Annotated in this window: 47 protein-coding genes and 1 riboswitch (1 of these 48 cut by a window edge); of the genes, 26 read left to right on the top strand and 21 right to left on the bottom strand. The window is 50.2% G+C overall.

From position 1 onward, the window contains the following. The first annotated feature begins 765 nt into the window (after positions 1 to 765). From KTO58_RS07590 to KTO58_RS07575, 4 genes are all read left to right on the top strand, one after another. The gene (locus tag KTO58_RS07590; protein WP_095839961.1) at positions 766 to 1,323 is read left to right on the top strand and encodes a GNAT family N-acetyltransferase; all 558 of its coding nucleotides are present in this window, start codon (positions 766 to 768) and stop codon (positions 1,321 to 1,323) included. 1 nt (position 1,324) lies between these two features. Continuing rightward, positions 1,325 to 2,062, top strand: a complete 738-nt coding sequence (locus KTO58_RS07585; protein WP_095839962.1) for a class I SAM-dependent methyltransferase — start codon at positions 1,325 to 1,327, stop codon at positions 2,060 to 2,062. Between the two features lie 45 nt (positions 2,063 to 2,107). After that, the gene (locus KTO58_RS07580) at positions 2,108 to 2,599 is read left to right on the top strand and encodes a GNAT family N-acetyltransferase (RefSeq protein ID WP_095839963.1); all 492 of its coding nucleotides are present in this window, start codon (positions 2,108 to 2,110) and stop codon (positions 2,597 to 2,599) included. 273 nt (positions 2,600 to 2,872) lie between these two features. Continuing rightward, entirely contained in the window at positions 2,873 to 3,391 is a 519-nt protein-coding gene (locus KTO58_RS07575; RefSeq protein ID WP_255408022.1) for an EamA family transporter, read from the top strand. A gap of 22 nt (positions 3,392 to 3,413) precedes the next feature. On the opposite strand, the gene KTO58_RS07570 is transcribed toward KTO58_RS07575, so the two are convergent. Continuing rightward, a complete protein-coding gene (locus KTO58_RS07570; protein ID WP_095839965.1) occupies positions 3,414 to 4,052 on the bottom strand; it encodes a helix-turn-helix transcriptional regulator in 639 nt (212 codons plus the stop codon). Between the two features lie 253 nt (positions 4,053 to 4,305). Between KTO58_RS07570 and KTO58_RS07565 the strand changes: the two genes are divergently transcribed. The 8 genes from KTO58_RS07565 to KTO58_RS07530 all read left to right on the top strand — a co-directional run bounded on the left by KTO58_RS07565 (position 4,306) and on the right by KTO58_RS07530 (position 11,188). After that, positions 4,306 to 4,887: an NADPH-dependent FMN reductase gene (locus KTO58_RS07565; RefSeq protein WP_095839966.1), complete on the top strand. Its 582-nt coding sequence runs from the start codon at positions 4,306 to 4,308 to the stop codon at positions 4,885 to 4,887. Between the two features lie 72 nt (positions 4,888 to 4,959). Beyond that, the gene (locus KTO58_RS07560) at positions 4,960 to 5,286 is read left to right on the top strand and encodes a HesB/IscA family protein (protein ID WP_095839967.1); all 327 of its coding nucleotides are present in this window, start codon (positions 4,960 to 4,962) and stop codon (positions 5,284 to 5,286) included. Positions 5,287 to 5,368: 82 nt separating this feature from the next. After that, complete coding sequence (gene sufB / locus KTO58_RS07555) at positions 5,369 to 6,814, top strand: Fe-S cluster assembly protein SufB (protein WP_095839968.1); 1,446 nt, start codon at positions 5,369 to 5,371, stop codon at positions 6,812 to 6,814. A 63-nt stretch (positions 6,815 to 6,877) separates the two neighbouring features. Continuing rightward, positions 6,878 to 7,642, top strand: a complete 765-nt coding sequence (sufC, locus tag KTO58_RS07550; protein ID WP_095839969.1) for a Fe-S cluster assembly ATPase SufC — start codon at positions 6,878 to 6,880, stop codon at positions 7,640 to 7,642. 58 nt (positions 7,643 to 7,700) lie between these two features. Further along, the gene (gene sufD, locus KTO58_RS07545) at positions 7,701 to 9,017 is read left to right on the top strand and encodes a Fe-S cluster assembly protein SufD (protein ID WP_095839970.1); all 1,317 of its coding nucleotides are present in this window, start codon (positions 7,701 to 7,703) and stop codon (positions 9,015 to 9,017) included. A 103-nt stretch (positions 9,018 to 9,120) separates the two neighbouring features. Next, complete coding sequence (locus KTO58_RS07540; protein ID WP_304441910.1) at positions 9,121 to 10,368, top strand: aminotransferase class V-fold PLP-dependent enzyme; 1,248 nt, start codon at positions 9,121 to 9,123, stop codon at positions 10,366 to 10,368. 27 nt (positions 10,369 to 10,395) lie between these two features. Then, the gene (locus KTO58_RS07535; protein WP_095839972.1) at positions 10,396 to 10,833 is read left to right on the top strand and encodes a SufE family protein; all 438 of its coding nucleotides are present in this window, start codon (positions 10,396 to 10,398) and stop codon (positions 10,831 to 10,833) included. A gap of 40 nt (positions 10,834 to 10,873) precedes the next feature. Then, on the top strand, positions 10,874 to 11,188 hold the full coding sequence (locus tag KTO58_RS07530; protein WP_095839973.1) for a DUF59 domain-containing protein: 315 nt from the start codon (positions 10,874 to 10,876) through the stop codon (positions 11,186 to 11,188). A 96-nt stretch (positions 11,189 to 11,284) separates the two neighbouring features. Here the strand turns inward: KTO58_RS07530 and KTO58_RS07525 are convergent, their stop codons facing one another. From KTO58_RS07525 to KTO58_RS07505, 5 genes are all read right to left on the bottom strand, one after another. Then, the gene (locus KTO58_RS07525; RefSeq protein ID WP_095839974.1) at positions 11,285 to 13,273 is read right to left on the bottom strand and encodes a hypothetical protein; all 1,989 of its coding nucleotides are present in this window, start codon (positions 13,271 to 13,273) and stop codon (positions 11,285 to 11,287) included. Positions 13,274 to 13,323: 50 nt separating this feature from the next. Then, positions 13,324 to 14,655 carry a 3-keto-disaccharide hydrolase gene (locus tag KTO58_RS07520; protein ID WP_225860119.1) on the bottom strand — a complete coding sequence of 444 codons (1,332 nt, stop codon included), beginning with the start codon at positions 14,653 to 14,655 and terminating at the stop codon, positions 13,324 to 13,326. Between the two features lie 244 nt (positions 14,656 to 14,899). Next, entirely contained in the window at positions 14,900 to 16,597 is a 1,698-nt protein-coding gene (locus tag KTO58_RS07515; protein ID WP_198314982.1) for a RagB/SusD family nutrient uptake outer membrane protein, read from the bottom strand. 21 nt (positions 16,598 to 16,618) lie between these two features. Then, a complete protein-coding gene (locus KTO58_RS07510) occupies positions 16,619 to 20,002 on the bottom strand; it encodes a SusC/RagA family TonB-linked outer membrane protein (protein ID WP_095839977.1) in 3,384 nt (1,127 codons plus the stop codon). Between the two features lie 285 nt (positions 20,003 to 20,287). Further along, on the bottom strand, positions 20,288 to 21,271 hold the full coding sequence (locus tag KTO58_RS07505; RefSeq protein WP_095839978.1) for a FecR family protein: 984 nt from the start codon (positions 21,269 to 21,271) through the stop codon (positions 20,288 to 20,290). A gap of 150 nt (positions 21,272 to 21,421) precedes the next feature. Here KTO58_RS07505 and KTO58_RS07500 point away from each other — a divergent pair, with 150 nt between their 5' ends. Continuing rightward, the gene (locus tag KTO58_RS07500; protein ID WP_095839979.1) at positions 21,422 to 22,039 is read left to right on the top strand and encodes an RNA polymerase sigma-70 factor; all 618 of its coding nucleotides are present in this window, start codon (positions 21,422 to 21,424) and stop codon (positions 22,037 to 22,039) included. 355 nt (positions 22,040 to 22,394) lie between these two features. On the opposite strand, the gene KTO58_RS07495 is transcribed toward KTO58_RS07500, so the two are convergent. Continuing rightward, positions 22,395 to 23,516 (bottom strand): Gfo/Idh/MocA family protein, encoded by a 1,122-nt coding sequence (locus KTO58_RS07495; RefSeq protein WP_095839980.1) that lies wholly within the window; start codon positions 23,514 to 23,516, stop codon positions 22,395 to 22,397. A gap of 233 nt (positions 23,517 to 23,749) precedes the next feature. On the opposite strand from KTO58_RS07495, the gene KTO58_RS07490 reads away from it, so the two are divergent. Further along, complete coding sequence (locus tag KTO58_RS07490; protein WP_095839981.1) at positions 23,750 to 24,211, top strand: GNAT family N-acetyltransferase; 462 nt, start codon at positions 23,750 to 23,752, stop codon at positions 24,209 to 24,211. 15 nt (positions 24,212 to 24,226) lie between these two features. On the opposite strand, the gene KTO58_RS07485 is transcribed toward KTO58_RS07490, so the two are convergent. Next, complete coding sequence (locus KTO58_RS07485) at positions 24,227 to 24,922, bottom strand: hypothetical protein (RefSeq protein WP_157753123.1); 696 nt, start codon at positions 24,920 to 24,922, stop codon at positions 24,227 to 24,229. 273 nt (positions 24,923 to 25,195) lie between these two features. Between KTO58_RS07485 and KTO58_RS07480 the strand changes: the two genes are divergently transcribed. The 6 genes from KTO58_RS07480 to KTO58_RS07455 all read left to right on the top strand — a co-directional run bounded on the left by KTO58_RS07480 (position 25,196) and on the right by KTO58_RS07455 (position 33,879). Next, on the top strand, positions 25,196 to 25,474 hold the full coding sequence (locus tag KTO58_RS07480) for a hypothetical protein (RefSeq protein ID WP_157753124.1): 279 nt from the start codon (positions 25,196 to 25,198) through the stop codon (positions 25,472 to 25,474). Between the two features lie 152 nt (positions 25,475 to 25,626). Beyond that, positions 25,627 to 26,016 carry a hypothetical protein gene (locus KTO58_RS07475; RefSeq protein WP_095839984.1) on the top strand — a complete coding sequence of 130 codons (390 nt, stop codon included), beginning with the start codon at positions 25,627 to 25,629 and terminating at the stop codon, positions 26,014 to 26,016. Positions 26,017 to 26,226: 210 nt separating this feature from the next. After that, complete coding sequence (locus KTO58_RS07470) at positions 26,227 to 27,342, top strand: efflux RND transporter periplasmic adaptor subunit (protein WP_095841655.1); 1,116 nt, start codon at positions 26,227 to 26,229, stop codon at positions 27,340 to 27,342. 117 nt (positions 27,343 to 27,459) lie between these two features. Next, the gene (locus KTO58_RS07465) at positions 27,460 to 30,609 is read left to right on the top strand and encodes an efflux RND transporter permease subunit (protein ID WP_095839985.1); all 3,150 of its coding nucleotides are present in this window, start codon (positions 27,460 to 27,462) and stop codon (positions 30,607 to 30,609) included. Between the two features lie 8 nt (positions 30,610 to 30,617). Beyond that, on the top strand, positions 30,618 to 32,093 hold the full coding sequence (locus KTO58_RS07460) for an efflux transporter outer membrane subunit (RefSeq protein WP_198314983.1): 1,476 nt from the start codon (positions 30,618 to 30,620) through the stop codon (positions 32,091 to 32,093). Positions 32,094 to 32,262: 169 nt separating this feature from the next. Continuing rightward, positions 32,263 to 33,879: a hybrid sensor histidine kinase/response regulator gene (locus KTO58_RS07455; RefSeq protein ID WP_095839987.1), complete on the top strand. Its 1,617-nt coding sequence runs from the start codon at positions 32,263 to 32,265 to the stop codon at positions 33,877 to 33,879. A 22-nt stretch (positions 33,880 to 33,901) separates the two neighbouring features. Here the strand turns inward: KTO58_RS07455 and KTO58_RS07450 are convergent, their stop codons facing one another. Genes KTO58_RS07450 through KTO58_RS07435 form a run of 4 tightly spaced genes read right to left on the bottom strand, consistent with a single transcriptional unit; the run spans position 33,902 to position 39,708 of the window. After that, positions 33,902 to 34,486, bottom strand: coding sequence for a chemotaxis protein CheB (locus KTO58_RS07450; RefSeq protein WP_095839988.1), 585 nt, complete (start codon positions 34,484 to 34,486; stop codon positions 33,902 to 33,904). Further along, positions 34,483 to 35,322: a CheR family methyltransferase gene (locus KTO58_RS07445; protein ID WP_225860118.1), complete on the bottom strand. Its 840-nt coding sequence runs from the start codon at positions 35,320 to 35,322 to the stop codon at positions 34,483 to 34,485. Before KTO58_RS07445 ends, KTO58_RS07450 begins: the two co-directional genes overlap by 4 nt. Further along, positions 35,319 to 35,681 carry a response regulator gene (locus tag KTO58_RS07440; RefSeq protein ID WP_095841657.1) on the bottom strand — a complete coding sequence of 121 codons (363 nt, stop codon included), beginning with the start codon at positions 35,679 to 35,681 and terminating at the stop codon, positions 35,319 to 35,321. Before KTO58_RS07440 ends, KTO58_RS07445 begins: the two co-directional genes overlap by 4 nt. Before the next feature lie 37 nt (positions 35,682 to 35,718). Beyond that, positions 35,719 to 39,708, bottom strand: coding sequence for a response regulator (locus KTO58_RS07435; RefSeq protein ID WP_225860117.1), 3,990 nt, complete (start codon positions 39,706 to 39,708; stop codon positions 35,719 to 35,721). Between the two features lie 231 nt (positions 39,709 to 39,939). On the opposite strand from KTO58_RS07435, the gene KTO58_RS07430 reads away from it, so the two are divergent. Next, positions 39,940 to 40,365 carry a response regulator gene (locus tag KTO58_RS07430; protein WP_157753125.1) on the top strand — a complete coding sequence of 142 codons (426 nt, stop codon included), beginning with the start codon at positions 39,940 to 39,942 and terminating at the stop codon, positions 40,363 to 40,365. Between the two features lie 183 nt (positions 40,366 to 40,548). Here KTO58_RS07430 and KTO58_RS07425 read toward each other — a convergent pair whose 3' ends face one another. Continuing rightward, on the bottom strand, positions 40,549 to 40,737 hold the full coding sequence (locus KTO58_RS07425) for a hypothetical protein (RefSeq protein WP_095839990.1): 189 nt from the start codon (positions 40,735 to 40,737) through the stop codon (positions 40,549 to 40,551). A gap of 45 nt (positions 40,738 to 40,782) precedes the next feature. Between KTO58_RS07425 and KTO58_RS07420 the strand changes: the two genes are divergently transcribed. Both KTO58_RS07420 and KTO58_RS07415 read left to right on the top strand, forming a co-directional pair. After that, positions 40,783 to 42,714 (top strand): ATP-binding response regulator, encoded by a 1,932-nt coding sequence (locus tag KTO58_RS07420; RefSeq protein WP_095839991.1) that lies wholly within the window; start codon positions 40,783 to 40,785, stop codon positions 42,712 to 42,714. 884 nt (positions 42,715 to 43,598) lie between these two features. Continuing rightward, positions 43,599 to 44,402, top strand: a complete 804-nt coding sequence (locus KTO58_RS07415; RefSeq protein WP_095839993.1) for a hypothetical protein — start codon at positions 43,599 to 43,601, stop codon at positions 44,400 to 44,402. 80 nt (positions 44,403 to 44,482) lie between these two features. On the opposite strand, the gene KTO58_RS07410 is transcribed toward KTO58_RS07415, so the two are convergent. The 3 genes from KTO58_RS07410 to KTO58_RS07400 all read right to left on the bottom strand — a co-directional run bounded on the left by KTO58_RS07410 (position 44,483) and on the right by KTO58_RS07400 (position 47,820). Further along, positions 44,483 to 46,711, bottom strand: a complete 2,229-nt coding sequence (locus KTO58_RS07410) for a monovalent cation:proton antiporter family protein (RefSeq protein WP_225860116.1) — start codon at positions 46,709 to 46,711, stop codon at positions 44,483 to 44,485. Between the two features lie 30 nt (positions 46,712 to 46,741). After that, the gene (locus KTO58_RS07405) at positions 46,742 to 47,236 is read right to left on the bottom strand and encodes a hypothetical protein (RefSeq protein ID WP_095839995.1); all 495 of its coding nucleotides are present in this window, start codon (positions 47,234 to 47,236) and stop codon (positions 46,742 to 46,744) included. A 161-nt stretch (positions 47,237 to 47,397) separates the two neighbouring features. Beyond that, positions 47,398 to 47,820 (bottom strand): hypothetical protein, encoded by a 423-nt coding sequence (locus KTO58_RS07400; protein WP_157753126.1) that lies wholly within the window; start codon positions 47,818 to 47,820, stop codon positions 47,398 to 47,400. A gap of 550 nt (positions 47,821 to 48,370) precedes the next feature. Here KTO58_RS07400 and KTO58_RS07395 point away from each other — a divergent pair. From KTO58_RS07395 to KTO58_RS07385, 3 genes are all read left to right on the top strand, one after another. Beyond that, positions 48,371 to 48,694, top strand: coding sequence for a hypothetical protein (locus tag KTO58_RS07395; RefSeq protein ID WP_095839997.1), 324 nt, complete (start codon positions 48,371 to 48,373; stop codon positions 48,692 to 48,694). A 99-nt stretch (positions 48,695 to 48,793) separates the two neighbouring features. Beyond that, positions 48,794 to 50,059 (top strand): lipoprotein N-acyltransferase Lnb domain-containing protein, encoded by a 1,266-nt coding sequence (locus tag KTO58_RS07390; RefSeq protein WP_225860115.1) that lies wholly within the window; start codon positions 48,794 to 48,796, stop codon positions 50,057 to 50,059. Between the two features lie 79 nt (positions 50,060 to 50,138). Continuing rightward, positions 50,139 to 51,380 carry a dicarboxylate/amino acid:cation symporter gene (locus tag KTO58_RS07385; RefSeq protein ID WP_095840000.1) on the top strand — a complete coding sequence of 414 codons (1,242 nt, stop codon included), beginning with the start codon at positions 50,139 to 50,141 and terminating at the stop codon, positions 51,378 to 51,380. 35 nt (positions 51,381 to 51,415) lie between these two features. Here KTO58_RS07385 and KTO58_RS07380 read toward each other — a convergent pair whose 3' ends face one another. From KTO58_RS07380 to KTO58_RS07360, 5 genes are all read right to left on the bottom strand, one after another. Continuing rightward, complete coding sequence (locus KTO58_RS07380) at positions 51,416 to 52,399, bottom strand: Gfo/Idh/MocA family protein (RefSeq protein WP_095840001.1); 984 nt, start codon at positions 52,397 to 52,399, stop codon at positions 51,416 to 51,418. Positions 52,400 to 52,458: 59 nt separating this feature from the next. Then, positions 52,459 to 53,643, bottom strand: a complete 1,185-nt coding sequence (locus tag KTO58_RS07375) for a trans-sulfuration enzyme family protein (protein ID WP_225860114.1) — start codon at positions 53,641 to 53,643, stop codon at positions 52,459 to 52,461. Between the two features lie 182 nt (positions 53,644 to 53,825). Further along, a riboswitch (SAM riboswitch) is annotated at positions 53,826 to 53,937 on the bottom strand. 130 nt (positions 53,938 to 54,067) lie between these two features. After that, the gene (locus tag KTO58_RS07370; protein WP_095840002.1) at positions 54,068 to 54,937 is read right to left on the bottom strand and encodes an ROK family protein; all 870 of its coding nucleotides are present in this window, start codon (positions 54,935 to 54,937) and stop codon (positions 54,068 to 54,070) included. Positions 54,938 to 55,253: 316 nt separating this feature from the next. Continuing rightward, entirely contained in the window at positions 55,254 to 56,768 is a 1,515-nt protein-coding gene (locus KTO58_RS07365) for a RagB/SusD family nutrient uptake outer membrane protein (protein ID WP_198314985.1), read from the bottom strand. A gap of 23 nt (positions 56,769 to 56,791) precedes the next feature. Beyond that, a protein-coding gene (locus tag KTO58_RS07360; RefSeq protein ID WP_095840003.1) for a SusC/RagA family TonB-linked outer membrane protein crosses the window boundary here: on the bottom strand, positions 56,792 to 57,671 show its 3' end. Its footprint extends 2,210 nt past the window's final position; the window shows 880 of its 3,090 coding nt (coding positions 2,211-3,090); its start codon lies beyond the right edge, outside the window; its stop codon occupies positions 56,792 to 56,794.

Genomic DNA, 57,671 nt, shown 5'->3' with positions numbered 1-57,671 from the left:
CTGTCCAGGTAAATAAAATTCTTCGCATGATGCACCTTGTGCAACGATGGCGTGATAAATATCTTCTCCAGCCAGGTTAATTTGCCTACGAAAGTATCAAGGTACTCACTGGCATGCTCATAAAGCACATTAAGCCAGCACCCATATATACCAGTCAAAACCCAACGTAAACAACCGGTGCTGATAAGACCACAGCATGATCCCGAAAATAACGATCTTGCCAAAAAGCAAATAAAGAATAAGCGCTATTATATAACATAGGATATTGATCCAACCACCTTTATTACTCTCTATCTTTCTAGCTATAACAAGAATGATCCATTCAATGACCACAGATCCAAGTACAACCGCCCTATACGGCGCCTTTAACTCATTCAGTAATGATCTCTAAAGTATTACTCATCATGTTGGGAAGGTTTGAAGGGGTTATTTTTTCTCTTGTATCTTCAATATGTTGATTGACAGGGGGTATAACGCCTGATGGTGGCCCAGCTATAGGTGCAGCCTGTCATTAAATGTTAGGGGCCGAGAAAATAAATACTTTAAATACGTGGTGATACTATGCGAATCGGGAATTTTTTAAAAAGTGTCTCTGAACTGCCGGTCAAATCACACCTGGTGCAGTAATCTTATCATACGTAACATACCCACCACCGCTCATAACAAACTGGCGAGAAAATGCCAAACACCGCTCACAAATGATAAACCGGCCTCCCATATCTGAAAAGCGCAGTACCTTTACCGCTTCCATCAGACCTGCATAATATGACCAATCTACCTGTACTCACCTCCAACGAAATAATACTACGGCCGCTGGATGAAAAAGATATCGCCTCCCTCTTCCGCCTGTTCTCCCAGGATGCCGTTACCCGCTACATGGATATCGACAGCTTCAGCAACAGCGCCGAAGCAGCAGAGATCATCACCTTCTTCCGCGACGCCTACGAAAAAGGAGAAGGCATGAGATGGGCCATTACCCTCGCAGGCAAAGATGAACTCATCGGCACCTGCGGTTACCACCACCGCCATCACGAACATCGTAAAGCCGAGATCGGATATGACCTCCTTCCCCAATACTGGGGCAAAGGCATCATGACCATCGCCGTCAACCGCATGTTACGGTATGGCTTCAACGAAATGGCCCTCAACCGCATCGAAGCATTCGTCGACCCGGCCAATACCCCTTCCTCCCGGCTCCTGCGCCGACTCGGATTCCGCCAGGAAGGACTCCTGCTCGATGCCTTCTTCGAAAAAGGCCAGTTCGTCGACGCCGAACTTTACAGCATCCTTAAAAGAGAATACGATCACCTCAATTGTGTGTAATATGCAACAGAACATCTACGACAACAACGAATTCTTCGAAGGATACCAACAGCTGAGAGCCACCGAAAGCGGCCTCAATGCCGTACTCGAAGAACCCGCCATCTACAGCCTCCTCCCCGACCTCAAAGGCTTGCATGTACTCGACCTGGGCTGCGGCTTCGGACGCTTCTCCCGCTACGCCGCCAGCCATGGCGCCATCACCGTCACCGGCGTCGATATCTCCGAACGCATGCTCGCCGCCGCCGCCAACGAAAATAACCCCGACAACATCACCTACCTGCAATCCCCCATCGAAACCGTCTCTTTCCCCCCCGATAGCTTCGATCTCATCATCAGCTCCCTCGCCATTCATTATATACAAGACTACACACAACTTATCGCGCGTATGTTCACCTGGCTACGAGCCGGCGGTCAACTCACCTTCACCGTCGAACATCCCATGTCCACCGCCCGCGAAGAACAACAATGGATCACCGACCAGGCAGGCAACAAACTCTATTGGCCCGTAGATCACTACCACGACGAATCCATCCGCCACACCAACTGGTTCGTAGACAATGTCATCAAATACCACCGCACCACCGCCACCTATGTCAACACACTACTGACCGCCGGCTTCACCCTCCATCGCCTAGAAGAGCCTACCCCACTCCCCCAATTCGTACAACAACGGCCCGAACTGGCCGACCAGTTCCGCAGACCGCCGTTTTTACTACTATCCGCAAAAAAATTAAATTAACTTAGCGCCCTCGTTACGAATACCAACCATATAATAAAACCGACAATGCTTACCTTCAGACATGCCAGTGAGGCCGACCTCCCTGCGATTGTGGATATTTATAACAGCACCATCCCCGGCCGTATGGTCACCGCCGATACCGAACCAGTAACCGTCGCCTCCCGCGAAGCCTGGTACCACGCCCACTCCCCCGAACGACGCCCCCTCTGGATGATGGAACTCGACGGACAGGTAGCCGGATGGATCAGCCTCCAGAACTTCTACGGCCGACCCGCCTATAACGGCACCGCCGAACTCAGTATCTACCTTCACAAATCATCCCGAGGCAAAGGCCTGGGCCGCAAAGCCCTCCAGTTCGCCATAGACCAATGCCCCTCCCTAGGCGTCAACAACCTCATGGGCATCATCTTCGCACACAACGAACCTAGTATCAAACTGTTCCAATCCATGGGCTTCGAACAATGGGCCTTCATGCCCGATATCGCCGTACTCGATAATATCACCAGAAGCGTAGTCATACTGGGCAAAAAGATCTGATCCACCGCCGCCCTCTTCACCTCCGCCGGTAGCAATGACCTCGTCTCCAACCGCGCGCCGCCTACCAGCATATTCCACCTGCCCCTCGCAGATACCGTCCTGCTTAAACGATGCTTCCACCGGGGCAAATAAATACCCCTCGCCTGTGAATACCATATCCCTCCACCTTTCCTATAGCTCTCCTGTATCATTCCTATAGCATTCGTATAGTCATTGTATAAGCGAGGCATATAGTTGCATATACAATGCTTATACAACGCTTATACAACCTATATGCAACAAAACTGCAACTTGCTAATTATCAAAGACATAGAAATTACGCCATTTGCCGTGTCATATGCAGACAAATGTCTATGGCTATTTGCTTACCTTTATAGTATGTGGTGGATATATGCTTTACTTTCAGCACTTTTTGCGGCACTCACCGCCATTTTTGCGAAGATCGGGGTTAAAGAGGTCAACAGCGACCTGGCGACAGCTATCAGAACAGCCGTCATCCTAGTACTGGCATGGGGTATCGTACTGGTTCGCGGAGAAGCAAAAGGATTGCCCGACATCAGCAAGCATACTTGGATATTCCTCCTGCTATCCGGTGCGGCAACAGGCATGTCCTGGTTGTTTTATTTCAAAGCCCTGCAGATAGGAAAAGTAGCACAGGTAGCGCCCGTCGACAAACTGAGCGTAGCACTCACGATCATATTGGCCGTCGTGTTCCTTCACGAAGCCCTTACCTGGAAAACAGCCATCGGCGCCCTGCTCATCCTGGCAGGTACCCTCGTGCTGATACTGTAATAAAAAAGGAAAGATGATAAGATTATACAACGATCCGGTAGGCACAACGGCGGGAGCCCGCCACTATATGATCAATCCGGCTGATACTCACCTGCTCTCCCAGGATCGTACGGAACGTACGCAGCTCAGAAATACAAATACTCTCACATTTGGTGGCCGCACTACAGATCGGACAATGGTTCTCTATAAATAAAAAACCCTCCTCATCCCGGCGCCACTCCGCCAGGTAGCCTTCCGTCGTACGAATAGAAGCAAAAACCGCGATCCGCTCTTCTATGTCCACTATCTGATGTAAGGCCTGGGTATATTTTTCCAATTGCTCCTTCTCCCGCGCAGCAATCACCTTGTCCAATGCATTCTCACCGAACTCATGCCGGATCGTCTCCAGCAATTGTAAACTCAACTCCGCATGCGCATCCGGAAAACGGGCATGGCCCAAACCCGTCAAATCCCATCGCTGTACAGGACGACCTACCCCCTTCGCAGTAGTAGTAGCCACCACCAACCCTTCATCGGCTAGCTTCAGCAACTGCAACCTCGCTCCTTCACTCGTGATCCTCAACTCACCTGCCAACTCGGCAGCCGTTTGCGGTCCCCGCGTCTTCAACAGCAACAAAAATCGGTCTGCAGCAGTCCGGACTTTATGTATAGAATTTTCCAAGTTAGACCTTGTTTTATTTTCAAATGTCGTAATTTTGTGGGAGTAAAAAAAAATAATGCTGTGTTAAGTCTCTAGTGCAACCAGCCTTTTAATACTGGAAACAAAAGAAAATAACAGGAACTCAGGTCATCATACTTTTGGAAGCAAAATTGTAAGCGCCGGAAATAAAAATACTGATTTTCAAATAGATATAAAACGCAGCTAAAGTTTTAATACAACAACATAACAGCTTATTTAAAATATTGCGGCTCACATGAACGTCCTCATTTTTAGCGGTTCAATGGATAGCAGACCCTATACCGTGGCTAATCAACTGACAGCTTATCTCAGTAAGCAACTATCAGAAAATGGGTTCCAGCCGCAAATATTTAACCTGGCTAATGCCAGCATTCCGTTCTTTGAATACACCGGAGAAACACCCACGCCCGCCGTACAAAATATGTGCGATACCTTCCGGCAGGCCGATCTCCAGATATGGCTCACCCCTCTCTATCATGGCAGTATGACAGGCGTCATGAAGAACTGCCTCGACTGGCTCGAAATGACCAGCAAAGACGAAAAGCCATATTTAACAGGAAAGGTTGTAGCTTTGGTGTCCTGGGCGGACGGCACACAGGCCATGCAAGGCATCAATGCCATGGACGCAGTCGCCAAAGCACTACGTGCTTGGGTGCTCCCGTTCTCCGTTCCGATCATGAAAGATCACCTGTTCGATCAGGAAACGAGAATGTTCACCACGCATTACCAGAACAAATTCGACAAAATGATTCAGTTACTGGCTGAAGCCAGAACTTTAATGATATCCAGACCCTTACCAGTTACCGGCAATAATTAATCATTGCCTGAGGGTCAGGTACCATAATGGTCAACATTTATAATAAAAAGTACTAGATAGGAGGCATAATATATGATCACCGTTTCTGACAAAGCAGTTGAATATATCCACGCGCTGATGATCAAAGAAAATCATCCGGAAGGAACCTTCGTAAGGATCGGCGTAAAAGGTGGCGGTTGCTCCGGACTGGAATACGTCCTCAAATTCGAGAACGAATACCAGGATGGCGACCAGAAATTTGAAGACAAAGGCGTAAAAATCGCCGTACAAATGAAAAGTTTACTCTACCTCTACGGTACAGAACTCGACTACTCCGACGGACTTAACGGAAAAGGCTTGTTCTTCAACAACCCGAACGCCTCCCGCACCTGCAGCTGCGGTGAAAGCTTCGCCGTATAAGATATTATATTATCAGGCTCACTACGACAAACAACTTACTTAAACAGCCGTTCAGGGTAGAGGATTATATTAATAACGCATCATGAGAAACAGCAACGAAATAATTGATGATATAGCCAATAAGGAATACGAATTTGGCTTTACCACCGATATTGAAATGGATATCGCGCCGGCCGGGCTGAATGAAGATACCATCCGTTTTATATCCGCTAAAAAGAATGAACCGGAATGGTTACTCGAATGGAGACTCAAAGGCTTTCAGGCATTTAAAAAGATGCAATTCCCTAAATGGCAGCACTTCGATATGCCGGAAATAGACTTCCAGGCACTATCCTACTATGCCGCCCCTCGCAAAAAACCAGCACTCAAAAGCCTCGATGAAGTAGATCCCGAACTGATCGCTACCTTCGAAAAACTGGGGATTCCCCTCAACGAACAAAAAGCACTCTCCGGCGTAGCCGTAGATGCCGTGTTCGATAGCGTATCCGTTGTCACCACCTTCAAAGAAAAATTGAGCGAACTGGGCATCGTCTTCTGCTCCTTCGGCGAAGCCGTACAACACCACCCCGAACTGGTAAAAAAATACCTGGGTAGCGTAGTCCCTCACTCCGATAACATATTCGCCGCCCTGAACGCTGCAGTGTTCTCCGACGGCTCCTTCGTATACATTCCAAAAGGTGTTCGCTCCCCCATGGAACTGTCCACCTACTTCCGTATCAACGCCCAAAATACCGGGCAGTTCGAACGGACCCTCATCATCGCCGACGACGAAAGCTACGTAAGCTACCTCGAAGGGTGCACCGCCCCCATGCGCGATGAAAACCAACTCCACGCCGCCGTAGTAGAACTCGTCGCCCTCGAAAACGCCGAGATCAAATACTCTACCGTACAAAACTGGTACCCCGGCGACAAAGATGGTAAAGGCGGTATCTTCAACTTCGTAACCAAAAGAGGTATCTGCAAAGGCAAAAACAGCAAGATATCCTGGACACAAGTTGAAACCGGATCCTCCATCACCTGGAAATATCCCAGCGTAATCCTGCAAGGCGACGACTCACAGGGCGAATTCTACTCCGTAGCCGTTACCCGCAACAAACAAATCGCCGATACCGGTACCAAAATGCACCACCTCGGCAAAAACACCAAAAGCCGCATCATCTCCAAAGGTATCTCCGCCGGATATGGCGATAATACCTACCGCGGCCTCGTACAGGTAGGCCCAAGAGCTGCCAATGCCCGTAACTTCACCCAGTGCGACTCCCTGCTCATCGGCGATAAATGTGGCGCACACACCTTCCCGTACATCGAGTCCAGGAACAATACCGCCACCGTAGAACACGAAGCCACCACTTCCAAAATAGGAGAAGATCAAATATTCTATCTCAATCAGAGAGGCATTGAAACAGAAAAGGCCGTAGCCCTCATCGTTAACGGTTACGCCAAGGAAGTGCTCAACCAGCTGCCCATGGAATTCGCTGTAGAAGCACAAAAACTATTGTCCATCACCCTCGAAGGTAGCGTTGGATAATACCGGCAGACAGGCATCATTATAATTATAGCAAACGAAAAAACAACAGAGAAACAAAATATCATGCTGACGATTAAAAATCTGCACGCAGAAGTAGATGGAAAAGCAATTCTGAAAGGTATCAACCTGGAAATCAATGCGGGCGAAGTGCATGCCATCATGGGTCCTAACGGATCCGGCAAAAGCTCACTGGCTTCCGTATTGGCAGGCAGAGAAAACTACACGGTAACCGAAGGAGAAGTAATATTCGACGGCCAACAACTGCTCGACCTCTCCCCAGAAGACCGCGCCCGCGAAGGACTGTTCCTGGCATTCCAATACCCGGTAGAAATACCCGGCGTATCCAACCTGAACTTCCTCAAAACAGCGTTGAACGAGATCAGGGCATACAAAAACCTGCCCCCACTCGAAGCAAAAGAATTCCTGAAACTGACGAGAGAGAAACAGCAGCTGGTGGACTTCAATGCCAACCTCATGAACCGTTCCCTGAACGAAGGCTTCTCCGGTGGTGAAAAGAAACGCAATGAAATCTTTCAGCTCGCCATGCTCGATCCTAAACTCGCCATCCTCGACGAAACCGACTCCGGCCTCGATATCGATGCCCTCCGGATCGTCTCCAATGGCGTTAACAAACTCCGCAGCGCCGATAAAGCTTTTGTTGTGATCACGCACTACCAACGCCTGCTCGAATATATCGTCCCCGACTTCGTACACGTATTGTACAACGGTCGCATCGTGAAAACAGGCCCTCGCGAACTGGCACTGGAACTCGAAGAAAAAGGCTACGACTGGCTTAAAGAAGAGGTGCGCCTGAAAGAATCCGTATAATACTACGGCCCACCCTTTCAGACTGCTCCCCTGTTTTCTCAACATCAAGTATTCAAGAATGACGAGCGATATCACAATACCATTTCATCAATATATACTGGACGAAGCCGCCAACATCAACGTCGACGGCAACCAACCCCTGCTTCCCCTCCGGAAACAGGGCCTCGACCGGTTCAGACAACTGGGACTGCCCGACCAACGAACAGAAGCCTGGCGTAATACCAACATTCAACGATTCCTCAAAGAATCATTCTCCCTGAAAACATCTCAGAACGGCGTTACCAGCGAACAAATACAAGCAGGCAACATCCCCGGTCTCGATGCCTATCAGGTAGTACTGGTCAACGGTCACCTGCAGCCAGCGCTCTCTACACTGCCTACCAATACCAATATCATCATAGGCAGACTGAGCGAAGCCACCGCCAACCCGGCATTCCAATCCCGCTTCGATCAACATCCACACCTGCAAGACCAACACTTCGCAGCCATTAACACTGCCCTCTTCGCAGATGGCCTGTTCATCGAAGTACCCGCCAAGGCAACACTCGACAAACCACTGCATGTGCTCCACGTTTATACCGCCGAGCACCATGCCTTCATACAGCCTAGACACTTGTTCGTCGTACACCCACAAGGCGCCATCACCATTATCGAAAGCACCCTGGGACTCCATCCCAATGCCGTGACCTTCGTTAACAGTGTATCCGAAGTATACGTAGAAAATAATGCAGAATGCTGGCACTATAACATCCAGAGCGCTGCCCTCAACAGCCGCCATATCACACATACCGCCGCCGCCCAAAAAGCCGATAGCCGGTACCATCACTATAACTTCACGTTGCCACATGCCTCCCTGGTACGTAACAACCTGAGCGTAGCCCTCAATGGCAGCAACACCGAAACCAACATGCAAGGCCTCTACCTGGCCACCAACAACCAGCATGTTGATAACCACACCTTCGTAGATCACCTCGTACCCCATTGTAACAGTAACGAACTGTACAAAGGCGTACTCCTCGATAACGCTAATGGCGTATTCACCGGCAAGATCCATGTACACCGCGATGCTCAGAAAACAAACGCATTCCAGCAGAATAACAACCTGCTCCTGAGCACCAAAGCCAACATCAACTCCCAGCCACAGCTGGAGATCTATGCCGACGACGTTAAATGCAGCCACGGATTCACCGTAGGCCAGTTCAGCGAAGAATCACTGTTCTACCTCCGCGCACGTGGCATCGGCGAACATGCAGCAAAAACACTGCTGGTAAATGCTTTCGCGCATGATATCACCAACCAGGTCGATATCCCCGCCCTACAGCAATACCTCACAGACAAAATCGGACGGTACGTCACCGGCGTGTTAAATAACTAAAAAAGCAACCAACCGGATAATAACACCATTATCCGGTTTGCTTTTTCTATCCACTGCTGCAGGAAAAATGACTTGTATGCTTAACCATTAATCTCGGATGACAATGCTTGCAGACATCAATATACCCACTCCCGCTCTGGACCTGGACAGCATCCGGAAAGACTTCCCGATACTGGACCAGCAAGTGTTCGGCCAGCCCCTCGTATACCTGGACAATGGCGCCACCACCCAGAAGCCCAAAATAGTACTCGATACCCTCGAAAAATATTACACCCATTATAATAGTAATGTACATCGCGGCGTACACCAGCTGAGCCAACAGGCCACCGAAGCCTACGAACACTCCCGTATCACCATCGCAGAGTATATCAACGCTGCACATGCCCGCGAAGTCATCTTCACCAAAGGCACCACCGATGCCATCAACCTCGTAGCCGCCAGCTTCAGCCGCAGCGTCCTCAAACAAGGCGACTCCGTCATCATCTCCGCCCTGGAACACCATAGCAATATCGTGCCCTGGCAAATGGCTTGCGAATACACCGGCGCCTCCCTTAAAGTAATCCCCATCAACGAAAAGGGCGAACTCCGCATGGACCAATACGAAGCCCTCCTCGACGACTCCGTCAGGATCGTCTCCGTTGCCTACGTCTCCAATACCCTGGGTACCATCAACCCCGTAAAAGATATTATCCGCCTGGCACATGCCCGCAACATCCCCGTGATGCTCGACGCCGCACAGGCCGTACAACACCTCCACATCGACGTACAAGCACTCGATGTCGACTTCCTCGCCTTCTCCGGCCATAAACTATATGGACCCACCGGCATCGGCGTACTCTATGGCAAAGAAGAATGGCTCCATAAACTGCCCCCCTATCAGGGCGGCGGCGATATGATCAAAACCGTCACCTTCGCCAAAACCACCTACAATGAACTGCCCTACAAGTTCGAAGCTGGTACCCCGGATATCTCCGGCGCCATCGGACTCGAAGCAGCCATCAAATACATCAAACATATCGGTCTCGAAAACATCCAGGCCTGGGAAGAACAACTCCAAACCTACGCCTTGGAAAAACTCCAGACCATCAAAGGCCTCCGCCTCATCGGCCAAGCCACCCACCGCTCCGGCGCCATCTCCTTCCTCGTAGACAATATACATCCCTACGACCTCGGAGAGCTGCTCGACAAACAGGGCATCGCCGTCCGCACCGGACACCACTGCACCGAACCCCTCATGGACCTCTTCCAGATCCCAGGCACCGTTCGTGCATCCATCACCTTTTATAATACCATAGAAGAGATAGACCGCCTCGTGGCCGGCATCGAAAGAGCCGCCGCCATGCTGCGATAATCTCCGCGAGATAGAGATATAGCCATTATGACGATCAACGAAAAACAGGAACAGGTAATAGGCGACTTTTCCTTCATGGACGAATGGATGGATAAATATGAATACATCATCCAACTGGGAAAAGAACTGCCACTCATCGAAGACCAGTACAAAACAGACGATCACCTCATCAAAGGATGCCAGTCACGCGTATGGCTGCATACCGAAATGAAAAATGATAAACTGTTCTTCACCAGCGACAGCGATGCCGTTATCACCAAAGGCCTCGTAAGCCTCATGATATCCGTACTATCCGGCCACTCCCCCAAAGAGATCGCCGAAACAGATATCTACTTCATCGATGCCATCGGCCTCAGAAACCACCTGTCCCCTACCCGCTCCAACGGACTGCTCAGCATGCTGAAACAAATAAAACTATATGCCGTAGCCTACCTGGCCAAAGCACAGCAAAACGGCCAGGCCTGATCCGGTAACAACAGTCAAGTTACACGACAAACAGATTAACATGGAAGAAAGTACACCGCTAAGGGACCAAATAGAAACCGTTCTCAAAACCGTATATGACCCCGAAATACCAGTCAACATATACGAACTGGGTCTGGTATACGAGATCAAAATAGATGACAACAACGCCGTAGGCATCACCATGACCCTCACCGCGCCGGGTTGCCCCGTAGCAGGCGATATCATCCGCGAAGTAGAAGAAAAAGTAAGAGGCGTAGAAAGCGTGTCAGATGTTCACGTACACCTCACCTTCGACCCGCCCTGGACCAAAGAAATGATGTCCGAAGAAGCCCGCCTCGAACTGGGCTTCCTGTAAAAGATACCTGATCTACAAACCAGATTGGTAAACCACACACAATAAAAAAAAGGCTGATCAAAAAGATCAGCCTTTTTTATGCAATCAATGCTAACATTATTTAGCACCCGTCGCCTTACCTCCCGCCGTTGCCACCAGCGAGTTGATCCAGCCAGCGATCTTCAACGCTTCCGCACGGGGTACCTGTGGCATCGGCGGCATCTCTGTCGCATAGCCAGGCCAGTTCTGCGGCTGCGGATTGTAAATGTACTTTACGATCTGCTCCTTACTGTAATTACGTTTGGCAATATCCAGGAAAGCTGGTCCTACCTGCTTCTTGTTAGGATTATGACAGGCCAGGCATGTATACTTCGCCAGCAAAGGTTTCACCTCTTCGTAAGTAGGGACTACCACCGTCTTGGCAGGTGTCGCAGCTGCTGCTGCCTTCGCAGCGGCAGGCGTTTTTGCTGCAGCTTTCGCCTTCGCAGCAGCTTCAGCGGCAGCCTTGGCAGCTGCTTCCGCCGCAGAGTTACGGGTGCTCAGCTCAGTCGCCGCCAACTTGCTCCCTTCGGGAACATTATGCAGCGTATAGTAACCGGTCGGATGTACCAGTGAATAGAAATGATCCTTCTCACGAACACCGTCCAGCGTAATGCTGTGTACATAGTGTTTACGCAGACCATCTACCACAATACGCACACTCAGCCCGTCTTCAGACACTTTCACTCCTTTGATTTTCAGACTTTCGTTGTTAACCGGGGGACTACCATATACCGGGTGGTATTTGTAAGAAAAGCTCTCCACAGAATAAGAGGCCAGGTCCTCGGCCGACTTACGGTCCACCGGCTGGGTAAACACGACTTCGAAACCATCCGCCGTCGCTTTCACCGTGCTCATCTCAAAAGGTACTTTACTGTTGTTCCATACCAAGCGCTGTAATCCTTCATTCGCCTCACCGGCAGAACCCCATCCGCGGTTAGTCTCCCCTACAAACAGGGAACCGTCCTCGGCCCAGGCCATACGCAGCACACCGGATTGGAAATTAGTACGGAAATCAAAAGCAACACCCTGGTACTCCCCGTTCACTTTCTCCATCACCACACGCATGATCTTACTCTGGCCCTGATCACCTACCAGCAACTGACCGGCAAATGGTCCGAAAGATCCTTCCGGTATCTGCACGATCTCAGAGTTGGAAATACCGAGTATACCGTGTGGCAGTATCACAGCAGGCAAACGCAGCGAAGGCAGCTGATCCTTTACATCCGCCAGCGTCACGAACTTTTCGTTCACCACGTTCTCCGGCTTGATATAACGTCCCTTGTCATTTTTTATACGACGCTGGTCTACCAACTTGTACAGATCCTCCGCACGCATCTTCACCGGGCTGTTAGGCTGATCCGCCCAACGCAGACCCGCCGGGTGACCTACGAAATCACCTTCCTTCACCTGCCATACCCCACCCGAACCTACCCAGTCACCCTGGTTCTCTGTGTAGAACAACTCACCGTTGATCATACCCAGCCCACAGGGAGAACGGAAGCCAGTCGCATAAGGCTGCATCTTACCGTCAGGGGTGATATGCATCATCCATCCGCGCCAGGGCACCCGGCTCTCACCTCTCCACCACTCTTCATCGCCAAAAGCCACGTTGGCCGACACGAAGAAAGAACCATCCGGTGCGATCTTAGGCCCGAAACTATATTCATGATAGTGACCGGAAATAGGCCAGGCATATACCGTCTCGTATACATCAGCCTTACCGTCCATATTAGTGTCTACCAGTTTGGTCAACTCACCACGCTGCGCACAATACAACGCACCGTCCTTCCATACCAGGCCGAGTATCTCGTGCAGACCGGTCGCAAACTTGCGCCAGTAAGGCCGGCGGCTGGTCGGGTTCTCTACTATATACACTTCTCCGCGACGCGTAGATACACCTAGGTCGCCATTAGGCATCACCGTCAGACCTCCCACTTCCAGCAGGGTACCTTCCGGCGACGTTACTTTCATGATCTTGGAAAAATCCTCTTCCTTCGGCGTCTCCTGCGCAAATACAGGCATCGCCAAAGTGGAACATAATAATATCTTATAGAACGCTTTCATTACTTTTAATTTAAGATGTCATTGACAACCGGCCATAACAGCCAGCCTGATTAGAACAGGATCGAATACCGTATTTTACCCTTTACCGGTACCAGCAACTCCTGACGCTCACCGGATTTACGGATCACTGGTTGAAGGCCTCCCGCATCTTCCAGTTGCAGGTAATAAGCTCTGCCATCAACGACATACATATCCTTGCTCACTTCAATAGCACTACCTTCCGCCAGTTTAGCATACAGCCCCGGCGCCGGTTGTGTTACTGTCAACTCCCTGGTAATACCATGCCCGTCAGCCATCACACGGATCGCATCTGTCACCTGGCTACCATATACATCATATTTAAAAGTAGGACGATCATTCGCATCCAGCACATACCCTCTCGGACGATAACCGGTACCTGCCGTGTCAGCAGGCCAGGCCGCATCTGCATTACCCAGCGTTGCCAGCGTAAAGGCAGGCTTACCGAGGTATTGCACCGTACCACGCGGACGGGAACATCCGTTACCCCTGTCATGCCACATAGGCGTGGCATCCAGGAAACCGCCCCTCCATACCTGTACCAGCATCCCCCTGTCCAGGTCATAGGTATAATGTACCTGCTCCGGGCTGCCTACAGATATCGCATGTACGATACGGGGCCCACCGGGAACATCCATAAAACTGCGTAATAAAGTAGTCGCAGGCGCATCCACTAGGATAGGATCTACCTCATCCCGACGATCAGTACGTTCCGCCTCATTACGACCCTTAGGATAGGTCGTCACCTGGATATTACGGAAAGCTACCGCACCATGATCTCCCTGCAAACGCAGCGGACCGGTCGCCTGCTCCTCTCCACCACCACGGGTTACCCCTTGCAACGCTACATCTTCATGTATCATCACCCCATTCAGCACAATACGCAGGATACGCGCATTTTCAATCTTCTTACCGGCAGCATCAAAACGGGGCGCCTGGAAAGAGATCTTGATATGCTGCCACAGGCCGGGCGCACGGCTCGCATTCACCCGGGGAGCATAACCTTCATAACCTTGCTGCCCTTGCGGACGACTATCATCCCAACGCTCATAAATACCGCCATTGTCCGCAGAAGTGGGTGTCTTCACACTCCAACTGTCCAACAACTGTATCTCGTAACGACCTTGCAGGTAAATACCGGAATTCGCACCGGGAGCCATCATATAATCCAGCTCCAGGTCCATGTCTCCATACGCCGCAGCAGAATAGAGGTCCTTACCGGGATGACGCTTATCCGGTAAATTCACCAACACTCCGTTACCGGAAGCCGGAAATAACACATCCTGTTTGTTCAGGTCAGCAGACACATTACCCGCTACCTGCCAGCTACTGCCAGCATCACGGAACGCAGAAAGGTCTTGCAAAGAAATTGATGATGTTTGCCCCGCAGCAGATCCAGCCCAAACCAGGCCAGTGCCACATAAGCATAGGAAGCCCATCAAAGATCGGCTCGTTGTTCTTTTCGATCTAGGTGCCATTTAGTGGATTTTAGTTACCGCTCCGAAAAACAGGAATACAAAGCAGGACCTACCTGTTCACTGTTGGAAAAATGATTCCCGTTTTTCGGACGAGGCGCTAATATAGCTATTGTTTCTAAAGAGTGCAACATTACCAGCCTTCGTTCTGTTTCAAATTCGGATTTCTTAAGACCTCATCAGTCGTGATCGGCAACACATACATACGATTATTCCAGGGCCGGTCTTCCACTTTAAAGCGCTCGTAAATATAGCCGCCGGGCGCACTGGCACTGGCGGTAGCCTTCATCCCATATATCGCCTTCTCCGTGTTCTCCCCTATCTTCCACCGCCGCACATCCCAGAATCGCTGGTTCTCAAAAGATAATTCTATCCGCCGCTCATTTCTGATACGCTGCCGCATCTCCTGCTGTGTTAAACCTGCCGGCAACGGTGGCTGACCAGCACGCTGCCTGATCAGGTTCACATATTTGGCAATGTCCGCATGGCCGGGCGCATACTCATTCATCGCCTCCGCATAACTGAGATAAAACTCCGCCAGCCGGAAAATAATACCGTGTACATCCCGCGCCTGACCCGACCCTCCTATCGTCAACCCCTCGTCCGCCAGCTTACGGGCATAATAACCCGTACGCGTATGGTCAGTAGCCGTACTCAGCTCATCCTTACCGCCAACAAAAGTTTCTATCTTCCTGTTCTTCCAGGGCGCTCCGTTGTAAGAAATATCGGTATAAAACCGGGCCTCCCTGTTTAGATAGGGCTGTGCCGGATCATATCCCGAAGCAGGATCACTGATCGGTAACCCATTCTTCATCTCATAATCATCCACCAGGTTCTGCGTAGGCGCACATCCCGACCAACCCCCGTTGCCATAAGGGAACAGGTAACGGTCCATATCGATATTGGTTTCCTTCATCCGGACAAAGATCACCTCCTTGCTGAACAGGGTGTTTTTCTTAAACATATCCTGCCGGGCCGTTAATGTAGGCTCCAGCGAATAGGCTGTACCACCACTGCCGGTAAGATCTATCACCGCCTTAGCCGCATTGGCAGCCGCCTGCCACTTCACCGGGTCACTCGCACTGGCATTACTGCTGATATCAGCCAACGCACTGGTCTTACCGGCAATCGCCCACAACGGACTGGCAGAAAACATCAGCATGCGGGCTTTCAATGCCAGCGCCGTTCCCTTCGTAATACGTCCCATCTGCGAACTGGGATACTCCACCGGTATACGCGCATAAGCAGAATCACAATCCCGCAGCACCTGCGCCACACAAGAGTCATACGTACTACGGGGCAAATTGAGCGCATTCTGATCCGTCTGATCAATCACCTTCGTCACAATGATCACACCACCAAACATCCGCATCTGCTCCGCCAGGAACCAGGCCCGCAGGAAATAAACCTCCCCTATACGGTTAGCCAGCGTACCCGGATTATTGGGATCGTCCGGCGTCTTATACTGCGCAATATTCGTCAGTATCGTATTCGCCTGCCGGATCGCCACATAATTATCCCGCCACACATTACCGATCGGATTATTATTACCCGACCACGAACCGTTGTTAAACCGCATAGATGCCATCCAGTTAGACGCATCCTTCGACTCATCCGTACCCGACGACATCGAATAACCGGATAAATAAGTATATGGCCCCTTAATACGCCAATACAGGTTATTGATCACCTGGTCCGTCATCGTAAAATTGGAGAACACATCCTTGTCCTGTTGTTGCGTAGTCGCCGCCCTGTCCAGAAAATCCTTCCGGCAGGATACAGCCATCAACAGCACTATGCAGAGTATGTAGATAGAAAATTGTTTGTTCATCATTGCTGGTTTTTGTTTGGGTTAGAATCTTACATCGATACCAAAATTCCATATCTTCTGTATCGGGTACATAGCACCATTACCGTCACCGATCTCCGGATCCACCTGGAAGTCCTTCAGCTTATCCCAAGTATACAGGTTCATACCGTTAATGTATACACGGAAATAAGACAACTGCAACGGAGCGATCCAACGCTTAGGCAACTGCCAGCCTATCTCCGCATTTTTTATACGCAGATAATCCGCACTCCTGATCCAGAAGGAAGAACTCCGGTGATTATTACCATTCGTCGTAGCATGCAACCTCGGGTAAGTAGCAGTAGCGGCCGTCTCCGGCGTCCAGCGGCCCTCGTGGAATGGTTTCACCTTACCGCCCTGGAAAAACTCATACACCGCTTCGTTATTCAACAACACATCAGAATGCCCCGCTCCCTGGAACAACACCGTAATGTCGACGCCCTTATAGTCTACACCCAGTGAAGCCCCATACATGATCTCCGGCGTACGGGCATAACCGATCGCCGTTTCATCAAAACTCTCTTGTATACGGTCATATTCCTTACCGGTAAGTTTTCTGTATTTAAGATCACCGGGACCATAGGCAGAAAAACTCTGTACCGGGCTATTGGCGACATCCGCCGCATCCTTGAAAAGCCCTTCTGCGATCAGACCGAACTTAGTACCTACCGGATGCCCCGTACGACGCATCCAGGGATATGCCCGGGCTACCTCATCCTGATACACGATATTGTTCTTCGCATATGTGATATTGGGTTTGATGAAGTAATGCACCTTGCCGATCGTATTATCATGCGTCAGCTCTAGCTCAAATCCTTTACTGTCTACTACACCTATGTTTTGTGCTTTGATGTTCTGCCCGAACACGTCAGACAGTGTACTCCTGGATATCAGGATATCACTTCTCCGCTGCCGGAACAGATCCAGCGTCACGCCCAGCTTATCTTTGAAGAAACGGGCTTCCAATCCGGCATTCACCTGCCGGCCACGCTCCCAGGTAACGTTGGGATTACCAATCGCGCCTTGTGCCCAGCCATTGGCCTGACTGGGATTCGTACCGAAGAAATAAGGATCAGCGCCCGACCAGGAAGTGAACCACAGGAAACGGTCGCCACCACTCCGGTCATTACCCACCTCTCCGTAAGAAGCTCGCAGCTTCAGAAAACTGATCACCTTCACATGATCCTTCATAAAAGGCTCTTCAGACAACACCCATCCGCCAGACACAGAGGGAAACAACCCATAACGGCTCTCCTTCGGAAAATTCTCCGATCCCTGGTAAGAAGCACTGATCTCCAGCAGGTATTTGGACTTGTAATTGTAAGTACCCCTGAACAAAATTGACTGGTAAGCAAATGGTATTTTAGATCCGTCTTCCTGCAACCGGCGGTTCCACAACAATAGCCCCGATGCTTCATGGTTGCCAAAGCGGCGATTCCAGTTGGCCGTAGTTTCCAGGTAGGTGTTGCGCAAAGCATTCCCGCCGTTGAAAGAACCGTTCGGATCTATCTTGGTATCCTGTCCATACTGCTTGTAGCCAGTGATGGCGCCATTATTATATAGTGGCTCAAACACCGCATAACCACGGGAATAGGAAGCGGAAGGCGTATTGGTATTATCGTAGGAGAAAGAGGCTTTGACACTCAGATTTTTGGTGATGAAATCCAGTTTACGGGTTAGTGCAAAAGTGCCCTGCACCGTATTGTTATAAAAGCGGCGATAACCTTTCTGCGACAGCTCACCGTAAATATTTTGTGTATAGGTACCGTTGCCCCACATAGAGCCGTCCGGATTTAAAATAGGGAAGATAGGGGGCAGCCGGTTTGCCAGGTTCATAATATCACCAGCACTGTTGTTGCCATCCGTACGATCGGTCAGGGTACCTGCCAGATCCAGCCGGGCCGTCAGCGTGGGCGTAATGTCCACATCCACATTGGCGCGCAGGTTATAACGTTTCATCCGGTTGTTACCGTTATAGCCTTCCTTGTTAGTATTGGTATACCGGTAATTTCCTTCTGCCATATTGTAGCCGGCAGAAATAAAGTAACGGGCGATATTACCGCCGCCACTCACATTAAGATTGCCTTGCGCCACCATCGACGGCCGCATCATATACTTGTAATAATCCGTATTCGGTAGCGTACCGTTTTTGAATCCTTCCAGCTGTTGTGGTGAAAACGCCGGCTGACTCCCATCATTAGCCAACGCTTCATTATACAGGCGCGCATAATCATAGGAGCCTAAATATTTAGGCAACCGGGTGGCTTCCTGCAACCCCATAGAAGCCCGGAAGCTCACCTGCGGCGCCCCTGCTTTTCCGCGTTTGGTGGTGATCAGCACAGCACCGTTGGCACCTCTCATCCCCAACACAGCAGTAGCCGCCGCATCTTTCAGGATGGTCAGGCTTTCTATGTCGTTCGGATCCAGGTAGTCCATACTACGCTCCACCCCATCCACCATAATGATCGGCGTTGCATTATTAAGGGTGCTCACACCACGAATATAAAAAGTACTGGCATCCACCCCCGGCTCACCACTGCGCTGAGTAGTGATCAATCCCGGCAACCGGCCAGCCAGCGCATTACTCAGGTTAGATACCGGACTTTGCACCAGCTCCTTCGTACTGATAGAAGCGATCGCTCCGGTCACCGTCGCCTTTTTCTGCTCACCGTAAGCGACGATCACAACATCCTTCAAACCAATGTTCGCCGGGTTCAGTGCAATATTCACCTGGTTACTGCTACCCAGCTCCACTTCCTTTGTTTCATAACCGATATAGGAAAAGGTAAGCGCAGTAGCTCCTGGTGGCACCTGTATACTGAAAGTACCATCCGCCTGCGTCTGCGTACCTCTCGAAGTACCTTTCACCTGCACAGACACGCCGGGCAAAGGAGTGTTGGTACGGAACTCTATCACCGATCCGATAATACTGCGGGAAGGCACCTGCACCTGCTGCACCTTCATCTCCATAACAGAATCAGTGATATTTCCTCCCGCAACAGGCTTGTAAATAATAATGATCTCCTCCTTCTGTTTAAAACTAAGCGGAGTACCACTCAGCAACAACGATAAAGTCTCCTGGACCGTACGTGTCGCCTTCGGAATAGAGATCCCCCCATAACGACGCACCTCCTCAGGTGGGTAAGCGATCCGGAAACCCGACAGCTGCTCTACCTTCGTAAGAGCACCTCGCAACGTTTCATTCTGCAGGGCAAGCGTGATCCGCTTATTAGTCATCCGCTGCGACTTCACCCCAGCCACAGCTTGAAGACATATACCCAATAGACTCAATAACAGGATCACTAAAAAGAAACAACGGTAATACCGTCTAAATACGGACAATAGGATATCCTGAAGTGGTAATACCACAACCGCCAAAGCATACATAACGGGAACAGTTTTAAAATAGTTAGTAATGAGACTTGTTGGTGAAGTCCGCGATCTTTCAGCAAATACGATCCCCTGCTGTTGCTGCAGCAACAGTTCCTATAGTAATAAACAAGGAGAACAGAAAGTGATGAATCAGTCGATTTTGGTTACTTCATAGTAGTACGTGAAATTTTTTGTTTTGATCTGAATGAATGCCAAGGTCTTGCAGGCGCACATAGCATGGCCCGCGTTCTTATATAAATGGAACGGTTAAACTTTATGTATATACACGCAAATGATCCGTCAGGGTGTATCACAGGGCTGCCCATCTATAAGCACCTCTTGCCCGTCGATCTTATAACTGGCATTTCTCACGCCGCAAATTACATCCAGTACCTCCGCCAGCGACTCCGTTCCTGTAAAAGAGGCCCTTATCAGGCAATGCCTTAAACCTTCGTTGGCAAATCGGATAGACACACTATAGCGTTTATGCAGGATAGTAGCAATATCATCAAAAGATATGGATTCAAATATCATGTCCTCCCGCGTCCAGTCCAGCTGCGTGGCTGCCGTCACCACCTGCCGCGCCGACAATGAACGCAGCGTGTTATAAACTACCTGCTGATCACGGGTAAGCACCGCCAATACCTGCTTGTCATCTTCTACCCGCACCTTTCCTCTCGTCACCGACACCGTGATCTCTTCCGCATCCGGATAAGCCTTGATATTAAACGAAGTACCCAACACCGTCGTCCGAACACGCCCCGTATGAATAACAAAGCCCCTGGCACTATCCGGCTTTATATCAAAATAGGCTTCTCCAGACAAACGTACCTCCCGTATACTACCAGTAAAAGCAGGAGGATAACTCAACCGGCTACCCGCACGTAATACCACCCGGCTACCATCCGGTAAAGTAATATACCTGCTGTAAGATGACTGCACGATCTCTACAGCACCATGTCGCTGCAGGAAAGTAGCGGCCAGTAAATAATAGATAATCCCTGCGGCCAGTATCAACCCGATAAAGACAGCTGCCCATTGCATCACCCTGCGCACCGGCAATCGACGTTCCCCCTTCCGCTCTCCGGCCAGCCGCTGCTTCAGTATCGTCAGCTGTTGAGCCGTATGTAATGAAGCCGCCGCACTCCCCGGTACCAGCACCTCCTCCGGAAGATCCCCTCCCAACCGGGCATACCAATCTTCCAGCTGTTGTAACTCCTCCGGGCTACATCGCCCTGCCTCGTATTTTTCTAACAGTGTCAGTAAATGTTGCTTGTCTATCATTTCATACGTGGATAGGTATACTAATAAAAACACCAAATTAATCCGCTGCCGTTATCTGTTCATAAAATTTTTTTTCAACCCCCTAACATCCTTCCTGCATACTACCAAGCAGATCATTTTATTATTACATTTGGATAAAACTTACCGTTCATCAGATCCTACGCAAGCCATACAGATAAAGAGCTCCTCACGCTATGCTCCAATGGGGACGAAAAAGCCTTCGATGCCATCTATGAAAGGTATTATATCACCTTACTCAATATCGCCCATAAAAAGACCGGCAACCTCGAAGCATCGGAAGAGCTGGTACAGGACATATTTGTAGCCCTCTATAAACACATCCCCACACTACAGAAAGATACCAGGCTGGATGGGTATTTATTCATTGCGTTGAAAAACAGGGTACTGAACTACCACCGCCAGCAACTATCCCTGCTCAAAAAGCAACAGGCCCTCATGCATCAGCCACCTGCTACCGACTCCGCCACCAGCCTTTTGGAAATAAAAGAATTGCAGGCAAAACTGGCGGCCAAGATACAGGAGCTCCCCGCACAATGTCGTACCGTCTTCCTGCTCAGCCGGGAAAACCAGCTCTCCAACAAGGAAGTAGCAGAAAGATTAAATATCTCTGTCAATACCGTCGAACAACATATGCGAAAAGCATTACGCCTACTCCGCTCCTCCCTGGGCAACGAACTAGCATTACTACCCTGGCTGACAGTAGCAGACACACTGCTGCTGCTGCAACGACATACCGGCCACCTCTAACGAGCTGAACAACACCGCCGCCTTCCGGCACAACAGCAGTATCTGCCAAAAGTAACTATCACATTAACGCGGCAAACACCTGGCACTTCAGTACGCCCGAAGAATATTGGCGTGAATGCTATGGTTATGAAGAAGGCAGAAAATATGCGGCCCGTAATGACCGCACCGGCTACCAGTACGTGTTGCAACAATACCGCAATTTCTGGGCAATGTATCCTAACATGACCGACTTCTACAGAGGCCGCATTGACGGGTTAACCGCCGGCTTTCAGGGTGACCAGTTGCCCTGAGCAAATTACACCTAAACAGCAAGGGCCGGCATATTGCCGGCCCTTGCTGTTTGATTATAAATAGCTTATTGGAGATGCACCGGCTGCCCACTCTTCGCCGATTCCTTCGCCGCTTCTAATATCCGCATCACAATCAGGTTGTTTGACAAAGTATATAGCCCATATGCTCCCATCTGCTCCTTCCCGCCGATCACTGCCGCCAGGTAGGCAAACGGATCTTCATATACGGGTATATCCGCAGCAGTCACCTGTCGTACCTGTGGGGGCGACTTCTCCGCGGTACGCAGCACCAAAGTCTGCTTATCCGGCGCCAATACATAGCCCTTATCTCCATATACCTCCATATCCTTACGGCTGAAAGGCCAGTTCCACGATGCCTGTATGACACATTGGGCCGTCCGGTAGTTCACTATGATCACCGCATCATCTTCCACTTTAGGATATATCTTCGGCTTGAATTGCCTGGTCACCGCTTCCACGGATAATGGTACTTCTCCTTTCATCAGTTGTGTCATCAGGTTGGCGCCATAACAACCAAAATCCATCAGCGCACCACCGCCATTACCTACTGGGTCTGTCAGCCATGCCAGAAACTCAGGTCCACAGCCTATCTCCACCGGCCCCTGGTGCCCATCATGTATTACTACCTTACGCACAGTACCGGCATACAAACTATCTTGTACCAACTGCATCGTCTTGGCCACGCTGGGATACCAGCTGGTCTCATAATTCGTCAGCAAACGGATCTTATATGTCCGCGCCAGGGAGTCCATCCGCAATGCCTGCGATAAAGAGGCCGCCAACGGCTTCTCCACCATCACATCGATACCACGGGGCGCACAGGCCTCTACCGCCGCCAGATGCGCATTGACAGGGCCAAAGGCCAGTACCGCCGATGGCTTTACAGCATCCAGCATTGCACCCAGGTCAGTGTAAAACAGCTTGCGGTCCAGGTGATACCGTGCCGCACTCCTACCTGCCAACGCCGTATCCGGCTCGTAAATACCAACCAACGCTATATCCCCCTTATTTTGGCGGGAAAGTATCCATCCGGAATGCCCGTGAGCAATACCAGCAACGGCCACACGTAATGGCTTCACCACATCGGCGCCCGCAGCGGGTATATGGATAACTGATAAACTGATGAGTAGACCGGTAAGCACCGGCAAAAGTAGTGGCATTCGCATAGATCCAAAATAGCGCTTTCCGTCAATTTTTTCCAGCTATTACCGCCAGATAATAACAGCAACATAAGACAACCATTCATTTTCAAACAGTTAGCCTACCCAACGCGGCTTTCAAGATATAGTTACAGAAAAGTAATGTATTAACCTCAGGATATATGTATCTTAGCAATAGAAAAGCATGACCAACGTGGCCTTGACCATTGGAGGCCCACCAAAATAATTAAAACTGTTATATGACAAACTGCGTACGGACCAACACCCAGGACATTATCTTTAACACACTGGTTGAACAACTGGACAAGGATCTGTGGAACAGATATCCTGAAATGCAGGCACAATACGCAACTTTCGCAAAAGTAGGCCCTGACCTTCCGGCCGTTATCGCAGAAGATAAAGGCATACCTGTTGGCTGCGGCTGTTTCCGCGAATACGACAAAGAAACCGTAGAGATCAAACGCATGTACGTAAAACCTGGCTATCGCGACAAAGGTATCGCCATCGCCATCCTCCATGAACTGGAAAAATGGGCCCTAGAAAAGGGTTATAAAAAAGCCATCCTCGAAACTGGTATGCGCCAGCCCGAAGCCATCGCGCTCTATGCCAAGACCGGATATGCCCTCATAGATAATTTCGGCCCTTATGCCAAATTATCTGATAGCGTATGTATGGAAAAAGAGATCAAAATCGCTAAATAATTAAAGTCCGGATCGCTATTTCGCCTGTTGCAGATAATAACCGTCCGCTGACTTTTGCAGCCGGTACCGTAATGTCTTTTTTGTTTCCTTACTTCTTGTATTCAACGCAGCATTCGCATCCTGACCTTTTGTGGGTATGTTAGGGTCTGCTTCCTTATTCACCGGAAAACTTCTAACCAGATAAGGCGCCTGCAGATAAAAGGTATCCCCGCCTTTATAACTGTCGCGCAGATTGCTGTCCAGCTCAGGAGGTGTAATCCTTATCGCCGACTTGCCGTCATACACAAATCCATATACCAGTCCATACTTATCCGTACCGCTGGAGGTGGAGAAACAATATATCTCAGGATGCCCGTCCTTATCCAGGTCAGCTACAGCTACATTGTTCAGATGCCCCTTCACATCTCGCTGTACAATGCTGTCTGCCTTCGTCGTATCTCCTTTCATATCGGTCACGGCCAATATAAGGTCTCTTACATTTTCATCTCCCTTGGAAAGCACCGTAAACTTATGGTCCTTATAGGTCACCGTCTTTTGTAAGGGTGGAGCTTCGCTTTTAGGCGCGGGCGCACCTACCTTGCCGCTGTCTGCCGCACCTCCGGCCGCCGCACCGCTGGAATCACCACCAGGTTGCTGTTTACCTATTGGATTGTTACAAGCTGTCATTAATATAAATGTTATCAGCATTAATAAGGGCAGTGTCTTCTTCATATCAATGGTCATTTTGTATGCAGGGTATCCACATGGCTACTGTACTGCACAGGTTACTACTGCTGATGTGGACACAAGGAATATGCCACGCAGCAAATACACGACAGTAACAATCCCAACATAAAGGGGTGCTGGTATATGTCTACAGATCGAGGCCACACATGCACAATACCCCTTATGTAATTTTACAGTACCTTTAGCCATTAATCTACTTAAATACCACTCGTAATGGGCTTGTTGGTCTGCCTTCCTTATTTTTTTATTCCACTACTGGTGGCATTAGCATTCAAGAAACGGAATCGCGCTAAATATTTGCCTTTCCTGGTCACTACACTGATACTGATCCCATATCCCTGGCTCATCTTATTGCTGGAAAATTACTTCAATCCACCTCCGCCAGGTCCCCGCTGCGGCATGCCCGAATTAGGGCTTATATTGGGTGCATTTATATTTTTACTACCGTTGGCGCTGTTGTTGCAGTTCATATTTAACAGGATATGGGCAAACCCCGCTCCTGGCGCTGACACAAAAGGTGGAACGACCAGCGCCTGACCACTTATCATATTTCCGCATTGGTTTTCTGGCACAATCTTTTAATTTTGCATTGCTGCTGCAAACTCATGCAGGTACATGAAGCAGATCTAATGTTGCAAGTTTAGCTGATGAACAATACTAGGATTATACGGAGCAAATGGTTATGTTGTATGCTGTTGTTCAGCCTGCAACTGGTTGTTGGCTTCATCCCCGGCTGGTCTACCGACCGCTTGGTAGCATCAGACAGACACCTTGCAGCCTTTGGCGCGCCACCCAATATGTGCCTGGAAGACTGGCTCTCCCAGATACCATATCACCTGGAATCCGATGCCAATGATGAACCGGAAGAAGTCATCCAAGTCAAAAAGAACCGGCGTAAACCACGCTATTACATCTCCGCTTCCAGCCAGCAATTCAGCTTTACACAACGGGTATTCCAGGATACAGGTTCACCATCCCAGCGTATACATATCCAGGAAAATAAAACCGGCGAATATCAACAGCAGGATGTATTTCTACCTGCTTATTATTCCTTCCTCTTTCGATTTACTCCCTTCTGATTTACTCCCCTATCGTACGAGCTGCCCCGACGGCAGTGACAGGCTATTCCGGTAAGATATCAGCACCTGCTGCATCATATCCTGCCAGTATTGTGATGTCATGTTTTTTGCCTGTCACAACAGGTAGCGCGATTATGTACTTACAAGCTGCTTTATTCTATTTCATGCATGCGTCTCAACCGCGCATGTAAAACTCTATGCAATAATATCATGCGGACTAAACACTGGATCTATGCGCCTGTGCTCGCTACGGCATTGGCTGGCTGTGCCACAAAAGGAGGGCCCAATACAAAAGAAGCACCTAAAACGTTACCCGTCACCTCTCTGTCGGTAACAGACACCGTACTGCACCGTAATTATGTTACAGACATACAGGCAGTGCAAAATGTAGAAATACGCGCACGCGTCAAAGGTTTCCTCGACAAGATACATATCGACGAAGGAGCATTTGTGAAACGCGGACAGCTGCTCTTCAGCCTCAATGCCGACGAATACCGCGCAGCACTGGCACAGGCCAAAGCTAACTTGAGCAGCGCCATCGCAGAGGCCAAAGCGGCCGAACTGGAAGCTGGCCGCGTCAAACTATTGGTTGACAAAAAAGTGATCACCAAATCCGAACTGGAAGTTGCCGCCGCTCGCGTAGCAGCCGCCAACGCCCGTGTAGACGAGGCCAGCTCCACAGTAGATAATGCTGCCATGCGACTGGCCTATACCAGCATACGCTCTCCTTTTGATGGCGTAATAGACCGGTTACCCCTTAAACCAGGCAGCCTCATCGATGAAGGCTCCCTGCTCACCTCCGTTTCTGATACCAAGGATGTATATGCTTACTTCAATGTATCAGAGACCGAATACCTCGAATATACCCGCTCCCGCGATCAACATAGAGGCCCACGTACTGTCAGCCTCCTCCTGGCAGATGGTACAGCCTATCCCTATCCGGGCAAAGTAGAGACCATAGAAGGCGAATTTGAAGAAAATACCGGTTCTATCGCCTTCCGCGCCCGCTTTCCAAATCCCGACAAACTGCTGAAACATGGCGCAAGCGGAAAAGTAAGCCTGTCAAATGATCTCGACAGCGCCCTGCTCATCCCGCAAAAAGCCGTATTCGAAATGCAAGACCAGCACTACGTGTTCCTGGTAGATAAACATAACAAAGTGAAGTTGCATCCGTTCGTTCCCGGTCCCCGCATAGCACACTTCTATGTGGCCAAATCAGGACTCCGCGCGGGCGACCGCATCGTATGTGAGGGCGTACTCAATATCCGCGACGGCATGGAAATAAAACCTTCCATGATGCCCATAGATAGCCTGGCAAGATTGTAACCGCCCGGCTTCGCATACACATTGGCTGTCTTCCCGCAAAAGATAGCAGGATCAGCATTGCCGGATCCCTCGTATCTGTGCAATCCTACTATTCATTTAAAACATCGGATCATCAACATGTTCGAACTATTTATTAAAAGACCGGTATTGTCATTGGTGATCTCCCTGATCATCACTTTACTGGGATTACTGGCATTGTTCACACTGCCCGTTACCCAGTTCCCGGACATCGTCCCGCCGTCCGTTACCGTAACGGCAAAATATACAGGTGCTAACGCAGAAGTATGCGCCAAAGCCGTAGCCACACCCCTGGAAAGAGCAATCAACGGCGTACCCGGCATGACCTACATGTCATCCGTATCCAGTAACAACGGTATTACCCTCATACAAATATTTTTCCAGGTAGGCACTGATCCCGATCAGGCCGCAGTGAACGTACAAAACCGCGTGGCTACCATCATCGATGAACTGCCGGAAGAAGTGATCAAAGCAGGTGTGACCACCGAAAAAGAGGTCAACAGTATGCTACTGTACCTCAATATTATGAGTGAAGACAGTACCATGAATGAAAACTTCATCTACAACTTCGCCGATATCAACGTACTACAGGAACTCAAACGTATCGACGGGGTTGGTTTTGCCGAGATCATGGGTGCCAAGGAATACGCCATGCGCGTATGGCTGCACCCCGACCGGATGCTCGCCTACAAAGTATCCGCAGACGAAGTCATCGCCGCCATCCGCAAACAAAATATTGAGGCGGCTCCCGGCAAAACCGGGGAAAGCTCCGACAAAGCCCCGCAACTGTTACAATACGTACTTCGCTATACCGGTAAATTGTTTGAACCCAAACAATACGAAAATATCATCATCCGTGCCGACGCAGATGGCGCCGTCCTTCGCCTGAAAGACCTGGCAGAACTGGAATTCGGCGCACTGAGTTATGGCATGGTCTCCAAGACAGATGGCAAACCTTCCGCGTCTATCATGATGAAACAGCGGCCAGGTTCCAATGCCCGCGAGGTAATCCAGAATGTAAAAGCCCGCATGGCCTCACTGAAGGAAAGTTCCTTCCCACCGGGAATGACGTACAACTTCAACTACGACGTGTCCCGGTTCCTGGATGCCTCCATTCATGAAGTGGTGAAAACACTCTTTGAAGCATTCATACTGGTGTTCGTCATCGTATACCTGTTCCTGCAGGACTTCCGTTCTACGCTGATACCAGCCCTGGCAGTGCCGGTAGCCCTGATCGGTACCCTTTGCTTTATGCAGCTGCTGGGCTTCTCCATCAACCTGCTCACCCTCTTCGCACTGGTACTGGCGATTGGTATCGTAGTCGACAACGCCATTGTCGTCGTCGAAGCCGTACACGTAAAGATGCAGGAAGAACATCTTCCTCCGATGGAAGCCACGATATCCGCCATGAAAGAGATCGGCGGCGCTATCGTAGCCATCACACTCGTGATGTCCGCCGTATTTATCCCCGTCGCCTTCCTGTCAGGTCCAGTAGGCGTTTTCTACCGGCAATTCTCCCTGACATTGGCGATCTCTATCGTCATCTCTGGCATCAATGCATTGACGCTCACACCCGCATTGTGTGCCTTAATGCTCAGACATCATCCCACCGGCAACAAGAAGCGCTCTTTACTCCAGCGTTTTTTCGGCGGATTCAATCGTTCCTACGACCGGGTGTCCGGTCGCTATCAACAACTGATCAGCCGCATCGCGGCGCGCAAAATGATCACTATCGGCTTACTGCTGGCCTTCTTTGCCGCCACCTGGGGTATCAGCGCTATCCTGCCTTCCGGCTTCATCCCTACTGAAGATCAGGGTATGATCTATGTCAACGTTACCACCCCCGCTGGAGCTACCGTAGAACGTACCGAGAAAGTACTCGACCAGGTATATGCCGCCGTGAAAGAACTTGATGCCGTTGAATCCGTATCTACACTCGCAGGCTTCAGCCTTGTAAATGATGTAGCCGGCGCGTCCTATGGGATGGGCATGATCAACCTGAAAAGCTGGGACGAACGGAAGGAAAGCGTAAACGAAATGATCCGAGTGCTCAAAGAAAAGACCGCACATATTGCCGATGCCTCCATCGAGTTCTTCCCGCCCCCCACCGTACCGGGATTCGGCAACTCCAGCGGATTCGAGCTGCGTGTACTGGATCGCAGCGGTAGCGGCAACCTGCGGCAGACCGCCGAGGTCACTAACAACTTCATCAAAGCACTCAATGATAATCCTGCCATCGGCAACGCCTTCACCAGCTTCGATCCGGATTTCCCGCAATACATGATCCATGTCGACCAGGAAATGGCGGCCAAAAAAGGGATCAGTATAGAAAACGCAATGAGTACGCTACAGACACTGATGGGAAGCTTTTATGCGTCTAACTTCATCCGCTTCGGACAAATGTATAAGGTGATGGTACAGGCTGCCCCTCAATACAGGGCGCGCCCGGAAGATATACTTCACCTCTACGTCAAAAACGATATGGGAGAAATGGTATCCTACGCCGACTTTATCCGTATGGAACGCGTATACGGCCCTGAACAGCTGACCCGTTACAACATGTATACCGCAGCAATGATCAATGGAGACGCCGGCCCTGGATATAGCAGTGGCGATGCCATCAAAGCGATACAGGAAGTGGCAGCCACCTCGCTGCCCAGAGGCTACAGCTTTGAATGGAGTGGGATGACCCGTGAACAGATACTCTCCGGCAACCAGGCTATCTACATCTTCATTATTTGCCTGGTCTTCGTATACCTCCTGCTCGCAGCACAATACGAAAGTTTCCTCCTGCCCCTGCCGGTAATACTCTCCTTGCCTGCCGGCATCTTCGGCGCCTTCCTGACACTCAAACTCGCAGGCCTGGAAAATAATATCTATGCCCAGGTAGCACTGGTCATGCTCATCGGGTTGCTGGGTAAAAATGCCATCCTCATCATCGAATTTGCTATCCTGCGCAGCAAACAGGGACACTCCGTACTGGAAGCCGCTAAAGAAGGCGCCGTATCCAGGTTGCGGCCTATCCTGATGACTTCCTTCGCTTTCATAGCAGGTCTTATTCCCCTATGTATCGCTCATGGCGCCGGCGCAATGGGTAACCGCTCTATCGGCAGCGCTGCCGCAGGTGGCATGCTGATCGGTACCCTATTCGGTGTCATCGTCATACCCGGCTTATACGTATTGTTTGCCGGCATAAAAAAAACGGCAGCCTTTAAAACGACAGCAGCCGGCAAATCAGAACATAATTAATGGTAAACATGACAAATCTATCAACACATATATTGTTTCGTGTAGTGCTCACCGTCAGTATTGCCGCCGGTATCGCCGGCTGCCGCACGCAACAACCGTTGCAAACACCACCTGCCCGGCCGCTACCCGATGCATTCCAGGCAGCGAAAGACAGCCTGCCTATCCGCGATACCAACAGCATCGCAGACATCCCCTGGAAACAATTCTTCCGCGACGAACCGTTACAGCAGCTTATTGATACTGCCCTGCAACGCAACTTCGATCTCGGTATGGCCCTGCAGCGGATCGAAAAAGCAAGAGCCACCGCACTGGCCGCCCGCAATGCATGGCTGCCTTCCGTAGATATCTCCGCGACAGCATCGGCAGATAAATATGGCGACTATACGTTGAATGGCGTGGGCAACTTCGATACCAACTTCTCTCCCAACATTAGCAAAGATCAGCAGATACCGACCTCCCCCACCCCGGATTATTTCCTGGGCCTCCGCAGTAGCTGGGAGATCGACGTATGGGGTAAACTTAAATCACAACGTAAGGCAGCGGTTGCAAGATACCTGTCCTCCTTTGAAGACAAACGCCTGGTGACCACCATGCTGGTCGCCGAAGTGGCCAATCTATACTATCAGCTCGTCGCTCTCGACCAGGAGCTGGACATTATCCATAAGAACATATTACTCCAGGAATCGGCACTGTATACCGTACAAGTACAACAAGAAGCCGGAAGGACCACCCTGCTGGCAGTACAGCAGACCGCGGCACAGCTGACCAGCACCCGCAGCCTGGAGTTCGTCACCAAACAACAGATCACCGCCGCAGAAAATCAACTCAACGCACTGATGGGACGCTTCCCGCAACCCATCGCTCGCAGTCACAACATACCTGATGGCGCACTGCCTGCACAACTCTACACCGGCATTCCCAGCGCTATGCTGTTACGCCGACCCGATATCAGGCAGGCCGAACTGGAACTGGCTGCAGCCCGCTCCGACGTGCAGGCTGCCAGGGCGGCATTCCTGCCCTCCCTCCATATCACCCCCTACGCGGGCTTTAACGCCTTTGCCGCCAGCCTGCTCTTCCAAACACCGGCATCCCTGGCATACGGCATATTAGGCAGTATTACCGCCCCGCTGTTCAACAAAAAACAGTTACAGGCGCAATACCTTTCCCAGACCGCTGATGGACAACATGCCTTCCTGGACTATCAGCAGAAGATCGTAACAGCATTCCGCGAAGTAAGTACCAGCCTGCATCAGGTAGAAAATCAACGCCAGGTATACAACCTGAAAACAAAAGAAACACAACTACTGCAGGAAGCAGTCTCTACCTCCAAAGACCTGTTCATGGGTGGCTATGCTTCCTATCTGGAAGTGATCACTGCACAAAAAAGCGTTTTAGAGGCTGAATTAGCCCTGATCTCCTCCCGCCGTGATATGTTTATCGGCACCATCACCTTATATCGCTCCCTGGGCGGTGGATGGAAATAATCATAAGGGCGGCATGGCACATCCCATTCCATGCCGCCACTACCTTTCCCGGCTTCTTATCTTCCTACCGTTCTTCTCCCTCATATGTTCCATTCTTTTTATACATTTGCCGGTATAATAACAGCGGTACAATTATTTGGAATATAACCAGTGATTCATATTTTTAAGCATGATTTTGATCGTTGATGATAAGCCGGAAAATGTTTTATCCCTCCAAAAAACATTGGAACTGCACGGTTTTCAAGTGGACACCGCCTTATCCGGTGAGGAAGCGCTGAAAAAAATACTGAAGCACAGTTATGCCCTCATCATCCTGGATGTCCAGATGCCCAGCATGGATGGGTTCGAAGTAGCAGAGACCGTCTCAGGTTATAGCAAAGCCAAAGATGTTCCTATCATATTTCTCTCCGCTGTCAACAAAGAAAAAAAATTCATCACCAAAGGGTATGCTTCCGGCGGTATCGACTATATCACCAAACCCGTAGATCCGGATATCCTCCTGCTGAAAGTGAAAACGCTCTACAAAATGTACGAGCAGACCAAACAGCTGCAGGACATGCACCGCTCTCTGCAAGAAGAAGTAGAAGTACGTAAAGATGCCCAGGCAGCTTTACGCGCAAAAGTACAGGAACTGCATTCTATACTGGAATCGCTACCGCAGCTGGCATTTACCGCCAGCGCCGACGGTGACGTAGAATATGCCAATCAACATTGGTTCAACTACTCCCCCTCCCTGAAACAGTTCCCTGAAACCGCCGTCAGCAGCACCACTATAGGCGACCTCTGGCGGAATGCCGTCAAACTCGGACAACCACTGGAAACAGAGGTCTACCTCAAAGACCTCCACCAGCAACATTACCGCTGCCACCTGCTCAGAGCCATCCCGCTAAAAGAAGGAAAAGAGGTCATCAAATGGGTAGGTACATTCACAGACATCGCCTATCAGAAACAGGCCAACGAAATCCTGGAACAACGGGTAGAAGAACGCACCCGGGAGCTGCAGGAAATGAATCACGCATTGGAAGTAAGTAACCACGACCTGCAACAATTCGCCTCCGTAGCCTCCCACGATCTGAAAGAACCCTTGCGCAAGATACAGCTGTTCGGCGCCATCCTCAGGGACAAACACCTCGTACAAGACCCCGATGCCTTACAGTATATGGATCGCATCGTCAGCTCCTCCGAACGCATGACACGCCTGATCAGCGACCTGCTTAACTTCTCCAGGCTCTCTGCCCATCACGACTTCGAACGCACCGATCTGAACCTCATCATCACCGATATATTGGCCGACCTCGAACTATCCATTCACGATGCAACCGCAGAAGTGATCGTAGACCAACTCCCCCATATAGATGCAGTGCCGGGACAAATCCGCCAGGCATTCCAGAACATTATCAGTAACGCACTCAAATTCCGCCGCCCGGGTGTAAAACCGGTCATCCATATTTCCGCTACCCTCATAGCAGAAAAAGCCATAGATAGCCTCCCAGCATGCGATGGCCGCTACTGCCGTATCCTCATCGCCGACAACGGTATCGGCTTCAATGAAAAATACCTGTCTAAAATATTTACGCTCTTCCAACGGCTACATTCTAAAGAAGAATATGAGGGCACAGGCATCGGTCTGGCTATCGCCAAAAAGGTAGTGGAAAAACACCAGGGACTCATCACCGCCAGCAGCCGCGAACACGAAGGCGCCACCTTTGTCATCGTACTGCCCGTCTCCCAGGAAAATACCACGCTGGCAGACACCAGCCTGCATGCTGCCGTCAACAACGCTTGACAGGTAATACAATACTGTATGGTCAACGGGTGGCTTTCCGCGCTCCTAATGAATTGATAAAAACAGCCATCTCTGCCGCCTTGAGCACATGAGCTACTTTGCCCAGGGTCAGGGCATATTGCGGCATATAAGGTACCTCTGCATCTGCAGGGTCCTGTACTATAGTTAAAGCGCCTTTCTTGCCAGCCTCGTGTAAGGCAGCAGCACCGTCAGCGTTAGCGCCGGACAGTAACAGGCAGGCTAATGCTGCGCCATAGATATCTGCGGCCGCAGCAAAGGTAATGTCAATGCTCGGCCGGCTGTAGTGCAGCTTTTCTGAATAGTCTAATGTAAGGGTGTGATCTTGCTCTACCAGCAGGTGATAGTCTGAAGGAGCAATATAGATCACTCCCGGCTTCAGCAGGTCTTTCTCTTCCACTTCCCGGACCTCCAGCCTTGTCTTCGCGCTGAGCAGGTCCGACAATACGGAATCCTGGTCATTACGGCGGTGCAATACGATAATGATAGACAATGGAAGCGCCACATCCAACCCAGGTAGTATCTGCAGAATAGCATCCAAGCTACCCGCCGATCCGCCTATGACTAATAATCTGATGTCTGCTTTCATTTAGCTATCTTCCTCCATATTTTTTCCTTACCCTCGATCTTTTTGAATTGTGGCGACACCCTGGTGAACTTTAACGTCTCCTTCGACCCCAATGCCAGATATCCCAGTTGGTCCAGGCTCTCGCTGAACAATTGTAATACGTCGTCCTGCAAAGTCCTATTGAAATAGATCAGCACATTCCGGCACACGATCAGCTGAAACTCATTAAAAGAGCGGTCCGTCACCAGATTATGCGCCGCAAAGATGATCTTGTTACCCAGGTCCTCCCGGAACTTGGCATATTCATAATTGGCAGAATAATAACGGGAAAACTCATTCTGCCCGCCAGCCAGCATATAGTTCTGAGAATACTGTTGCATCTGCGACAACGGAAAAAATCCCTTCCGCGCCCGCTCCAGGACGCCCTGGTTGAGATCCGTCGCGTAAATGATAGATTTCTGCAACAGGTTCATCTCTTCCAGCATGATCGCCATCGAATACACTTCCTCTCCGGTAGAACAACCGGCATGCCAGATACGGATAAAAGGATAGGTAGCCAATACCGGCAATACCTCACTTCTTAATGCCTGGTAAAATGTAGGGTCACGGAACATCTCCGTTACATTTACCGTAATCTCCTCCACCAGGTAAGTCAAAAATGCCGGATCAGTACGTACCCGGTAACGTAATTCTGCAAAACTGGGAAAACGATCCTTAAAAAACACACGATTGATCCTTCTCTTAATGGAAGCATGCGAATAATTTGTAAAATCATACCCGTAGAACTCCATCATGTCATTCAACAAGGCGGCCACCTCTTCGTCCTTTATGTAGTTCAGTTCTTCCATCTCGCTCATTGATACATAGCCAGTATCTTTAGTAGGTCATCAATATCTATGGGTTTGGAAATGTACGCATTAGCCCCCGCAGCTAGGCACTTCTCCCGGTCGCCGACCATCGCCTGCGCCGTTACAGCTACCACCGGGGTCTGCGCAATACCCGCCTCTGCCCTGATACGCCCGATCGCCTCATATCCATCCATGTCAGGCATCATGATGTCCATCAACACCACATTTACCGGCTGCTGCTGTTGTAACAGTAAATGAATGCCTTCTTCAGCTCCGTTAGCTGTTAATATTTCAAAACCTCTCGATCGCAACACCGCCCGCAACGCAAAAATATTACGGGTATCATCATCTATGATCAGCACTTTCATATATGCATTATTCCTTTGGATATTCAATTTAATGAGGTCAGGGTTTACGCGCCGTCCTGTCATATAGCCATACCCGTAGTAAGGATAATAGCTGGTCAACATCTACAGGTTTAGAAATATAATCCGACGCGCCGGCCTGTATACATTTCTCCCGGTCCCCCATCATCGCTTTAGCCGTAACAGCGATGATAGGCAGGTATTTGAACCGCGGATCCTTCCGGATATGAGCAATCGCTTCATACCCGTCCATCTCCGGCATCATCATATCCATTAACACGATGTCTATCTCCGGATGATCGTTCATCTGTTGCAATGCCTCCCGGCCATCCACCGCAGACAGTATCTCCATCTTATGTTTCTCCAGCGCTTTCGACAGAGAGAAGATATTACGCACATCATCGTCGGCAATCAGTACCTTCTTATCATGCAGCACCTCGCCCATACCCGACAGCTTGCTGAATCGGGCTGCCAGCTGCGAAGTACCGTTATTGTTCTCCTCTACCAGGTGCAGGAACAATGACACCTCATCCAGCATCCTTTGATACGAATGCGCCGTCTTGATCACGATACTGTCAGCATACTGACGTATCCGTTGCTCCTCCGGTTTCGATAACGACTTACCCGTAAAAATAATAACAGGCAGGTTCTCCAGCCCTTCATTCGCCTTCACAGCCTCCAATGTCTGATAAGCATTCATATCGGGAATACCCATGTCCAGTATCACGCAATCTACCTCGTTGCTGTGCAAGGCATTCACCCCTTGCTGCAGGTTACTGCTGATCTCTGCCGACACATTGAAAGTGCCCAGGAAGTAAGCCAGCGCTTTCGCATGCTGCGGATTATCCTCTACGATCAACACTTTGCGGGACGTACGGTTCAATACATGCTCCAGTTTTTCAAACAGATGCTGCATCTGCTCCTGATCGATCGGCTTGGTGATAAAGTCGATAGCTCCCTTACTGATGCTTTCCTTCTTCATCTCCAGTGACGACATCATATGTACCGGTATCGCCCGCGTCTGCCAGTCAGATTTTAATTCATCCATTACCTGCCAGCCGTCTTTTACGGGCAATAATATATCCAAGAGTATGCCAGCTGGTTTATACTGACGGGCCAGTTCCAGGCCCTCGTCACCGCGTACGGATACAATGCCTTTATATCCCTTTTCACGGGTGAAGTCCAGCAACGCTTTCGCAAAGGCCCGGTCGTCTTCGATGATCAGGATCGCTTTGTCATCAGCTGTTATCGACTCCCGGTCGTCTTCCACTCCCTCGGGGATGAAGCTGGTCACAAAGGTAGAGGGCACATTACGGTCCGTCGCAGGAGCCTCCGGTGTGATCATATCAGGAGGTAATTCCCAGGCTGCCGCCGGCGTAGGGTGATTGGCCGCCAGCTTGGACATGGGTATACTGATCGTAAATGTACTACCCGTACCTGACTCACTTTCCAGTGTGATCACCCCTCCCAGCAATCGGGTCAGCTCACGGCTGATAGACAACCCTAATCCCGTACCGCCATATTTACGACGGGTAGAACCGTCCGCCTGCTGAAAAGCCTCAAAGATCACCTGCTGCTTATCCTCCGGAATACCAATACCACTGTCCTTCACCACAAAATCTACCATATCTCCTTTCCGTGCATTAGGTACTATATGTAAACGCACTTGACCCGCAGAAGTAAACTTCAACGCATTGGACAACAGGTTTTTCAATACCTGCTCCAACCGCACCCGGTCAGTCTCTATATAAGCAGGCAAACGTTCATCCACCTGCAATATCAACTCCAGCCCTTTATCCACTGCAATTGGCACGAACAACTGCCGCAGGTCCTGTAATAACTCTGCCAGGTACAGGTTACCATACTCCAGCTCCATCTTACCAGACTCTATCTTCGACAGATCCAGTATCTCATCGATCAGCGTCAGCAGCCCCTTACCGGAACTCTGTATCACCTGCGAATATTCTACCTGGTCCTTGTTCAGGTTCTGCTCATGATTCTCCGACAACAACCTGGACAACAACAGGATAGAGTTCAATGGCGTCCGCAGCTCATGCGACATATTAGCCAGGAACTCTGATTTGTATTTCGTGCTCAGCGCCAGCTCCTCCGCTTTCTGCTGGATTTCCAGGTTACGTTCGATGATCAGCTGGTTCTTCTCTTCCAGCAAACGGCTACGTTCCTCCAGCTCATGATTCGATTGCATCAGCTCTTCCTGCTGCACTCGCAGCTCCTCCTCGGATGCCTGTAACTTCTGTGTCTGAGCTTCCAGCTCCGCATTCAGGTTCTCCATTTCCGTATGCTGCGTCTGCAACTCTTCCGCCTGCGACTGCGTCTCTTCCAGCAACTCCTGCTGACGATCCCGGCTCTTCGCCGAGCGGATCGCCACCGCTATGTTCTCCCCGGCTTCCACCGCATACTCCATCATCGCCGATGGGAATGGCTGTAAAGCCGCTATTTCTACTACTCCCTCTACCGTGCCCGCATACACTAAAGGTAATACCAGCAGGTAAGACGGTGCCGTATGCATCAACGCACTCTCCACCTGTAAATGTGCCGGAGTTTTATGTTCGAGGTATAATGGCTCCCGGCTTACCATCACCTGGCCGGCCAGCGTAGTACCCTCCATCACCATCACCGGCGCCGGCCGGGAAGCCGGTAAAGCATAACTGGCCGTCAGGTGTAAAGCCTTCCGCTGCGTCACATAAAATGCAGCCGTTTGAGCGTGCAGGTAGTCTACCAGCTCCCGCATGGCATCCTCACACAATTTCGCCAGCTCCCGATCCTCCAGCAAAGTGCCGTTGATCCGGCTAATACCCGTCTGTATCCATATCTTCTGCTCATTCTGCCAGCGTAGCTGCTGCAGGTCCTCTTTCATCTGCATCACCGCAGTGCCAAGTTCATCCCGCTCACTACGCGGATTCACCAGCACACTGAAGTCGCCTCTCCCTATCGACACCGCCGCCGCTGCCAGCGCACTGTTGGCATGGTCGATACGTTTCAGCGAACGCCCCAGACTACCGATCGCATCCTTGGAAGTAATATCCAGTTTCAGCCCCGTCACCCCATCAGCTATCTGTTCAGCCGCAACTCTCAACTCTCCCAGAATATCAGAGATCGTCCGGATAGTATAGAATACGATCCAGATCACGATAAATATGATCAACACCACGATCACCAGGTTACGGTTACGGGTGTTCAGCTCACGTTGATGTACTTCACGGGCCTTTTCAATCACCGTTTTGACCATCTGCCGCTGCAGCGTTTTGATATTGTCTACCGCATCGGCAGAAGTCCGCCACCACACTTCAGGCGATAGCTTCGTCGTATCAATCGTACGCTGACGGATCACATTGTCTATATAGGCAATAATAGGCCGTACACTGTCGCTGGCCAGCCGGCGCTCATATTCTTTAATATCCTGCACCGCCGCTTTCTCCTTAAACTCCGCTGTCAACGAATGGAAAAGCTCATAATGATTCATCACCCCGCCAATCTCGCTGGGCCAGCTCTCCCCTTTCATGATCAGATAGTAGAGATCCATCCGCACGATCCCCAGGTTAGTCGCCATCTCCGTCAGCAACTGCTGCCCGAGCAACTGCTGGCGGATATCCTCCAACGGCTCCAATTCGGGCACATCAGTAACAGATAAGGATTGTAAACGGGAAATAACATTGGTGTAGTAATTGATCACCTCGTTTTGAGACAACTCACGCTTGCGAATCGCTGCACGCCGTTGGGAAAGCGTGTTCAGCATCGTATAAGACTCAAAACGGCCCAGGCTGGCGCCATAATTCTGTTGCAACCCTGCTATAAATGCGTCCGTTTTCGATTGTTGCAATAACACCCCATCCGGATCCTTCCCGTGCATAATGAACAACACGGCACTACGCCGCTCCTGTTGCAGCTCATCTACCAATCGTAGAATGGCCACCGAACGGTCCACTTGCTTTAATAAACGGTCTATTACAGCGATCTCCTGGGTCTGGCGATATAGGGTCTGGGTTGCAAAATACAGCAGACAGGCCAAAGGGACTATAGCTATAATAAATAACTTGCTCCTGAGTGGTAAACGCTTAAAATATTGATTCATCTGCCCCTGTTCTGGTATAAAAGGCCAATTTACAAAATCCAACCAGTATATCCCTTTTATTATAAGGAAAAATACACCAGTCTGATCATATGCAGTATTTATTTATATATTCGGACAATTTAACGGGGCATCTCAATATTTCATTTTATCCTTTATTTTTGTGGGGCTTTGCGAACAATTATGCATTCTGATTACAAATTTAGTTCTGTTTTACTGGTAGATGATGACATCGATGACCGCACCATCTTTTCTGAGGTGCTGAAAGATATCGATCAGGCCCTCACCTGTAATACCGCATCCAACGGAGAAGATGCCCTGACTCAACTGGAAAACGGACTTCGTCCGGATATCATATTCCTGGACCTCAATATGCCCCGCATCAATGGCAAACAATTCCTCCAGGAAATAAAAAAACAGGAAGACCTGCAGGATATTCCCGTTATCATCTATACGACCTCCTCGGAAGTACAGGATAAAAAAGAAACCCAACAACTGGGCGCCAGTGGTTACTTTACGAAGCCAAGTAATATCCGCACCCTGGAACAGAAACTGCGGAAAACACTCCTCGGCCAGCTCAGCGAATTCGAACTGTAATCATATTATCTGCGCATACGGTCCTTATCCTTCCGGTAAGGCCATATCACGTATATAATCACCAACAGTAACGCGATTCCCACTATCACAAGATTCGTCAACATACGCTGCTTTTTAAATGGGAAAATAAACCCCGGCAACTGGCCTACTCCTGCCTGCTACCGGGGTGTAAGGCTATATACACTATTTGCCGTGTTTTACACGCTTGCGCTCACTCTTTTTCTCCTTCTCCGGATGGGTGACGTCATCTGCCTTATCCATCCACTCCTCATTTTTACGGCTGTCCAGATGATCCCGGATCTCCGGCATCGGCTTATGTGATGGCCCCTGCCGTGGCGTCCGGTCAGATTGATTAACGGTACTTGTTTTCATAACTCATAGTTTTAATGTGCATCCACTGCTATTCCTACAAACCACATGCCCCGATGCCAGCTGGTAGCAGAGCAAACACAACAACAACTCCTCAACATCCGGAATGCGCATAAAAACGTATTTACTAATAGGAATGCTAAACAAACAGAACTAACTAATCATCCGGACCTCAAAGCCCGTTTCATGCTTAACAGCAATGTGATGCCCCAAAAAGCCTCATCCCATACTATGATATGGAAAGATGGGTTGACCCGATTACGCCTGGCCGGTATATCCCGCACCAGCGACGAAGATGCACGCCGTATCATCATCGTCAACACCCTGAGCCTCTTCACATTCGCCCTGTGCTTGGTCTTCGGTACCGCCATCGCCCTTGTCGCAGGTAATCTTAATATATTGTTCCCCGCCTATTTCGAAGCACTCGGATTTGCAGGTGTCATCTGGCTCAACGCCCGGCGTCACCCCCGCGCCGCCGCCGTCTGCATGCACCTGCTCTACAATGGCTCCGCCATCTGCTTCGGCATCCTTTTCGGCGCATTGACAGAAGTGCAACTGCTGGCCGTATTCCTCGGCGGCACCGCCCTCCTCGTCTTTAAAGGCAACATGCGCATCTGGTGCATCGGTATCACCGTACTGACCATCCTTCTCCTCGAAATCAATTTCTATACTGAGATCATCACCCCCATCACCACCGACAGACACCTCATCTTCGTCATCCGGTGGATCACCACCAGCTGCATCATCGCCGTCAATGCACTGATCATCTATTTTTATGTCCGGTACAACGACTCCCTCCTGTATACCATGAAAGTATACAGCGAAAACCTCGAAGAACTGGTACGCGACCGCACCCGCGATGCAGAAAATGCCAACGAAGCCAAAAGCGTATTTGTCCGCGAAATATGCCATGAGATCAGAAATCCCCTCAATGGTATGTACGGCATCAGCCAACTGCTGCTCATGGATAGCATCAAAAACAATATCCCCGCCCATCAGGCAGCCCTCATACAAGACCTCTACGCCGCCAATCACAATACCCTGGAGATCATCAACAACTCCCTCGAGCTGGCCAGCATCGAAGCAGGCAAAAAAGCGCAGATCCATGAGACCTCATTACGCATCCGTGAATGGATCAGCAACATCTGCAATACCTACCAGTATATCAGCAACACCCGCGCCGTACGACTCGTGCTGGAAGTAGATGATACCGTTCCCGCCATCATCCTCGGCGATCGTATCATCCTCACCCAGATCGTCAACAACCTCCTCTCCAACGCCATCAAGTTCACCGCCCCACATACCAGCGTACACCTCCGTATCCACGCCGATATCCACCACTGGTACCTCACCGTCACCGATAAAGGTAGTGGCATCAGCCGCGAAAAACTGGATAAGATATTCGACCCCTTCGTCAAAGAAACCGCCACTTTCCTCAGCGGCACCGGCCTGGGACTACCCATCACCAAACGCCTCACCAGCGTATTACAGGGAAAGATCTCTGTAGACAGCGAACCAGGAAAAGGCGCATGCTTCCAGGTACAACTGCCCCTCACCGCCGCTCCCGAAAATGTTGGCGATACCGGCGATCAACTACTCGACTTCGCCCCTCTCCCGCATAAAAAAGTACTCCTGATAGAAGACAATCGCCTCAACCAGATCGTAATGGGACGTTTCTTCCAGAACATCGGTTGCGAAATCGCCTTCGCCGGCAACGGCCTGGAAGGCCTCCGCAAAGCCGCCACCGTCCTGCCCGATATCATCCTCCTCGATATGCATATGCCCGAAATGGGCGGCATCGACACACTAAAACATCTCAAAGCAAATCCCGCCCTGCAACACATCCCCGTATTCGCTTCCTCCGGCGATGCCTTCACCGATGCCATCACCGCCGCCATGAACGCCGGCGCCAGCGAATACCTGACCAAACCCATCGACTTCCGGACTCTTTATGCCTTGCTGTACAGGTACTTATCCTGACCACCTGCTTCCCGCTTATCCGCCCGTACACACTCACCATCGCCGCCCACCCTCCGATTACTAAATCTGGATTGCCGGTCAACGCCAGCCGCCGTTACTTTGCAGCTATACACACACCCTCCTATCCCTGTACCACGAAATGCCGAAAAAGGACGCGTCTGCGTCCACGGAGGGAACAGGCGGCCTATCACCTGCCTCCTATAGTCAGACAACGGTTTGAGCCAAAACTGTCACATCAATGCCCCACACCGGGCCACCATCTCACCGGCAGGAAGCCTTCCGCTTCCCGCCGGCTTTTCTTGCTCCCTCCCCACACATCCCTTCCAAAAAGAGAAAAAAGTATATATTCACGCCGGCTCAAGCGTTTGCACATTTATTACCAAATCCACCCAAACCCACTACCACAAAGGGATAGCGCTTCAAGTCCACCTATCCCTTATCATTCCTATAGTTCTCCTATAACATTCCTTTAATATACCCGGCCAGCACATATCTGGCAAAAATCCCCTTCATTTACCCCGAAAAAGGGCATTCAACCCCCTAAACTGATACTTTTTTAACTGTCTCAAATCCCCCTGCCTGATAGTATCCACCACCTACACAAACGTTTCCGTCCCCCTTTCGTGTTAATCTGACATTCATTCCGTATACACTAACTATACCTGTAAATCCGCCACAGGCAAAGGAAAGCAACACCAATAGCGCCATTTTCACAATAATTTACTTTCCCATATATGTATGAACCTGTATAATAACAAGCAAATAACAAAAATGCTATTGAAGAGAATGTGATCCCCTGTAACTTCGCATTGATTTTAAACAAACGACAGGCGCTATTCAGATCAACAGCTCAAAAAAGGCATTATTATTCTCAATCGTAATCTATGTCCAACCTGAAGAAAATCCGCAGGGCAATTCCTGTAGCGGCTGTAGCCGCAGGCGTGCTTTTCAGCGCGTTCCGCACCGGCGATAAACCGGTATTATTACAAAAGATCAGCTCCGCCGGTGGTAACACACGTATCCACTACAACATGGACAACACCGTACAGCAATTGCTGATCACCAATAAAAGCGAATTCGGCGACTATACAACCGCCCGCATTCCGGTATACGAAAACGGCCGCCTGACCGGCACCCGTATCAGCGAGACAGAAGAAAACGGCTCCGAACGCCCCTTCTCCCGCCTTCAATACGAATCCGGCAGCAACCGTATCAGCCAGGTACAATACCTCCTCGGCGAACAGGTAAACAGCTACGACTCGCTGGTATACAACACCAACGGACAGGTCATCGCTAAATACTACTTCGCTAAACAGGCTACCAACGGCCAGTTCGCCAGCCAGAACTGTCAACAGTACACCTGGGACCAGAAAGGTAACGTCACCCGCATGGAAAACCTGGGCCGCACCAGCACCCAGGCAGATTTCAAACTGGTATCTGCCGTAGATTATACCTACGACAGTAAACCAAATGCCCACCTGCAAATACCAGGCATGGCATTCATCACCGATATCGCTCCGACCAACATGTCGGCCAATAATATTACGTCAGAAACACTGACTACCATCGCCACCGGCAAACAACAGACCGGCACCTATACATATACCTACAATGCCAGGAAATACCCGGTACGCGTAGTATATAACACCGGCGCAGAGAGATTCTCCACTTCCCTCGAATGGAAGTAATCATAACCTTGCTTCAACTGAAAAGGCCTACCCAACACGGGTAGGCCTTACTTATAGGTATACAGACCGCCTTACGGCTATCACTTCACTTCATGATTCTGCTTTAAAAAAGATTGTAACTTCTTACTGTTACCCGCAATCCATACTATATCCCCTTCCTCCAGCAACGTCGTCGACTCCGGGTTCAACATACGTACACCACTCCGCTCTATCCCCAGCACAATACCCTTCGTCTGCTCCCGCAACCCGGCCTCCCGGATGTTCTTACCCACAAAAGGAGATACCTTCTTCACCAGGAACTGACGCAATTCTACCTCATCTTCATCCTCCCCTGCTAAAGTATGTGGCGCATCCGGCTCTATATGACGACTGAATTTCTCCAGCTGCTCATCCGTACCGATCACCGTCAGCAAATCTCCGGGATACAATCGCTCCCACTTACCCGGCGCCGTCAGCAACAGGTCGCCACGCCGTATCAACGCAATGTTGATACCATACCGCTCCCGCAAAGCCAACTCCTCCAGCGTCAATCCTAACCCCGGCGAATCCGCCTGCATCGTAATCTCCGCCAGATGCGCATCCCAGGGCGCCAACACCGCTGCCTTATTAGAAGCCTCCCGCTCGTTAAAATTCGTCAGGAACCGCGCCTCAATACGGCCATAGAAAGCCTGTATCCTGCCCGAAAACAATAACAGCAACACAATGATCACCGCCGTCACCACCAACGCCACCGGCGTGGAAAAGAACCGGTCCAGCAGGAACCCTACCAGGAACACCCCCAACGCAATACGCGATATATATAACAATAACAACGGTCCGCGGAACTTCTGCTGCTTCCACATATTACCCGCTGCTTCACTGCTGAGCCGGCGTACCGCCAGCGCCCACAGAAATGGCAATACCAGCAACAACGTCGCACCTGCCGTCAGGATCAATCCCAGGTTACCCTCCGTCTGCTCGATCGCCCAGGGCAATACATAGTAAAATGACAACAACGTGATCGCAATAATGATCACAGAAAATACGACGATATTAGTAAAGTAACTACGCAACACCAGCTGCCAGTCACTCACCACCGAGATCGTCTGCGCCGCACTGCTATACCGCTCCAATGCATCCGTCCACCGCTTCGGCAACCACTGCATCAGCTTATTGTAAAAAGGCTCCGCATAACGGATCAGGTAAGGCGTCGTAAAAGTCGTAATAGCAGATACCGCCACCGCTACCGGGTACAGGAAATCACTGGTCACCTTCAACGTCAACCCCAGCGTAGCTATGATAAAAGAGAACTCCCCGATCTGCGCCAGGCTCATACCCGTCTGCACCGATGATTTCAGCGGCTGCCCCGAAATAAGCGCCCCCGCAGTAGAACTGAATAACTTACCTACAATAGTGATCACCGTGATCAACGCCACCGGCCCACCATAACGTACCAACATCGCCGGATCTATCAGCATACCCACCGATACGAAAAACACCGCACCAAACAACTCCTTCACTGGCGTCACCAGATGCTCTATCTTCTCCGCCTGCGTCGTCTCCGCCAATATAGATCCCATAATAAAAGCGCCTAGCGCCGGCGAAAAACCAGCCTGCGAAGCCAATACCACCATCAGCAGACAAAGCCCTATCGACATCACCAGCAACGTTTCCTCATTCACCAGCTTATGTGTCAGCTTCAACAGCGTCGGCAGAAAAAAGATACCGGCCACAAACCAGGCCACCAGGAAAAACACCAGCTTCACCACGGAAAATACCATCTCCATCCCGGCAAACTGCTGACTCACCGCCAGCGTAGATAACAACACCAACAACACGATCGCCACCAAGTCCTCCACTACAAGGATACCAAACACCAACCCGGCAAACTTCTGCCGCTTCACCCCCAACTCCTCAAACGCTCGTATAATAATCGTAGTCGACGAAATAGAAAGGATACCGCCCAGGAAAATACTGTCCATCCGCGACCAACCCAATAGCTGCCCCGCAAAATATCCCAGCAGCAACATCACCACCACCTCCACGATCGCCGTCACAGAGGCAGAACCACCCACCTTGATCAGCTTCTTAAAACTAAACTCCAATCCCAGGCTGAAAAGCAGGAATATCACCCCGATCTCCGACCAGGTCTTGACATTCTCTACATCATTCACCGTAGGCAATAAGGACACATGCGGACCTACCAACAGGCCCGCTACTATATAACCCAGCACTAATGGCTGTTTCAACTTTTTAAAGATCAGTGTAGTGACCGCCGCCGCGCCCAATATCAATGCCAGGTCTGTTATTAAATCCGGTAAATGTATCATTCGACTAATTAATAAAAAGTGAAAAATGTGTTAGACCGCCAACAACTGCTTCCAATGCAGCGCCCGGTGCTCCAATTGCTTCATATCAAAAGAGTGATCGTATAATTCATCATAGATCGCCCAGGCTAATGGTAACTGTGTCTTATCCCGGTGCTGAAATACCAGCTCTATCCGGATCACGTGCGCAGATGCACGCCCTCCATTCTTAGCGTCATGTTGGCTGTACGTATGAACAACATCCAAAGCGGCAATCTTGTTGAGATCAACCGCCCGGCTGCTCAATTCTTTATTGCGCATCTCTATCAACACCAGCTTACGGCTGTCTTTGTCAAAGGCCATTACCTTCTGCCGCAGATCCTCCCGCGTAGTAACGGACATACGGTGTTCCCGTTCCGCAGCAGCCACAGCATCCTGTATCCGCGTCGCTTCTTTACGGGCACTCGATCGGGCAGAAAAGTACATGAGGAGAATAAACAATGCAATGAATCCTAATATAATAAATGCAATAACTAATGTACTGGACATATCTTCTGGTTTAAATAAATGTTAACAATGATACCTTCGCTATCCGGGAGATAGCGACAACACACAGCATAGTCACACATGCACCGCATGCGCTATCACCGTGGTAAAATGCAGTTGCCCCCTTCCTTCCGTTTACAGGAAAGAATAAGACACCACGTAGCTCACCAAAAGATATGTTCAGGGAAAATAAGCAGACGCGCGATCGGACACACAGATAGTAGGTCCGTTACCGTAAGCAGCCATATCTTGCGCGTTTCTATGGCAGGTAAATAAAATACACGGGGAAGTCCAAAACCGGCTTTACCTGGGGAAGAATGCTCCGCCCCCATCGTACCAGCCTCCTGACGGCTGTTGCTCACCATCAGCAAAACCATGTTGACACCTGATGCCCGCACCGACGCATACCTGGGATGACTGATCGTATACAACGCATCCGCCATCTCCACACTATCCATCTGCTCCACACTCACCGGCAACACCGCCGCTTCCATGTCGCCGTGCGCAATAAGCACACTACCCGCCTGAACGGTCACACCGAACAGGCAAAGTAAACAACATATATAGAACGATAACAGTGGCTTCACGAATGCAAAGGTACAAAAAAATAAGGAAGCTGCAAACCCACGTCCAGCAAGCATTTGATCTCCATCACTATAAATACCCCGCCCGATCGCATGAGCACATCCCCTCCCCCACGATCAAAAATAGACCAGTGGTTGTAATACCGCCGCAGTACCTTGTCCTAATTTGCGCTTCATTACATACATCATCATCTATAGTTGTTAACCACGAAATATATACCTGAACTCCTGTCATCATGAAAGCATCAGCTACGTTACCGGTATATAGCAAATGATAAACTTACTGCAGTAAACGGGGTGGGGCCCTCACTGTACTTAAGAAGAGGACTGCTATATTGGAAGATATATGATACAGGGACAACTTTTTCAACCGTTAAATGTTAAATAATCAAAGGGCAATGATAATCCCCGATTTTGGCTGTCACCAGAAAAATGAGATTGTCATTATTGACTATAGCTATGCATTTCGCAATGGTTCATGGTGAAATTATAGCTATCGCCCGCTGAATATTGCTATTTTTTCACTACCGTTCCACCTAACATTTTACCCGCTATGAAGTATCGCTCTGTGATAGATAAGGCTATCTTTCTGCGGTTTCCTTCCACGCTATTCGCACCAGCCACCAACAGGAAACCATTCTTTTTGATCCTTCAGATCCAGGCTATCGCTGAAGACTTTTCCAACGTACTGCTCGGCATACCGGAAGAGCACAGCCGCCAGTCGCCATTACTACCGGCATTCCTCCGGCAACAGAAACACCAGCATCCCATTCAGCTGCTAACCGAAGGAAACTATCAGCTACCACTCAACGAACTGGAATCACTCATGCTCGAAAGCCAGGTGGTCACCCGCGTACGCATGAGAACTGCCCGCTGATCTGCGCACGCCTCACTGTTTCTCCATTTCACCTTCACGCAGGGTCACCGCCCACCACGGCCCCTTTCCCTGCCTACACACCTACCCGCAATATTATGCATGTTAAAATTGTGCCATCATTCCGGCACCCACCACGCCGTCTATAAGAATAATCGTATCTTCCCCCTCATCATTACCATGCATCCTTTCCCTATTATAGGCCTGCTATGCTGTCTGTTAGCATTACAGAGCCCCGCACAACAGATCGCAGACAATAACGTCCGCACTCTATCCCCTGATGCCCGCGTCAGCATCATCACCTGCGGCCCGGGCCCCTCCCTATATGCCCTGTTCGGTCATACCGCCCTCCGGATACAAGACCACGCACAAGGCATCGACCTCGTCTACAACTACGGCACCTTCCACTTCGAACCGCCAGCATTCTATACCCGCTTCCTGCTCGGCACCCAACTATATTACGCCTCCGTTACCTCCTTCCGGCAATTCCAACCGGAATACGTCGCCTCCGGTCGCTACCTCTACGAACAGGTCCTCGCCCTATCCCACACACAACAACAACGCCTCTACCACACCCTGGCCACCGCCATATTGCCGGCTAACAGATATTACCACTACGCCTTCCTTACCAACAACTGCTCCACCCGCCCACTCGATCTCGTACTCAAAATATCCGGTGCCGCCCTACCCAAAGGCGACAGCTCACAATACCCCACCGCCATGCAACTCATGCGCCCCTACCTGGCCAACACACCCTGGGTCAGCGCAGGATTCGACTTCCTGCTAGGCCGCCTCACCTACCAACCATTACCACCCAGAGAACAGGCCTTCCTGCCCGAACAACTCACCGCATTGCTCGAACAGCTCCGCATTAACGGTCGCCCCCTGGTAAAAGAACGTTATATACTCTACAAACCCACTACCAACATCGCCACACCGGCATATATCATACAGCCATTTCATGTCGCTCTCCTGCTATTACTGGCAGCCGCCTTCTATAGCATCGCCGATATCAAATGGCGCTATAACAACACCGCTCCCGATGCCTTCTTCTTTTGTATCAGCGGAGCCGCTGGCATCGTACTGACGGCCATATCCCTGACATCCGCACATGCCTCCCTGCACCATAACCTGCACGTACTCTGGCTACTACCCACCCACCTCGTCGCCGGCATACTACTACAGTTCCGTACCCTCCGCGCCAGCAACTGGTTCCGGCTCTACCTCGGACTGTCCCTCTGCCTGCAACTCGTATTCCTCATGGCCGCCCCCCTGCTTGGCATCGTCTTCCAAACCTTCATATACCTGCTCTGCGGCAGTATCACCATCCGCTGCTTCAGCTTGTTGAAAGTGCTTCGCGAAGAATAGCCACTGGCCTTCTGAACAACACCAACCGCTCCCCAGACAAATTTGCGCATTAATCCGATTTGCAGCCTAATTTTAGGGCATGAACGCATTCCTGAAAAGTTACGGAGAAATACTCTCCCTCCTCGGTGGCATACTGGTCGGTAGTATTGCAGGGCTTACATTAGGCGATCGCGTCACCGTACTCAAACCAGTCGGCGATATCTTCCTCAACCTGCTCTTCACCGCCGTAATACCCCTGGTATTTTTCGCCATATCATCCGCCCTCGCCAACGTAGACCGCAATCAACAGGTCGGCAAGGTCATCTCCATCATGTTCCTCGTATTCGTAGGCACGCTGCTCATCGCTGCCTTCCTTACCATCGTCGCCGTCTGGATATTTCCCATCCACCAGGCCCTGGGACCCGCAGATCCCAAACTAGCCATTCACGAACTCAAAAGCGGCAATATCGGCGAACAGCTCACACAGCTCCTCACCACCGGCGAATTCTACGAACTCCTCTCCCGGCGAAATATGCTCCCGTTCATCATCTTCTCTGTCATACTTGGATTTGCAGTCATGCGGGCAGGTAAAGCAGGAGAACCCATCCGGCAGTTCCTCAACGGTGGCAACGCCGTAATGACACAACTCCTGCTCGTCATCATGAAACTGGCACCCATAGGATTAGGCGCCTACTTCGCCTACCAGGTAGGGATGGTAGGCCCGCAGTTATTTGGTACCTATGCCAAATCCCTGGGCATCTATTACGGGTTCGGCGTATTCTATTACCTCGTCATGTTCAGCGTATATGCATTCATCGCAGCCGGCGTCCCCGGCGTCAAACGCTATTGGAAAAATAATATCGTCCCCTCCCTCACCGCCATCTCCACCTGCAGCAGCATCGCTACCATCCCTGCTAATATAGAGGCCGCCCGTAAAATGGGCGTACCCGATCATATCGGCAGCGTAGTCGTACCACTGGGTGGCACCTTGCATAAAGATGGTTCCAGCATATCGTCTATCATTAAGATCGCAGTGGTATTTGCCATGTTCGGCAAAGGGTTTAACAGCGTAGAAGCAGTACTGCTGGCAATGGGTATCAGCGTGATCGTCAGTACGGTAGAAGGTGGTATCCCCAATGGAGGCTATGTAGGCGAATTGTTGGTAATGTCCGTATATGGATTCCCGGTAGAAGCACTGCCTGCCGTCATGATCATCGGCACCCTTGTCGATCCGCTGGCCACCGTCATCAATGCCACCGGCGATACCGTATGCGCCATGATGGTACATCGCTTCATGGGAGGCAGCAAAACACCGCCGCCCCCCATCGCAACCGCCGCATAATATAGAGCGGGTGATCGGTCCGGTCAATGCCGGCGTCAATGCCGCGTGAACCGGTCCATGATCTCCATACTGATCAGCGCCTCTTCCAGGCTGCAGGGATTAGGCCCCTTGCCACTGAAATAAGCTGCTACTTCCCCGATAAATGGTTGTTGTATGTGCTTGGGTTGCACATAATGAAAAGATTGTATCCCCGTTGCCGCCTGTAAAGTGATAGTCACCTCCGGTGTAAAAAAGGAAAATTCCAGCGTTCCCCCACTACCGTATACCACACAGCGGTCCTTCCGCTGCCCAACACCGGCATTGAATCGCCAGCTACCTTGGCAAAGGACATTACCGGCAAACAACAGCTCCCCTGTCACCGCGTCGGCCACTTGCCCATCCCCTTGCTGGTTCACCGCCAGCCCTTCATAACGGACAGGCATCCCGAAAAAGTAGAGTAACAGGTCCAGCTGATGAGGCGCCAGGTCATGAAAATACCCGCCGCCCGATATCGCTGGCTGCAGTCGCCAGTTGCGAGCAGCTTCCTCCTCACTCACCGGCGCCGGCAGCTCCTTCCAGAGATCCAGCTGTACCAGCTGCACCTGCCCGATAGCCTGCGCATCCAACAGCTCCTTCACCTTGCGGAATACCGGCAACGCACGCCGGTAATGCGCCACCGTCACTTTCGCTCCGGGGGTCGTCTTCACTGCTGCCAACAACTCCCGCACCTCCCCCGCATCTATAGCTACAGGCTTCTCTACATATACCGGCAATCCTCGACGAAGCGCTTCCAACGTATATGCCTTGTGTGAGGATGGCGGGGTTGCTATATATACCGCATTCACATCCGTATCATTCAGCAACGCGGCCGCGTCATCATACCAGGCCGGCACCTCATGCCGCCTGGCATAATCAGCTGCAAGCGCCGCATGGCGACGCATCACCGCCACTAAAGTACTATCGGGCACCAGCCTGAAAGCTGGCCCACTCTTTACTTCCGTCACATCCCCACATCCGATGATCCCCCATTGTAACTGCATATAGATCTGCTTTGATGAGGCGCCAAATTAACACACCTGTGGCGATAAAAAAGTTAAAATTATACAACTAATACTGGCTGCTCATCTATCACCTTCCGCACCACACGCTGCTGCAAGGTTTGCTCCAAATCCCCAAGCAGATCATCTACTTCTTCCAATCCCACCGACAAACGAATAAGGCTATCCGCTACACCGGCAGCACGGCGTATCTCATCCGGGATGGACTTATGCGTCATCGTAGCCGGATGGCATAACAGACTCTTAATGCCACCCAGGCTCTCCGCCAGTTTAAAATAACGGGTGCCGGTCACAAAGGCCAGCGCCGCCTGTTCACTGTCATCTTTTAACGTAAAGGATACAATACCGCCGAAGCCTTTGGCCTGACGCTTCGCGATCTCATGCCCGGGATGACTGCTCAATCCGGGATAGTACACCTTGTCTACCGCCGGATGTTGCTGCAGGTATTCCGCCACCGCCTGGGCATTGATACAGTGTTGCTTCACCCGCAAATGCACCGTTTCAATACCCCTGATCAACAAGAAACTATCAAAGGGAGAAAGGATCGCACCGCAAGCATTCTGGTAGAACTTAATCTCTGCACCCAGCTCCTTCGTACGAGTGATCACCAGCCCGGCAATCAGGTCACTGTGACCACCCAGGTATTTGGTCGCGCTATGCACCACAATGTCTGCTCCCAGCAACAATGGCTGCTGCAACACCGGAGAAGCAAAAGTATTGTCTACGCACAGTAAGCAATCAGCCGCTTTCGCAATACTGGCAATCGCCGCAATATCAGAGATCTTCAACGTAGGATTGGTAGGCGTTTCCAACCATATCAGCCGCGTCGCCGGCGTGATTGCATTAAAAACAGCTTGCACATCACTCGTATCTACATAATGTACTTTGATGCCGAACTTCTCGTATACCTTGTTGAAAAGCCGGAAAGCTCCGCCGTAAATATCATCTACCGCCACAATCTCATCGCCCGACTTCAATAATTTTAATACCGCATCAATAGCAGCCAGCCCACTGGAGAATGCAGCCGCCTCAGCGCCTCCTTCCAGCTGCGCCACGATCTGCTCCAGCGTCCCCCGGGTAGGATTGTTACTGCGCGCATAGTCATACCCCTTATTGACACCTGGCGCCTCCTGCACAAACGTAGAGGTCTGATAAATAGGCACTGCAATAGCACCGGTTAACTCGTCTACAGGAATAGAATGGATCAGTTGTGTGATGTTGCTCATCGGAAATGTTTTTTAGTTTGATGAAAAATTGATTAAACAGTCGTTCCGGGCAACTTATCAGATCGGCAGCAGGTAATAGCAGGAAAGCCATGTCCCGGACAGGACGTCCGGAAACAAAAAAACTCACCCGATAGCCAGGTGAGTTTTCTTTATAGTGAATAAGGTAAAGTAAACTTGAAACTGACTTATCTGCCCTACCCTTGCGGGAGGATGGATGTAGCACCTTTCCTGTGGTGAACAGGAAGGTTGCTAAGACTTCGACGGGCCATTACCCTCAGCCTTTCTTGATAAGAAGCGATTAAAGAACTGATGCAAAGATAAGGAGCGAAATGAAATCTCCAAACTTTTTGTCTACTAATTTTGTGCACTATTTATAATAAGTACCGGCAACCATTGCTGGTAGCCGGTTTTGGTAACATATTTTTCATACCTGATACCAGCAGCTCGCAGCGCCGATAATAGCAGCTGTTTCCCCCAGGCTGGCCTGACAAAGACCTATATGAATATCTTTCTTTTGCAGATAGGTCTGTATAGCGGGGAAAAACCGTTCCGCCGCATTGGCGATATTACCACCAACAACGATCACTTCAGGATGATCCATCCGGATAAAAGACTCCAAGAACAACGCCAGGTTATGTCCGAATTCTTCAAACACCTGCGTAGCGGGTCCATTACCGCTAAGGTAACCAGCCAACTCCTTTACGTTAGCTACCTGCTTACCCGACAACTCTTCATAGCGTTTAACAAACCAACGGGTACATAAATAATCCTCCGCAATACCTCCTTCGAAAGGCATACACCACAGATCCGCATCCTGCGCCAGACCATCATGGTAACGGGCCGATCCCAATCCGGTACCCAGCGTAATACCAATGACATCACGATGCCCCTGGGCAGCACCCCCAAATACTTCTCCCTGCAGGAAACAACCTGCATCATTCATAAAGCGTATCTGACCGGGCGTAATACCCAGCCTGGCCGCTAGCAGCTCCTTTACATTCAATCCATACAGTGCATCATACTTATCCTGGTTCTTCATCAGAGAGATACCTTGCTCATAATCAAAAGGGCCTGGCATAGCAATACCTATCCGCTTCACGCTGATATTATGCTGCCCAAAACAGTCATCAATAACACCTACCCAGGCATCTATGATACTGTCTGCCGTTCCCCTGGCATCCACATGGCTTCTGACCGGTACGCCTTTGACTACCGTTCTTGTTTGTAGGTTAACAGGTGCCGCCGTAATATGCGATCCACCAATGTCAATTCCCAATACGATCTCTTGGTCCATACTAAATAATAATTTTTACACCCTGCTGCCTGCTACATAGGCAGAGGTAAGGGTTCCGGATATGACAGAGTGAGTGTAATGAGACGGTACCATCCCAAAGATTGATCGACATCCATCTACTCAGCGGCTTTCATTCAGGACACACTTATTTTTTGGCGATTTATATTGATAAGAAAATTTTTCATCCGCCATTCGTTCACTGTTCTGGTAAGCCTAATGTGTTAGTGCCTTTTTTTACTTCCAGGTATAGATAAAATAATCCTCGCTGACGGCCATTGCAGCACATCAGCGAGGATATAAATTGCAATGGTAATAACTACCATCCTTTGTTGTTAGGTTTCAGTTTGGGATTTGCATCCAATTCTGTTTGCGGTATAGGCCATAACAAATACTTCTCTGTAAAAGTAGCACCGTTTTCGTTAGTATAACCCACCAGATCCACAAAACGGTTGTTCTTCAGATCATAAGCCTTACGGGTACGTTGCAGGTCGAAGTAAGCCTTGTTCTCAAAACATAGCTCATGATAACGCTCTTTCCACACCGCTTCCCGGAACTGGTCTTTGGTAAGCCCCCTGTTCAAAGAAGGCAGCAAAGCCCTGTGACGGATACTGTCCACCACCTGGAACGCCAGATCATCCGCACCTGTCGCCTCATTCTTAGCTTCCGCATAGATCAGGAAAGTTTCCGGCAAACGCATCAGCGTCAGGTTCTGATCAGATTGCAGGTCGCCGTTAGCACCACCCGCTTCTTCATACCAGTATTTAAATAGCGCAGGATAGCCGAAATTAACGACAGTAGCACTGTTGATCAGCTTAGCAGATCTGAAGAAAAACTGCCGCTCCTGTGTACGTTTATCTCCAGTCTCATAAGTAGCTGCAAACGCCGGCAATGGGTTCAGAGCACCATATTCATCACCGAATTTAGAGATACCGCTTTTCTCTGGAATAATGTACTGCGCCAGGGAGTTAGTATAGATACCTGATTGATACTGTACCTGCAGGATAAACTCATCCTGGTTCTTATGCGCCCTGTCATGCAGGAACAGGTAATCACTGAACAGTTTGTATGCCCCCATGTCGATCACCTCTTTAGCCTTGTTGGCAGCCAGCTGATAGTGAGATACACCTTTGTTCAGCGGCTGACCAGCCATCGTCAGGTACACATTGGCCAGCAACGTCTTTACTGCCGCCAGGGACACCCTGCCCGTCCTGTCTGTTTGTGCCATACCGGAAGCCTCCGCAGTTTGTAGATCCTTCACGATCAGGTCATATACCTGCTCTTTCGTAGCACGGGAAGGATACAGATCCGGACTGTTCGCGTCCACTCTTGCCGTGATCAACGGAATATCTCCGTATAATCTTACCAGGTGGAAATAGTAGAACGCCCTGAGGAAAGATACCTCGCCGATCAGTGCTTTCTTGGCATTTTCATCCATGGGAGTAGCAGTTAGCTTGGTCAATGCCAGGTTGGCATTAGCTACCCCATTGTAGAACTCTACCCATACGGTTTTGAAAGACGTCAATTCAGAACCGGCAGTATGTTTGATCAGCTGCAGGTTGAAAAAACTCTGTCCCAAAGTAGTCGCATGGCCTACAGGCAACTCCAGCGAGATAAACGGTGACTCACCATAACCATCTCCATTCAGCAGCTTTTTCATCTTTTCATACACACCCGCCACACCAGATTTTGCCTGTGCTTCGTTCGCGTAAAATTTATCCTGCTCGATCGCAGAACGATTCTCTTCCTCAAGATATTTTTTACAACCACTACCAGTAGCCACTATCGCTCCCAGCATGGCTGCATACCCTAATCTCTTTATGTTGAATTTCATAATTGCAGTCGTTTAGTGGTTAATTAGAAGTTTACGTTGAGACCCAGTGTGAATGTTCTTGCTTTAGGATAATCGTGGAACTGGATACCCTGTGCGAAAGTATCATCCCAGGTACTGGTCTCCGGATCGTAACCGGTGTATTTGGTGAGCAGGAAGAAGTTCTGCGCAGATACATACACACGGAGATTGCTCAACTTTAAACGTTTGGCCACTTCTGGTTTAAGCGTGTAACCCAATGCCACGTTCTTACCACGGATGAAAGAACCATCTTCCACTTTGCGGGTATCAAGTCTGGAGTCATAACCAGCGCCGGTAGCTCTCCACTGAGCGATCGGTGTGTTCTGGTTTTGAGGCGTCCAGGCATCCAGTACTGTTTTGTAACTGTTGGCAATACCTACACGGTCTTCAGAAGAGTGCTCCGTCAGTTTGAACACATCGTTGCCATAAGAGTATTGCAGCTCAAGTACCAGGTCGAATTGTTTGTAACGGAAGCTGTTCAGGAAAGTACCATAGAAATCAGGAATACCTTTACCGATGATCTGACGGTCGTCGTTGTTGATCTGTCCGTCGTTGTTCAGGTCTTTGAATTTCAGGTCACCTGGTTTTCTGCCATAACGTGCAGCTTGTGCAGCTTCTGCTTCACTCCAGGTACCTTCTCTCACATAACCATAAAAAGATGCTACGGATTGGCCTACACGCAGAATGTTGGTTCTGCCGAGGAAGTCAGGCAGCATGAAGATGTCTTCGTTGTTGCTACCCAGTGCCGTGATCTTGTTCTTAAACCAGGAGAAGTTCAAAGTAGTGTTCCAGGTAAAGTCTTTACGCTGGATGTTTACAGTATTCAAGCTCAGATCCACACCCACGTTCTGTAAGCTACCGATGTTACGCAGCATGGTGGTATAA

The organism is Chitinophaga pendula (assembly GCF_020386615.1).
Taxonomy (GTDB): Bacteria; Bacteroidota; Bacteroidia; order Chitinophagales; family Chitinophagaceae; genus Chitinophaga; species Chitinophaga pendula.
Note: the sequence above shows the minus strand (reverse complement) of the source record. Positions and strands in the feature narration are given on the sequence as shown.

Bases quoted from the DNA above. Each gene is read 5' to 3' on its own strand.
- KTO58_RS07540 (WP_304441910.1), top strand. From the start codon at position 9,121: ATGCTTGCAGACATCAATATACCCACTCCCGCTCTGGACCTGGACAGC.
- KTO58_RS07450 (WP_095839988.1), bottom strand. From the start codon at position 34,486: ATGAAAGCAGACATCAGATTATTAGTCATAGGCGGATCGGCGGGTAGC.
- KTO58_RS07375 (WP_225860114.1), bottom strand. From the start codon at position 53,643: ATGAGCAACATCACACAACTGATCCATTCTATTCCTGTAGACGAGTTA.
- KTO58_RS07425 (WP_095839990.1), bottom strand. From the start codon at position 40,737: ATGAAAACAAGTACCGTTAATCAATCTGACCGGACGCCACGGCAGGGG.
- KTO58_RS07560 (WP_095839967.1), top strand. From the start codon at position 4,960: ATGATCACCGTTTCTGACAAAGCAGTTGAATATATCCACGCGCTGATG.
- KTO58_RS07390 (WP_225860115.1), top strand. From the start codon at position 48,794: ATGTTAAAATTGTGCCATCATTCCGGCACCCACCACGCCGTCTATAAG.
- sufB (WP_095839968.1), top strand. From the start codon at position 5,369: ATGAGAAACAGCAACGAAATAATTGATGATATAGCCAATAAGGAATAC.
- KTO58_RS07535 (WP_095839972.1), top strand. From the start codon at position 10,396: ATGACGATCAACGAAAAACAGGAACAGGTAATAGGCGACTTTTCCTTC.
- KTO58_RS07460 (WP_198314983.1), top strand. From the start codon at position 30,618: ATGACAAATCTATCAACACATATATTGTTTCGTGTAGTGCTCACCGTC.
- KTO58_RS07380 (WP_095840001.1), bottom strand. From the start codon at position 52,399: ATGCAGTTACAATGGGGGATCATCGGATGTGGGGATGTGACGGAAGTA.
- KTO58_RS07470 (WP_095841655.1), top strand. From the start codon at position 26,227: ATGCGGACTAAACACTGGATCTATGCGCCTGTGCTCGCTACGGCATTG.
- KTO58_RS07495 (WP_095839980.1), bottom strand. From the start codon at position 23,516: ATGCGAATGCCACTACTTTTGCCGGTGCTTACCGGTCTACTCATCAGT.
- KTO58_RS07565 (WP_095839966.1), top strand. From the start codon at position 4,306: ATGAACGTCCTCATTTTTAGCGGTTCAATGGATAGCAGACCCTATACC.
- sufD (WP_095839970.1), top strand. From the start codon at position 7,701: ATGACGAGCGATATCACAATACCATTTCATCAATATATACTGGACGAA.
- KTO58_RS07365 (WP_198314985.1), bottom strand. From the start codon at position 56,768: ATGAAATTCAACATAAAGAGATTAGGGTATGCAGCCATGCTGGGAGCG.
- KTO58_RS07585 (WP_095839962.1), top strand. From the start codon at position 1,325: ATGCAACAGAACATCTACGACAACAACGAATTCTTCGAAGGATACCAA.
- KTO58_RS07370 (WP_095840002.1), bottom strand. From the start codon at position 54,937: ATGGACCAAGAGATCGTATTGGGAATTGACATTGGTGGATCGCATATT.
- KTO58_RS07490 (WP_095839981.1), top strand. From the start codon at position 23,750: ATGACAAACTGCGTACGGACCAACACCCAGGACATTATCTTTAACACA.
- KTO58_RS07445 (WP_225860118.1), bottom strand. From the start codon at position 35,322: ATGAGCGAGATGGAAGAACTGAACTACATAAAGGACGAAGAGGTGGCC.
- KTO58_RS07485 (WP_157753123.1), bottom strand. From the start codon at position 24,922: ATGAAGAAGACACTGCCCTTATTAATGCTGATAACATTTATATTAATG.
- KTO58_RS07510 (WP_095839977.1), bottom strand. From the start codon at position 20,002: ATGTATGCTTTGGCGGTTGTGGTATTACCACTTCAGGATATCCTATTG.
- KTO58_RS07395 (WP_095839997.1), top strand. From the start codon at position 48,371: ATGAAGTATCGCTCTGTGATAGATAAGGCTATCTTTCTGCGGTTTCCT.
- KTO58_RS07575 (WP_255408022.1), top strand. From the start codon at position 2,873: ATGCAACAAAACTGCAACTTGCTAATTATCAAAGACATAGAAATTACG.
- KTO58_RS07590 (WP_095839961.1), top strand. From the start codon at position 766: ATGACCAATCTACCTGTACTCACCTCCAACGAAATAATACTACGGCCG.
- KTO58_RS07420 (WP_095839991.1), top strand. From the start codon at position 40,783: ATGCCCCGATGCCAGCTGGTAGCAGAGCAAACACAACAACAACTCCTC.
- KTO58_RS07530 (WP_095839973.1), top strand. From the start codon at position 10,874: ATGGAAGAAAGTACACCGCTAAGGGACCAAATAGAAACCGTTCTCAAA.
- KTO58_RS07455 (WP_095839987.1), top strand. From the start codon at position 32,263: ATGATTTTGATCGTTGATGATAAGCCGGAAAATGTTTTATCCCTCCAA.
- KTO58_RS07410 (WP_225860116.1), bottom strand. From the start codon at position 46,711: ATGATACATTTACCGGATTTAATAACAGACCTGGCATTGATATTGGGC.
- KTO58_RS07525 (WP_095839974.1), bottom strand. From the start codon at position 13,273: ATGAAAGCGTTCTATAAGATATTATTATGTTCCACTTTGGCGATGCCT.
- KTO58_RS07405 (WP_095839995.1), bottom strand. From the start codon at position 47,236: ATGTCCAGTACATTAGTTATTGCATTTATTATATTAGGATTCATTGCA.
- sufC (WP_095839969.1), top strand. From the start codon at position 6,878: ATGCTGACGATTAAAAATCTGCACGCAGAAGTAGATGGAAAAGCAATT.
- KTO58_RS07580 (WP_095839963.1), top strand. From the start codon at position 2,108: ATGCTTACCTTCAGACATGCCAGTGAGGCCGACCTCCCTGCGATTGTG.
- KTO58_RS07385 (WP_095840000.1), top strand. From the start codon at position 50,139: ATGAACGCATTCCTGAAAAGTTACGGAGAAATACTCTCCCTCCTCGGT.
- KTO58_RS07505 (WP_095839978.1), bottom strand. From the start codon at position 21,271: ATGATAGACAAGCAACATTTACTGACACTGTTAGAAAAATACGAGGCA.
- KTO58_RS07415 (WP_095839993.1), top strand. From the start codon at position 43,599: ATGTCCAACCTGAAGAAAATCCGCAGGGCAATTCCTGTAGCGGCTGTA.
- KTO58_RS07465 (WP_095839985.1), top strand. From the start codon at position 27,460: ATGTTCGAACTATTTATTAAAAGACCGGTATTGTCATTGGTGATCTCC.
- KTO58_RS07475 (WP_095839984.1), top strand. From the start codon at position 25,627: ATGCTGTTGTTCAGCCTGCAACTGGTTGTTGGCTTCATCCCCGGCTGG.
- KTO58_RS07515 (WP_198314982.1), bottom strand. From the start codon at position 16,597: ATGAACAAACAATTTTCTATCTACATACTCTGCATAGTGCTGTTGATG.
- KTO58_RS07440 (WP_095841657.1), bottom strand. From the start codon at position 35,681: ATGAAAGTGCTGATCATAGATGATGATACCCGTAATATTTTTGCGTTG.